This is a genomic window from Streptomyces sp. NPDC030245 (genome assembly GCF_055572995.1).
Genome location: NZ_JBVICF010000006.1, coordinates 221,488 through 279,158, shown reverse-complemented (window position 1 = coordinate 279,158; position 57,671 = coordinate 221,488). Strand labels below are relative to the sequence as shown.

Sequence of the window (57,671 nt, the reverse complement as noted above, 5' to 3'; positions counted from 1 at the left end):
GACCGGGCCCAGAGCCGCACCGGCTCAGAGGTCCGGAAGTCCAGCGACCAGGAAGGCACTACTGCATGAACCGCTCCGAACGTCCGGCACGCCCCGCCCGCAAGCGTCCCGCCCACGCGGCAGGGAAGGGCAGGCCGCACGGCCAGGCAAAGGGCTCCGCGAATTCCGGCCGGAATTCCGGAAGCCGTAAGCCGAGGCCCGTCCAGGGCGGCGAGTTCGCGCTGCCCGAGAGCATCACGCCCGCGCTGCCGGCCGTCGAGACCTTCGGCGATCTGGACATGCCCGAGGCCCTCCTGAAGACGCTGGCCGCCCAGGGCGTCACGGATCCCTTCCCGATCCAGGCGGCCACCCTCCCCAACTCCCTCGCCGGGCGCGACATCCTCGGCCGCGGCCGTACCGGCTCCGGCAAGACCCTCGCCTTCGGCCTCGCCCTGCTGGCCCGCACGGCCGGCCGGCGCGCCGAGTCGAAGTCGCCGCTCGCCATGGTCCTTGTCCCCACGCGCGAGCTGGCCCAGCAGGTGACGGACGCCCTCACGCCGTACGCGACGTCGGTCAACCTCCGCATGGCCACGGTCGTCGGCGGCATGTCGATCAGCCGCCAGTCCGGGACCCTGCGCCGCGGCGCCGAAATCCTCGTGGCCACCCCCGGCCGCCTCAAGGACCTCATCGAGCGCGGCGACTGCGACCTGTCGCAGGTGCGCACGACGGTCCTCGACGAGGCCGACCAGATGGCCGACATGGGCTTCATGCCGCAGGTCACGGCGTTGCTCAAGCAGGTCGCCCAGGGCGGCCAGACGATGCTCTTCTCGGCGACGCTCGACAAGAACATCGACCGGCTCGTACGGATGTTCCTGACCGACCCCGTCGTGCACTCCGTCGACCCGTCGGCCGGCGCCGTGACGACGATGGAGCACCACGTCCTGTACGTCGCGGACGAGACGGACAAGAAGGCCGTGGCCATGCGCATCGCCGCCCGCGAGGGCCGCGTGATCATGTTCCTGGACACCAAGCGGGCCGTGGACCGCTTCACCAAGCGGCTGCTCGCCAACGGCGTGCGCGCCTCCGGACTGCACGGCGGACGTTCGCAGCCGCAGCGCAACCGGACGCTCGACCAGTTCAAGAACGGCCAGGTCACCGCGTTGATCGCGACGAACGTCGCGGCGCGTGGCATCCACGTCGACGACCTCGACCTGGTCGTCAACATCGACCCGCCCGCCGACCACAAGGACTACCTCCACCGCGGCGGTCGCACCGCGCGCGCGGGGGAGTCGGGCAGCGTCGTGACCCTCGTGCTCCCCGAGGAGAAGCGCGACATGACGCGCCTCATGACCGACGCGGAGATCCGGCCGAACACGGCGCGCGTCTCCTCCTCCGACGAGGAGCTGGCGCGGATCACCGGTGCGCGGGAGCCGTCGGGCGTACCGGTCGTCATCGAGACGCCGCAGCCGCAGCAGCAGGCCAAGACGCCCGCGCAGCGACGCCGTCGCCCGCGCGGAGGCGCCGGGGCCGGCGCGCTGGCGCAGGGCGGCGGACAGGGCCAGCGCCGCACGCCCCGCCAGGGGCAGGGACAGGGCGGTCAGGCCAGGGGCGGAGCCGGTGCAGCCGGCGGCGCCACCGGCGGTCGCGCCCGCCGCGGCCGTCCCGGCAGCGGGGAGCAGGGGGGCCGCCGCTCGGCGGCGTGACGCGGGGCGGGCCCGGTGCGTGGCGAGGGGAGGCAGTTTGCCCTCCCCGCCACATGACCGGGTGCCCTGCTCGTACCGGCACCACCGGTATCACTGGCATCGCCAGTAGCGCCGCCCGCACCACCGGCACCACCCGTAACGCCCGCACCATCCGCACCACCCGGCCCCAAGGAGCCCGCCCGATGTCCCCGGAGCGCGACCCCGTCGCCCTGCCCCTGCTCGAAGACGACCGCGCCGCGCTGCGCGCCGACTGCGGCAGCTGTTTCGGGCTGTGCTGTGTGGCACTCACCTTCTCCGCGTCCTCGGACTTTCCCGTGAACAAGGACGCGGGCAAGCCGTGCACCAACCTCAAGGCGGACTTCCGCTGCGGCATCCACCGCGACCTCCGGGACAAGGGCTACCGGGGCTGCACGGTGTACGACTGCTTCGGGGCGGGGCAGCGCGTCTCCCAGGGCACCTTCGGGGGCCGCGACTGGCGTCGGGATCCGGCCACCGCCCGGCAGATGTTCGAGGTCTTCCCGGTCATGCGGCAGCTCCACGAACTGCTCTGGTACCTGACGGAGGCGCTGACGTTCCCGCAGACCCGGCCGATCACCGCCGACCTGGAGCGCGCGCTCGCCGAGACGGAGCGGCTGGCCACGGGCACCCCCGACGCCGTCGTCGGGACGGACGTGGCCGGCCACCGCCAGCACGTCAACCTGCTCCTCCTGCGCACCAGCGAACTCGTCCGCGCCGAGCACCTCGGCCAGGAGAACGGGAAGGGCAAGCAGGAGAGCGGTAAGGGCAAGGCCGGCAAGCGGGGCAAGGGCGGTGGCAGGGGCGGCGCGAAGAAGAACCGCCGCGGTGCCGACCTCATCGGCGCGCGGCTCAGGGGCGCCGACCTCAAGGGGGCCGACCTGCGCGGGGCGTACCTCATCGGGGCCGATCTGCGCGACGCGGACCTGCGGGCCGCCGACCTGATCGGCGCGGACCTCCGCGACACGGATCTGCGCGGCGCCGACCTGACCGGCGCGCTCTTCCTCACCCAGTCGCAGGTCAATGCGGCGAGGGGCGACGACCGCACGCGCCTGTCCGACTCGCTCGACCGCCCCGGGCACTGGTCGCGGGACTGACCGCGCGGCGGCCGCCGCCGCCCGCTACGTATCGCACTCCGCCACCGTCCGGCACAGCGTGCACCGCACCCGCACACGCCCCCGCGCCGGCACCCGGATGCGCTGGTGGCAGGTGGGGCAGGGAAACGTCACCCGCAGCGTCCCGGCGTCCAGGGAGAACGAGTAGGGCCCGCCCGCCTCGACCGCGCCGCGGTGCTCCCACGCGTACCGCCGGTCCTTCGCGTACCGCCGCCGCCCCGCCCAGCCCGCGGCCGTCAGCGGCGGCTGCTGCTCGTCACGGCGGGCCTGGGCGAGCCCCTTCGTGTACGCCGTGTACGCCTGCGCGCTGGTGAACCACGTCTCCGGCGCCTCGCCGAACGCCAGCGCCCGTTTGGCCAGGACGTAGCCGAACTCCTCCGGCGTGAGGTAGCCGAGCTTCTGCGACGAGGCGCCGTCCTCGCGGTAGGCGTCGAGCAGCAGCCAGCCCGCGCCCAGGTAGGCGGTGGCGGTGTCGGTCAGGATCTCGTTGTCCCGCGTGCCGGGGAACGACAGGTCGAGCCGGTGCAGATACACGTGCATGACCTCGTGGGCGAGGGCCGCGCCGATGTCCCTGCGATGGGTGCGGAAGCGGTCGTTCAGCTCGATGAAGTACTCGGGGCCCGCCGCGAGTTCGACGAACGCGGCGTGCTCCATCTCGCGGAAGCTGACGATCATCCGTGCGTCCGGGAGGCGCAGGTGCCGCACCATCTCGCGCGCCACCCGCTGCGCGCCGAGGTACAGGTCGTCCTCGTCGCCGAAGGCCACGTCGGCGGGGGTGACGCTGGTGTCGAAGGTGTGCACGGTGTCGTACGAGAGGCGCTTGTAGAGAGCGGTGATGGCGGCGCGCACGGTCTCCAGGTGGGGATAGCCGTGCACGACTGGACCGCCGCCGACCGTCACGTCCGCACCTCCTGACGCCGCCCACCGGGCCGCACAACTGCCTTCCACTGTAAGGGCGTCGGCGTCTCGCGAACGGGCCCGCGCGAGGCGCCTTGGCCGGAAACCGCCCCTTGTCCTGAGCGGACACCGATCTCCATAATCCGGGGCAGCGCTTTGGCGGGCTCATGCCAGCCAGGCGTGAATCCCCCCACAACCCCCCACGAAGGGAAGTCAGTTGCAGACCAAGCTGCGTGGAGTGAAGAGAGCCGCCACCCTCGGCGCCATCGCTCTGGCCACCGTCAGCCTTCAGCCCGTGGCCGCTCAGGCGGCTCCCCACCCGGGCCCTCAGCCGGGCGAGCGCGTCGTCGGCGGCACCCCCGCCGAGCAGGGCGAGTTCCCGTTCATGGTCCGTCTCTCGATGGGCTGCGGCGGTGCGCTGTACGCCAAGGACATCGTGCTGACCGCCGCCCACTGTGTGGACGGCTCCGGTGACAACACCGGCACCACCGCCACCGCCGGCGTCGTGGACCTGGAGAGCCCCGACGCCGTCGAGGTGAAGTCCACCAAGGTCCTCCAGGCCCCCGGCTACAACGGCAAGGGCAAGGACTGGGCGCTCATCAAGCTGGCGAAGCCGATCGACCTGCCCACGCTGAAGATCGCCAAGGACACCAAGTACAACGAGGGCGAGTTCGACATCGCGGGCTGGGGCGCCGACAAGGAGGGCGGCGACCAGCAGCGCCACCTCCTCAAGGCGAAGGTCCCCTTCGTCAGCGACGCCGACTGCGAGGCCGCGTACGGCGCCGAGCTCACGCCCGGCGAGGAGCTCTGCGCCGGCAAGCTGAACGTGGGCGGCACGGACACCTGCCAGGGCGACTCCGGCGGCCCCATGTTCCGCAAGGACGAGGCCGGCGAGTACATCCAGGTCGGCATCGTCAGCTGGGGCAACGGCTGCGCGCAGCCGAAGTACCCCGGTGTCTACACCGAGGTGTCGACCTTCGCGGGCGACATAGAGAAGGCGGCGTCACAGCTCTGAGGACGGAGCTGACGCCGTGACGTCCGGCGGGGTGCGCGCGGTCGCGGGCACCCCGCTTGGGCATGGGGCGGCGGCGGTTAGTCCAACACCTGCCCCTCCTTTGTCCATGGGCCGGTTCGTCCGTCCGGCGCATCGTGAGCGGCACGAATTCCGTCCCAGCCAAGGGGTGCCGCATGCTGCCGTCAGAGACGTCCGGGCCGAGCCGCAGAGCAGTGGTCGCGACGGGCGCGATCGCCGGATTGGGGATCGCCGCGGGGGTGGGCGGTAGCGCGTTCGCCGCGCCCGCCGCGGGCAGGCGCCCGGCGGACGAGGTGGTCCTGCGCTCGGCCGACCTGGACGTGCGTGTCGCCACCGCCTTCCCGCGCGTCGTCTCGTACACCGACCGCGCGAGCGGCGCCGTGCTGCACGGCCGCGCGGACGCCGTCACCACCGTCCTGATCGACGAGACCGAGCACACCCCGCAGGTCACCGCCGCGGTGGGCAGGGCACGCGCCGCGTACGTGCTCGCCTTCGACGGCGGCACCCGGATCGACGTCGAGATCTCCGTCGAGGGCCGGCAGGTCCACTGGCGCGTCACGCGGATCGCGGACACCGCCGCGCTGCGGGTCGGCACCCTGCGCGTCCCCGGACTCGCCCTCCTCTCCGTACGCAGCGACCAGCCCGGCGCCGCGCTCCTCGCCGCGAGGGTGCAGCTGGACAAGGCCAAGAGCGGCGACACCCTCGTCCGGCCGACCGCCGACACCCCGGCCGAGCGGCCCACCGGCTGCGCGTACGCCGTCGTCGCGCACGACGGGCTCGGCGGCGCCGTCGAGACGAACACCGTCTACGACAAGCCCACCTCCGAGGCGGGCACCACCTGGGAGAACGGCCGCCTGTGGCGCGAGACGGTGCGCCCCACCGAAAACGCCGACTACGTAGAGGTCCGATTGAGCCCCGGACAGTGGACGTACCGGGCCGCGACCGCCCCCGTCGACGCCACCGAACCCCTCCCGTACGCCACCGTCGTCATCACCGGCGACCGCAACGGCGACGGCAAGGTCGACTGGCAGGACGCCGCGATCGCCTTCCGCGACATCATGGTGACCCCGCTCGGCGCCGACGAGCAGCATCTGCGGGTCGTCCCGCACATCCCCTTCAACTTCGCCTCGCAGGCCACCAACCCGTTCCTCGCCACGCTCGACGACGTCAAGCGCATCCACCTGGCGACCGACGGCCTGCGCCAGTACACCCTCCTCAAGGGCTACCAGTCCGAGGGCCACGACTCCGCCCACCCCGACTACGCGGACAACTACAACACGCGCGCGGGCGGCCTCGACGACCTCAACACCCTGGTCCGCGAGGGCAAGAAGTGGAACAGCGACTTCGGCGTGCACGTCAACGCCACCGAGTCCTATCCCGTCGCGAACGCCTTCTCCGAGAAGCTCGTCGACAAGAGCAACGAACAGTGGGACTGGCTCGACCAGAGCTACCGCATCGACCAGCGCCGCGACCTTGTCTCCGGAGACATCGTCAAACGCTTCGCCGACCTGCGCGCCCAGACCGACGACGGCCTGAACACCCTCTACATCGACGTGTTCCGCGAGTCCGGCTGGACCTCGGACCGGCTCCAGCGCGCCCTGCGCGCACAGGGCTGGACGGTCACCACGGAGTGGGGCCACGGCTTCGAACGGTCGGCGGTCTGGTCACACTGGGCCACCGAGCCCGACTACGGCGGCGACACCTCCCGCGGCATCAACTCCCGCCTCATCCGCTTCGTCCGCAACCACCAGAAGGACGTCTTCGCCGACAAGTGGCCCACCCTCCTCGGCATCGCCCGCATGGGCAACTTCGAGGGCTGGGTGGGCAAGACCGACTGGCACGCCTTCTACGACCTCATCTGGACCCACTCCCTGCCCGCCAAGTACCTCCAGGCGCACCCCATCAAGAGCTGGGGCGAGCACGAGATCACCTTCTTCGGGCGCACGGCGACGTCGGTGTCCGACGCCTCCGGCAAGCGGCGCATCACCACCGACGGAAACGTCGTCTACGAAGACGGCCGTTATCTCCTCCCCTGGGAGCCCCGCAAGGCCCACGATCCCGCCAAGCTGTACCACTACAACCCGGCGGGCGGCACCAGCGGCTGGCGGCTGCCGCGCGCGTGGGCACGCCGCTCCCGGGTGGCGCTGTACCGGCTCACCGACCAGGGCAGGGTCTTCGAGTCGTACGTCTCCGTAGTGGGCGGAAAAATCACCCTCAAGGCAGCGCCGAAGCAGCCCTACGTCCTCTACCGCGAGCGTGCCGCGTCCCTGCCCGACCCGAAGTGGGGCCAGGGCACCCCGCTGCACGACCCGGGCTTCCGCTCCGGCACCCTCAAGGGCTGGCAGGTCAGCGGTCCCGCCGAGGTGAAGCTCAGCGCGCTCGGCGACCACGAGCTGGTCATCGGCGCGGGCGGCGCCGCGTCCGTCGGGCAGCGCCTCGCCCGCCTGAAGGCCGGCACGTACGTCGCGTCCGTACAGGTGGAGGTCGGCGAGAAGCCGGGGGAGCGGCGCAAGGCCTCCCTCGAAGTACGCACCGCCGACGGCATCACCGCAGCCAACTACACCGAGACGTCCACCGCGGGCAACTACGTGGCCGCCGACCGCAAGCACGGCACCCGCTTCCAGCGCATGTTCACCCACTTCACCGTCCCGGAAGGCGGCGGTACGGCCGAGCTGACCCTGCGCGCCGGGCCGGGGGACGCACGCGTGCGCTTCGACAACGTACGCGTCGTCGCGACCCGCCGCCCCACCGGGCGTCCCCGCGCCGTCCTCGTCCACGAGGACTTCGAACACGTCCCCCAGGGCTGGGGCCCCTTCGTGAAGGGCGACGCCGGCGGCGCCACCGACCCGCGCACCCACATCGCCCAGCGCCACGCCCCGTACACCCAGCGCGGCTGGAACGGCAAGGCGATCGACGACGTCGTCGACGGCACGAACTCCCTCAAGTCACGGGGCGAGAACAAGGGCCTCGTTTACCGCACCGTCCCGCACACCGCCCGCTTCGCCCCGGGCAGGCGCTACCGCGTCTCCTTCCGCTACGAGAACGAGAAGGCGGACCAGTACGCCTGGATCACCGCGGTCGACGAGCCCACCCCCCGCGAACTCGACCGCAAGAACCTCCCGGTCGCCACCGAACCCACCACGCTCACCTACGAGTTCACCGCCCCCGCGCAGGGCGAGGCCTGGGTCGGCCTGCGCAAGACCGGCGACGACGGGAAGGCGGAGTTCGTCCTCGACGCCTTCGAGATCCGCGAGGTCTGAGAGGCCTCGGCGCACGGAGAGGGGCGGGCCCGGCGGCCCTCACGCCAGCCCGACCCTCTCCCCGCCCTCCTCCAGCTCCAGCACCCACACCTCGTTGCTCCCCGCCCGCAGCACGGGCCCCGGTACGTACAGCGACGTCTGCGGGCCCGCCGACCAGTAGCGGCCCAGGTTGAAGCCGTTCACCCACACGAAGCCGCGCGTCCAGCCGGGCAGGGCGAGGGAGGCGTCGCCGGGGGAGTCGACGGCGACGACGCCCCGGTACAGGCCGGGGCGGCCGTTCCCGGTGCCGGCCGCGGGGACCTCCCGTACCGCCGACGGCACGTCGAACGCGTCCAGGCGCAGCGCGCGGGCCCGCACCCCGTGCAGGTACTGCCGCTCGTGCAGGATGCCGCCGGTGATGCCCTTCGGCTCGCCCGTGCGCGGGCCGTAGTTGACCCGGCCGAGCGACTCCACCCACAGCTCCACGCGCGCGTGCCCGGCGACCGGGGCGAGCAGGGTCGGGGTGCCCTCCGTGAGGACGCCCGCCCGTTCACCGTCGACGTACACCACCGCCCGGTCCCGCAGGCCCCGCACGCTCAGCGGGTACGGCTCGCGCGGGCCCGGCACCGTCACCGCGTACCGGACCAGGCCGCGGTCCACGTCCAGCTCCTCGAACGTGGGCGGAACCGCGTGCTCCGACTCCGGGGTGCCCAGGACGTCCAGGACCGTGTCCAGGGAGGACCACGAGGTAAGAGCCGCCGACACGGGCGCGCCCAGCGACGGCGGGGGTGGGGGCGGCTTTGGCAGGGGAGCGGCCGCGTACCGGGCGAGGACCTTCCGGAACGCCCAGAACTTCGGCGTGGCGCGGCCGGACTCGTCGACGGGCGCGTCGTAGTCGTACGACGTGACGTCCGGCTGGAGCTCCCCGTCGTGCAGTGCACCGCCGCCCCGGTTGGCGCCCGCCCAGCCCGCGAAGTTCGTGCCGCCGTGCGCCATGTACAGGTTCACCGACGCCCCGCACTCCAGGATCTCGCGCAACGCCGCCGCCGCGTCCTCCGCGTCGCGCACGACATGCTCCGCGCCCCAGTGGTCGAACCAGCCGCACCAGAACTCCATGCACATCAGCGGACCCTTCGGGCGGTGCGCGCGCAGCTTCTCGAACGCCGCGCGCGCACTGGACCCGAAGTTGGCGGTCGCCAGGACACCCGGGATCGAGCCGCCGGTCAGCATGTGGTCCTCGGGGCCGTCCGAGGTGCACAGCGGGACGCTCACGCCCTCGGCACGGAGCAGACCGGCCAGGTGGCGCAGGTACACCTGGTCCGAGCCGTAGCTGCCGTACTCGTTCTCGACCTGCACCATGATCACGGGACCGCCGCGGCTCTCCTCGCGCGCCACGACCTGCGGCAGCAGCCGGCGGAACCAACGGTCCACATGCCCGAGATACTCCTCGTCGCTGGTCCGCGCGCGGGCCCCCACCGCGCCCGTCAGCCAGTGCGGCAGACCGCCGTTCTCCCACTCCGCGCAGATGTAGGGACCCGGCCGGACGATCGCCCACAGGCCCGCCTCGCGCACCGCGTCCAGGAACCGGCCCACCGCCTCCACGTCGCGGTACGCGCCCGGACGCGGCTCGTGCAGGTTCCACGGGACGTACGTCTCCACGCAGTTGAGCCCCATCGCCCGCAGCATCGCCAGACGGTGGCCCCACTGCGCCTCGTGCACCCGGAAATAGTGCAGCGCGCCGGAGAGCAGCCGCACCGGCCGCCCGTCCACCTCGAAATCGTCCTCGCCGACCCTGAACCCGTTCATCGCGTCCTCCGCTCACGTCCCGCCCACGATCACCTCTGGCGGGCGACGGGGTCCATGGACAAAGATCGAGCCCGGTTGGACGCAAGGAGCGGGCCGGGCCCGGAGCGGGCCCGCGCCCGGACGAAAGGGGCGGAAGCGGATGTACCACACGTGGATGCGGTATTTCACCCCGAGCCCGGCCCACCACAGGCTCGGCCTCGCCTGCCTCGGCGTCGGCCTCCAGCACGGCCTCCTGCCCACCGTCGGCCCCCGCACCCTCGACCACCACGTCGCCGTCGTCATCAGCTCCGGCGGCGGCTGGTTCCACGGCCCCGACGGGCGCCGCACCACCGTGACCGCGCCCGCCCTGCTCTGGCTCACCCCCGGCGTACGCCACCACTACGGACCCGACCCCGACACCGGCTGGGACGAGTGCTTCGTCGACTTCACGGGCCCCGCCACCGCCACGTACACCGAACTCGGCTACATCGAACCCGCCCGCCCCGTCGTGCCGCTCTCCGACGCCGCGGGCGCCCGCGGCGTCGTCGCCCGCATCGCCCGCGCGGCCCGCCGCGGCAACCCCCTCCTCGAAGTCGAGACCGGCGCCGCCGTCCACGAACTCCTCGTCGCGCTGCGCCGCGCCCGCGCCGACATCGCCCCCGACGGCGACCCCGTCCTCCAGTCCCTCGCCCGCGACGCCTTCAAGCCCCTGTCCGTCGCCGAGCACGCCGCCCGGCACGGCATGACCCCCGCCGAACTGCGCACCGCCGTGCGGCGCGGCGCCGGATGCAGCCCCAAGGACTACCTCCTCGGCATCCGCCTCGGCCGCGCCAAGGAACTCCTCGCCGCCACCGAGCTGCCCGTCGCCGCCGTCGCCCGCCGCGTCGGCTACGACGACCCGGCGTACTTTTCACGCCTTTTCACCCGCCGCGTCGGCATGGCCCCCGTCCGCTTCCGCGACCAGCAGGGAAGGGCCGTACCCGGCGGCTGGTCGCACCGGATACCCGACCCCGACCACCCACCCGTTTTGCGCTCTTCCGCCGGTGGCGGCCCCGGAGCGGCAACGTAGGCTCGTGGCCCATGACCACCAGCCACACCAGTGACGACAACAGCATGAACGGCACGCACCCCGCCACTGCCCCGGACCCCGGCACCGCCCCGGACGACGCCGTGCGCGCCGAGCTGTCCCGGCTGCGCGACAGCATCGACAACATCGACGCCGCCGTCGTCCACATGCTCGCCGAACGCTTCAAGTGCACCCAGCAGGTCGGCCACCTCAAGGCCCAGCACCACCTGCCGCCCGCCGACCCCACGCGCGAGTCCCGCCAGATCGCCCGCCTGCGCGAACTCGCCGAGAGCGCCAAGCTCGACCCCGCCTTCGCCGAGAAGCTGCTCAACTTCATCATCGCCGAGGTCATCCGCCACCACGAGACGATCGCCAAGTCCGCCTGACGCCACCGCCCCGGCAGGGAGTCCTGCACCCGCCCCGCGCCATCGGGCAGCATGTCCCCATGCCCGTACTGACGCGCGACGAAGCGCAGACCCGTGCCCAGCTCATCGACGTCCACCGGTACACGGTCGAGCTCGATCTGTCCCGGGCGGCCGACCCCGCCCACGACACCTTCGACTCCCGGACCGTCATCCGGTTCGGTGCCCGCACCGAAGGCGCCACCTTCGTCGAGCTCAAGCCCGCCGAGCTGCGCTCCGTCACCCTCGACGGGCAACCGCTCGACCCGGCGGGCCTGACCGGCAACCGCCTCGCGCTCGACGGCCTCACCCCCGGCGAACACGAACTCCGCGTCGACGCCGCCATGCGCTACTCCCGCACCGGCGAGGGCATGCACCGCTTCACCGACCCCACCGACGGCGAGACCTACCTCTACACCCAGCTCTTCATGGAAGACGTCCAGCGCGTCTTCGCCGCCTTCGACCAGCCCGACCTGAAGGCCGTCTTCGAGCTGACCGTCACCGCCCCCGAGAGCTGGACCGTCCTCGCCAACGGCGTCACCGAACACCTCGGCGGCGGCACCTGGCGGGCCGCGGCGACCCCGCTCATCTCCACCTACCTCGTCGCCGTCGCCGCGGGACCCTGGCACTCGGTCCGCACCGAACACCGCGGACTGCCCTTCGGCATCCACTGCCGCCGCTCCCTCGGCCCCGCCATGGAAGCCGACGCCGACGAAATCCTCGACATCACCCGCGCCTGCTACGACCGCTACCACGAGAAGTTCGAGGAGCCCTACCCCTTCGACTCCTACGACCAGGCGTTCGTCCCCGAATTCAACGCGGGCGCCATGGAGAACCCCGGACTCGTCACCTTCCGCGACGAGTTCGTCTACCGCTCCGCCGTCACCGACACCGAGCGGCAGACCCGCGCCATGGTCATCGCCCACGAAATGGCCCACATGTGGTTCGGCGACCTCGTCACCCTGCGCTGGTGGGACGACATCTGGCTCAACGAGTCCTTCGCCGAGTACATGGGCTTCCAGACCACCGCCGAAGCCACCCGCTTCAAGGACCCCTGGACCGACTTCGGCGTCGCCCGCAAGTCCTGGGGGTACGACGCCGACCAGCGCCCCTCCACCCACCCCGTCGCCCCCGACCCCGACGCCGTGCCCGACACCGCGTCCGCGATGCTCAACTTCGACGGCATCTCGTACGCCAAGGGAGCCAGCGCCCTGCGCCAGCTCGTCGCCTGGCTCGGCGAGAAGGACTTCCTCGCCGGCATCAACACCCACTTCGCACGCCACAAGTTCGGCAACGCCACCCTCGCCGACTTCATCGACTCCCTCGCCCACGCCACCGACCGCGACGTCCACGCCTGGGCAGAGGCCTGGCTGCGCACCACCGGCGTCGACACCCTCACCACCAAGGTCACCCACGCCGGCCGCGAATGGACGCTCACCGTCGACCGCGACGGCGGCGGTCAGGGAGGTGAAGGCGGCCAGGGAGGCGGTCACGGACGTGGCCGCCCGCACCGCATCGCCGTCGGCGTCTACGACCGCGACCTCTCCGGCGGCCCCGGCCTCGTCCTGCGTGAACGCTTCGAGACCGACGTCCCCGCCACCGGACCCGAGACCCCGCGCGACGGCGGCCGCCCCGCCCTGATCGTCCCCAACGACCAGGACCTCACCTACGCCAAGATCCGCCTCGACGACCACTCCCAGGAAACCGCCCTGCGCGGCCTCGCCGGCATCCCCGACGCCCTCACCCGCGCCGTCCTGTGGAACAGCCTCCGCGACATGGTCCGCGACGGCGAGCTCGACGGCACCACCTACCTCAGGGCCGCCCGCACCCACCTCCCCGAGGAAAGCGACCTCGCCCTCGTCCAGGGCGTCCTCGGCTTCGCCACCCTCCACATCGCCGACCGCTACAGCACCCCCGACCAGCGGCCCGCCGCCCTCGCCCTCCTCGCCGAGCTCTGCCGCGACCTGATCCGCCGCACCGAGGACGGCTCCAACCCCGGCCTGCGCCTCACCGCCGTCCGCGGCTTCATCGACGTCGCCACCCAGGAGGCACCCCTCCAGGCCTGGCTCGCCGAGGGCACCGTGCCCGGCGGCCCCGAGCTCGACCCCGAACTGCGCTGGCGCATTCTCGCCAGGCTCGCCGTCCTCGACGCGACCGACGAGGACGCCATCGCCGCCGAACTCGCGCGGGACCCGAGCGCCACCGGCCAGGAAGGCGCCGCACGCTGCCGCGCCGCACTGCCCGACGCCGCCGCCAAGCGGGCCGCTTGGGAGGCCATGTTCGGCTCCGACGACCTGTCCAACTACCTCTTCACCGCCACCGCCCAGGGCTTCTGGCAACCCGAACAGGCCGACCTCGTCCGGGAGTACATCCCCCGCTACTACGAGGACGCCGTGGCCCTCGCCGCACGCCGCGGCCCCGCCATGGCCGAGGCCGCGGGCCGCTACGCCTTCCCCGCGCCCTTCGTGGACGCCGAGACGCTCCGCCTCGGCGAACGCTGCCTGCGCGACGCCGAACCCACCCCGGCCCTGCGCCGCAAACTCACCGACCAGCTCGACGACCTGGCACGGGCCCTGCGCGTACGCCAGAGCACGCACCAGGACTGACACGGCAGCCAGAGGGGTCCCTCCAGCTTCGGGGCCCCTCCAGCACCCGAGAGCTTTGGGGCCCCTCTAGCACCCGAGGCCACCCCCACACGTTTTCTCCGCACGGCAGTACCACTTTCGGGTTCGGATCGCCGAGGTAATCGGACGAGCTGTCCGCGCGCCGTACAGGCTGGTGCCCCTGTACGCGCGCACCCGAAGGACTCCCTCTCCGATGAGCACCCCGAGCACCCCGCGCACCCCGCCGCCCCTCGCCGGCGGCCCCCAAGGCCCCGACGCCCTGCGGCCGTTGCTCGACGCCACGCTCGACGCACTCCACGAGGGGGCCGCCACCCGCGGCGGCCCCCTCCCCGCCGGCGGCCCCCGAGCGGTCACCGACCGCGTCCGCGCCGCCGCCGAGCCGGTACTCCCCGAGCACGGCACCGACCCCGAGACAACCCTGCGCACGCTCGTCCGCGCCCTCACCGAAGGCGCCGCCGACCCCGCGGACCCCCTGTGCGCCGCCCACCTGCACTGCCCGCCCCTCGCCGTCGCCACCGCCGCCGACCTCGCCGCGTCCGCCCTCAACCCCTCCATGGACTCCTGGGACCAGGCACCCGCCGCGACCGCGCTCGAAACCCTCGTCACCCGCGCACTCGCCGCCGAGATCCACGACGACGGCGACGCCCTCATCACCACCGGCGGCACCGAAGCCAACCAGCTGGCCCTCCTCCTCGCCCGCGAAGCCCCGCACGCCGCGGGCCCCGTGCGCCTCCTCACCGGCGAGAACGCCCACCACTCCCTCGTCCGCGCCGCCTGGCTCCTCGGCCTGCCCGAACCGGTCACCGTGCCCGCCCCCGCGGGCACCCTCGACCCCACGGCACTCGACACCGCCCTCACCGCACTCGGCGGCCCACCCGGCACCCACCTCGTCGCCGCCACCGCGGGCACCACCGACGCCGGCCTCATCGACCCGCTCGACGACATCGCCGACATCTGCGCCACCCACGGCGCCCGCCTCCACATCGACGCGGCCTACGGCGGAGGCCTCCTCTTCAGCGCCACCCGCAGAGAACAGCTCCGCGGCCTCCACCGCGCCGACACCGTCACCCTGGACCTGCACAAACTCGGCTGGCAACCCGCCGCCGCAGGGCTCCTCGCCGCCCGCGACCCCCGCGACCTGCGCGCCCTCGAACACCGCGCCGACTACCTCAACGCCGACGACGACACCGACGCGGGCCTCCCCGACCTCCTCGGCCGCTCCCTGCGCACCACCCGGCGCCCCGACGTACTCAAGATCGCCGTCACCCTCAAGACCCTCGGCCGCACCGGGCTCGGCGCCCTCGTCGACCACGTCTGCGACCTGGCACACGAATTCGCCCGCCACATCCGGGCCCACCCCGCCTTCGAGCTCTACGACACCCCCGCCATCAGCACCGTCCTGTTCCGCCCCGCACACGCCACCGACGACGACATCGCCCGCGTACGCAGACGACTGCTCACCGACGGCACCGCCGTACTCGGCCGCGCCGACCTCGACGGCCGCCGCTGGCTCAAGGCCACCCTCCTCAACCCGCACACCCGGCCCGAAGACCTCACCGCGCTCCTCAAGCTCGTGGAAGGAACCACCCCTTGATGACCGGCACCCCCGACCACTCCGGCCCCCGGCCGCTCACCACCCCCGAAGACCCCCGCGACCTCGTCGGCATCGGCATCGGCCCCTTCAACCTCTCCCTCGCGGCCCTCGCCCACCCCCTCGCCGACCTCGACACCGCCTTCTACGAACAGCACCCCGCCTTCCACTGGCACCCCGGGCTCCTCATCGACGGCGCCACCCTCCAAGTCCCCTTCCTCGCCGACCTCGTCACCCTCGCCGACCCCGCCAACCCCTGGTCCTTCCTCAACTACCTCAAGACCCGCGAACGCCTCTTCCCCTTCTACTTCGCCGAGCGCTTCCACATCCAACGCGCCGAATACGACGCCTACTGCCGCTGGGTCAGCGAGAACCTCCCCACCCTCCACTTCGGGCACCAGATCGACGCCGTCCGCTGGAACCCCGAACGCGACCTGTTCGAAGTCGACTACACCCAGCTCGACACCGACGGCGAAGCCGAAGCCCTCGGCCGCACCTACACCAAGAACATCGCCCTCGGCATCGGCACCGCCCCCCACATCCCCGAACCCCTCAAACCCCTCGCCGAAGCCCCCACCGTCCCCGTCATCCACTCCGCCGACTACCTCGACCACCGCGAGACCCTGCTCACCGCCGACCACATCACCGTCATCGGCTCGGGCCAGTCCGGCGCCGAGATCTTCCTCGACCTGCTCCGCGCCCGCCCCGTCGGACACGAGAAGATCCACTGGCTCGCCCGCACCGAGGCCTTCGCCCCCATGGAGTACTCCAAGCTCGGCCTCGAACACTTCACCCCCGACTACACCCGCTACTTCCACGCCCTCCCCGAAGCCGTACGCGACGGCCTCGTGCCCCACCAATGGCAACTCCACAAGGGCATCGACACCGACACCATCGCCGCCATCCACGACGAGCTCTACCGCCGCACCCTCCACGGCGGCTGGCCCGACGCCGTCCTCACCCCCGGCGTCTCCGTACGCACCGCGGGCCGCGTCGCCACCACCCGCGTCGAACTCCACCTCGAACACCTGCAACAAGGCGCCCGCTCCCGCCTCACCACCGACGCCGTCGTCCTCGCCACCGGCTACCGCGAACGCCCGCTCGACCAGATCATCGGCGCCCTCGACCCCTACATCCGCAAGGACTCATCCGCCCGCCCCCGCATCGACGAGCAGTACCGCCTCGTCCTCGACCCCTCCATCACCGGCGCCGGCAGCAACATCTACGTACAGAACGCCGAACGCCACACCCACGGCGTCGGCGCCCCCGACCTCGGCCTGGCCGCCTGGCGCAGCGCCACCATCCTCAACACCCTCACCGGCAACCCCGCCTACCCCCTGCCGGAGCGCACCGCATTCACCACCTTCGGCCTCCACACCCCCGAACAACACACGGGCCCCACCAGCCACATCGGCCAACAACGCGGAAACCTCGTACGCCTCAAGAACTGATCCCGCCGCAAGAACGGGGAGCGCCTCAAGAACCGGCCGGCCCACCGAGTTCCCCGACCGCGGCGACCACCCGCCGTGACCCCGGGCACGACCACACCGCGACACCCCGCACCACCCCCGCCTCCAACGGATGCGAGTCGGGGTGCGCGGGACACTCCGGCCACACCGCCGGCCGCAACTCCGCGCACAGCGCCTCGACCGCCCAGTCCTGCGCCTGGTCCGCGAAGTCCGCCGTCCGCTCCGCCCCAGCCGCCCCGACCCGCTGCACGAGCCCCGCGCCCGAACCATCCGGCGCGTAGAGCACCACGTACTCACCGATCCCGTCGTCGTGCTCCTCACGCACCACAGGACGCACCGCACACGTGGCGTCGAGATCACGGAGCACCGGGGCAAGAGCAGCGGCAAGTTCCACATTCATGAGCCGAATTGTCCGCCCCCAAGCGCCCCGGCACCTCTCAATATTCCTTCGATATTTCTCCGCGAAAAACGCCGGCCGCCGAAATAACCGCCCCCACACGCCGGTTCGGACGACCATGACCACCAACTCCACGGCCTCCTGGACCGCAGCTTTCCGCTCCGCCGTCGTCAGCCCCCACGAAACCATCGACCTCTTCGAACTCCGCGGCTTCGCCGGACACACTCTCCGCCAGATCATCCGCCTCGACGGCGGCGGCAGCGCCCTCCGTATCCGCCTCACCAACCGCTACGGCAAGGAGCCCCTCCACATCGGCGGCGCCCACCTCGCCAGACGCACCGGAGGCAGCGGCATCGAAATCGGCACCGGCACACCGGTCCTCCTCGGCGGCGCCACGGAATTCACCATCCCCGCCGGTGAGGAAGCCGTCAGCGACCCCATCGAGCGAGCCGTCACCACCGGCGAAGAGTTCGCCCTCACCCTCTGGCTCCCCGACGACACCGGCCTCTCCACCTACTCCGCCGTCCCCCTGCGCACCGGCTGGGCCGTCCCCGGCAACGCCCTCACCGCACCCACCCTCGACGGCACCGAAGGCCTCGAAGAGCTCGCCACCCGCCACTTCATCAGCGGCGCCGACGTCCTCGCTCCCGCAGGCACCCGCATCGCCGTCGCCTTCGGCGACTCCTGGTTCGAAGGGACCGGCACCACCCCCGACACCGACCACCGCTTCCCCGACCTGCTCAACAACCGCCTCCGCGCCGCCGGACACCCCGGCTGGGTCGTCAACCAGGGCCTCTCCGCCAACCGCCTCCTCACCGACGAGATCGGCGAACGCGCCCTCGCCCGCCTCGACCGCGACGCCCTCGACACCCCCGGCGCCACCCACATCCTGATCCACTTCGGCCTCAACGACCTCGGCATCCCCGGCCAGGAGGCCTATCCCGACCCCGCGCCCATCCCCACCGCCACCGACCTCGTCGCGGGCCTCACCGCACTCGCCGACCGCATCCACGCCGCGGGCCTCACCGTGACCGTCACCACCGTCGGCCCCTACAAGGACACGATCTTCGAGGGCTACTCCACCCCCGAAGGCATCGCCGTCGCCCGCGAGGTCAACGACTGGATCCGCTCCACCGACAGCCCCTTCGACGCCTACGCCGACTTCGCCGCCGCCGTCGCGGACCCCGCCGACCCCGACCGGATCCACGACGACTACGACAGCGGCGACGGCCTCCACGTCAACGACGCCGGAGCCCAGGCCCTCGCCGACTCCGTCGACCTGACGAGCCTGGGAATCTGATGGCGGCCTAGAACACCGGCGTCCCGTCCCGGGTCAGCTTCCAGTCCACCGAGGCGAAACGGGCCGGGTCGACCGTCCCCTTCGCCTTCACCCAGCCGATGATCGTGTTCCGGATCTCCTCCGAATTGGCCCACAGCTGCTTGGCGCCCGCGATGTGCGGGAAATTGCCGCCCCCGCTCGCCCGGTAATTGTTCACCGCCAGCACGAACTCCGCCTTCGGGTCGATCTCCTTGCCCTCGAAGGACAGCTTCACGATGCGCGAACCGGACGGCTTCGCGATGTCGATCTCGTACGTCAGGCCCAGCACCGCGTCATAGTTGTAATCCGGGATGTTCCCGGCGTTCGTCAGCTTCGCCGGGTCGACCGGACCGCCCGCGGGGGTCTGCACGTAGTAGCGCGCGGAGAACTCCAGGTACTCCTTCAGCTGCGCACCCGTGAGCAGCCGCGCCTCCAGCGTGTTCTCGAAGGGATAGAGGCCCGCCGCATCCCGGATCGTCACATCGCCCGCCGGAATCTTCGCCGTCCGCGAGAAACACGACGCCTGCGAAAGCACCGGCAGCGCCGCGTACGCGCCGCCCTTCAACGCCTCCGCCACCGTCTCCTTCTGCACCTGGTTGATCAGATCGATGATCGCGACATCCTTGTACGGGCCCTCGGCCGTGCTCATCGCCGCCGTCGACGTACCGATCACCTGGTTGACGTACGCGACGACCTTCTTGTGCTCGTCCGCAAGGAGCCGCGTCACCTTCTTGTCCTCGGCCACCGTGTTGGAGTTCAGGACCTGCGCCCCGACCTTCTCCACCGACCAACGGCCCTTCGCCCACACCAGGTCGAAGTCGAACAGCGTCAGCCGCTGCCCCCACTTCAACGGCTCCGACAGCACGACCTTCTTGCCGGTCTTCTTGTTCTCCACGAAGTACTCGGGAATCTCCGTGTGCGCGTGCCCCACCAGAATCGCGTCGATCCCCGGCACCTGCTCCGCCACCAGACCCGCCGCGTTCTCGACGTACGGCAACTGGTCCCCGTACGAGGACGTGCCGCTGGAGCCCGAGTGCGCCGACACGATCACGACATCCGCACCCATCGACCGCAGCTTCGGCACCCACTTCGCCGCCTGCTCCTCAAGACCCGGGAACGTCATCTTCCCCTGCACGTTCGCCTTGTCCCAGATCGCGATCCCGGGATTGGTGAGACCCAGCACCGCCACCTTCACATCACGGCCGTGCGGTGTGCGCAGCCGCTTCATGAAGTACGGCGGGAAAGCGGGCTTCTGCGTCTTCGCGTCCAGCGCGTTGGCGCCGAGCAGCGGGAAGTCGCACTGCTCCTCGAACTTCCGCAGCACCGGTATCCCGTAATTGAACTCGTGATTGCCGAGCGCCGCCGCGTCGTACCCGATCGCGTTCATCGCCTGCGCCATCGGATGCACAGGACCGTGCTTCGCCGTGATCGGATCCACCTTGGCGTAGTAATACGACAGCTGCGTGCCCTGGATCGTGTCACCCGCGTCGATGAGCAGCGTGTTCCCGCGGCCCTTCTCCTTGCGGACCTGATTCACCAGCGTGGAGATCTTCGCCAGGCCCACATCGTTGTGGTCCTTGTCGTCGAACTCCTTGTCCGTGAAATAGTCCCAGTTGAAGACATTTCCGTGCAGATCCGTCGTACCGAGCACCGTGAACGAGTACCGCTTCGCGCGCCGCCCGCCCTTCCCGGACTCGCTCGCCCGCGCCACCGGCGCCACGGCCGCGCCCGTCAGCGCCGCCCCCACACCCGTGACAGCAGACGTACCCAGGAACTTCCGACGGTTCAACGGCATATCCGTACTCCTCAATCGACCGGCGCCACGCAGGTAACGCGCGTAGATAACGCGCGTAGATTCTGACCCCGGCCACCACTCCCGCAACAGACCCCGCAGGTTTCGATCCGATGACTGTCCGGTGCCGCACCACGATGCGAGAGTGACGCCATGACCTCCGCCACCCCCACCCCGCCCTCCGCCCCCTACGGCACCCCCGACGCACCCCGCCTCGCCGTCCGCGGCGAAGCGCACCTCGAAGTCGATCCCGAGGTCGCCCGCATCACCGTCACCGTCACGGCCCGCGGCACCGACCGCCGCGCCACCCTCACCGACCTCACCCGCCGCAACACCACCGCCCTTGACCTCATCAAGACCTTCGGCGAAGCCGTCACCACCCTCGAAACCGGCACCTTCACCATCAACGCCGAACTCACCCGACACGGCCGCGGCGAACGCGTCCGCGCCTATCACGGCCGCGTCCACACCACCGCCGAGCTCACCGACTTCACCGCCCTCGGCGAGCTCACCACCCGCCTCGCCGACCTCGACCTCACCCGCGTCGAAGGCCCCTGGTGGGCCCTGCGCCCCGACTCGCCCCACCACCGCCACGCCAGGCAGCAAGCAGTCCGCGAAGCCGTCCAACGCGCCCGCGAGTACGCCGAAGCGCTCGGCACCGGCCTCGCCGCCCTCGTCGAACTCGCCGACATCGGCGCCGAACAGCCCCTCCCCGCCTACGGATACGGCTCACCCGCCGGCGGCATGCGCTCCGCCGCCGCCTATGGAGGCGCACCCGACTTCGAGGAGGAAGCAGCCCCCCTCGACCTCGAACCGCAACGCCAGCACGTCTACGCACAAGTCAATGCCCGATTCACCATGACACCACCGGAATTGACCTCCTGAAGCCCACTCCGCCCGCTCATCGGAGCAACCCCCCGCACAATTCAACACTTGTCAATAACCCTTCATGCAAAGGTTGTTGAGTAGTCACCCCCGACCAATTCTCTACCGGCCGGTAAGCCCTAGGCTCGAACCATGCGCCGAGCAAAAATCGTCTGCACCCTGGGACCCGCCACCGACTCGTACGACCAGATCAAGGCACTGGTCGAAGCCGGAATGGACATCGCCCGCTTCAACCTCAGCCACGGCACCCACGCCGAACACGAGGAGCGCTACCAGCGCGTGCGAAAGGCCTCCGAGGAGACCGGCCGCAGCGTCGGCGTCCTCGCCGACCTTCAAGGCCCGAAGATCCGCCTCGGCCGCTTCCGCGAAGGACCCGTACTACTCGAACGCGGCGACGAGTTCACCATCACCGTCGAAGACGGCGTCGAAGGCGACCGGCACGTCTGCGGCACCACCTACGACGGCCTCGCGGCCGACGTCACCACCGGCGAGCGCATCCTCGTCGACGACGGCAAAGTGACACTCGAAGTCACAGCGGTCGACGGGCCCCGCGTCACCACCACCGTCGTCGAGGGCGGCATGGTCTCCGACCACAAGGGCCTCAACCTCCCCGGCGTCGCCGTCTCCGTCCCCGCGCTCTCCGACAAGGACGAGGAAGACCTCCGCTGGGCCCTGCGTTCAGGAGCCGACGTCATCGCCCTCTCCTTCGTACGCAGCGGACGCGACATCGAAGACGTCCACCGCATCATGGACGAGGAGAACCGCCGCCTCCCCGTCATCGCCAAGGTCGAGAAGCCGCAGGCCGTCGAGAACATCGAAGACATCGTCGCCGCCTTCGACGGCATCATGGTCGCCCGCGGCGACCTCGGCGTCGAAATGCCTCTCGAACAAGTGCCGATCGTCCAGAAGCGCGCCATCAAACTCGCCAAGCGCAACGCCAAGCCGGTCATCGTCGCCACACAGATGCTCGACTCGATGATCGACAACTCCCGCCCCACCAGGGCCGAGGCGAGCGACGTGGCGAACGCCGTCATCGACGGCACCGACGCCGTGATGCTCTCCGGCGAGACGAGCGTCGGCAAATACCCCATCGAAACGGTCAAGACGATGGGCCGCATCGTCGAAGCAGCGGAGGAGGACATCCTCGCGAAGGGCCTCCCCCCACTCACGGAGCGCAGCAAACCCCGCACCCAGGGCGGCGCCGTCGCCCGCGCCGCCGCCGAAATGGGCGACTTCCTCGGCGCCAAATTCCTCGTCGCCTTCACCCAGTCCGGCGACACCGTCCGCCGCCTCTCCCGCTACCGCTCACCCATCCCGCTCCTCGCCTTCACCCCCGACAGGGCCACCCGCTCCCAGCTCAACCTCACCTGGGGCGTCGAGACCTTCCTCGGCCCGCACGTCGACTCCACCGACGCGATGGTCGACCAGGTCGACGAGTTGCTCCTCAAGATCGGCCGCTGCGAGAAGGGCGACATCGTCGTGATCACGGCCGGCTCCCCACCCGGCGTCTCCGGCTCGACGAACCTGGTCCGCGTCCACCACATCGGCGAGGACGACAGCCCGGAGTAGCGAGCCGCAGGGTCGAGGGGGTCGCAGGGCGCAGCAAAAAGCGGATGTTCACGAGAACGTGAACATCCGCTTTTGAGCTCAAACCTTGGGATCGAAGGTAAAGTGCCCCGGGTGGGATTCGAACCCACGCTGGATGGTGTTTGAGACCACTGCCTCTACCGCTGGGCTACCGGGGCATCCTTCGGAACGAAGGTCAGCGGAGACCCGCTGTGCCTCAAACATACAGGAGCTAGGTAGGCTCAAGGCAAGCAGTAGCCTGCCCCGCAACGAGGAGCCCCCGTGACCGCCCCCGAGTCGCCCCAGCCCACCGACGCGTCGGACGACGACGACCAGTCGCACGTGCCTCCGGTGACGACCCGTGTCGTCATCGCCGAGGACGAGGCCCTGATCCGGCTCGACCTCAAAGAGATGCTGGAGGAAGAGGGCTACAGCGTCGTCGGCGAGGCCGGTGACGGTGAGAAGGCCGTCGAGCTGGCCCGTGAGCACCGGCCGGACCTCGTGATCCTGGACGTGAAGATGCCCGTCCTGGACGGCATCTCCGCGGCGGAGAAGATCGCCGAGGAGTCCATCGCCCCCGTACTGATGCTCACCGCGTTCTCGCAGCGCGACCTCGTCGAGCGGGCCCGCGACGCCGGCGCGATGGCGTACCTCGTGAAGCCGTTCAGCAAGAGTGACGTCGTCCCGGCGATCGAGATGGCCGTCTCGCGGTTCACGGAGCTGAAGGCGCTGGAGAAGGAGGTCGCGGACCTCTCGCAGCGCCTGGAGACGCGGAAGCTGGTGGACCGGGCGAAGTCGATCCTCCAGACGGAGTACGGCCTGACGGAGCCGGCCGCGTTCCGGTGGATCCAGAAGACGTCGATGGACCGTCGTCTGTCGATGCAGCAGGTCGCGGAGGCGGTCATCGAGGACGCCGAGGAGAAGAAGGCGTCGAAGGGCTGAGTCTCGCCCCTTGAGTTTGAGTACGTGCGAGGAGGCCCGCACCCCCGGCCGGGGGTGCGGGCCTCCTCGTATGCCCTGGAGCGAGCGGGGCTCAGTCCTCGCCCAGGTACGCCTTCCGCACCGACTCGTCGTGCAGGAGGTCGCCCCCCGTGCCGGAGAGGACGATCCTGCCGACTTCCATGACGTGCCCGTGGTCGGCCAGCGAAAGGGCCGCCTGGGCGTTCTGTTCGACGAGGAGGATCGTCGTGCCGTTGGCCTTGAGCTCGGCGATGGTGGCCATGATCTTCTGCATCATGATCGGCGAGAGGCCCATGGAGGGTTCGTCGAGCATGAGGAGTTTGGGCTGGGACATGAGGGCGCGGCCCATCGCCAGCATTTGCTGCTCGCCGCCCGACAGGGTGCCCGCCGCCTGTTTCTTCCGTTCTCCGAGGATGGGGAAGAGTTCGTAGGCGCGCTGGATGTCCTTTTCGATGCCTGCTTTGTCGGAGCGGAGGTAGGCGCCGAGGCGGAGGTTGTTCTCGATGGTCATGCGGGGGAAGATGTGGCGGCCTTCGGGGGAGTGGGCGAGGCCCTGGGCCACGATCTGGTCCGCGCGGTATTTGCGCAGGGGCTTTCCGTTGAACTTGATGGAGCCGCCGACCGGCTTCAGCAGGCCTGAAAGCGTCCGGAGCGTCGTCGTCTTGCCCGCGCCGTTGGTGCCGATGAGGGTGACGACTTCGCCTGCCTCGACCTTGAAGCTGATGCCTTTGACGGCTTCGATCTTGCCGTAGGCGACGCGGAGGTCCTCGACCTCAAGGAGTGCGGTCATTTGTTGTTCTCCTCGAAGGGCTCGCCGAGGTAGGCGGCGATGACGCGGTCGTCCTGTTGGACCGTCTCACTGGATCCTTCGACGAGTTTTTCGCCCTGGACGAGGACGGCGACGCGGTCGCAGAGGTTGAAGATGAAGCGCATGTCGTGCTCGATGACGAGGACGGCGATGCCCATGTCGCGGATGGCGAAGACGAGTTCCTCGGTGGCGCGGGTTTCCTGCGGGTTCATTCCCGCCGTGGGCTCGTCGAGGAGGAGCAGGCCGGGTTCACTGGCCAGGGCCCGAGCGATCTCCAGCTTGCGCTGTTCTCCGTAGGGGAGGTTGCGCGAGAGGTGTTCGGCCTTTTCGGCGAGGCCGACGAATTCGAGGAGTTCCATGGCGCGGGCCTTGGAGGCCGCCTCGGCGCGGTGGAATCCGGGGCCGCGCAGCAGCGCCGACCAGAGGCCTTCCTTCGTCCGGGTGTGGCGGCCGACGAGCACGTTCTCCAGGACCGTCATATTGGCGAAGAGACGGATGTTCTGGAAGGTGCGGGCGATGCCCGCGGCGGTGACCTTGAAGGACTTGGCGGGCAGGACGGTGCCCTTGTAGCGGACTTCGCCCTCGGTGGGGATGTAGAGGCCGGTGAGGCAGTTGAAGAAGGTGGTCTTGCCGGCTCCGTTGGGTCCGATGAGGCCGACGATCTCGCCGGTGTTGACGGTGAGGTCGACGGAGCGTACGGCGGTGAGGCCGCCGAAGCGCATGGTGACGCCGCGGGCGTCGAGGACGGTTTCGCCGGTCGGGGCGGCCGGTGTGGGGTCCTTCTTGGTGGTGTCCGTGGTCATGGGTCAGACCCCCGTCTTGCTGAGGACTGCGGGTGGCGGCGTCTCGCCGGGCGGGAGCTCGGATTCGTGGAATTCGAGTTGGCGGCGGCGGTTGGGGATGAGTCCTTCGGGGCGGAAGCGCATGAGGAGCGCGAGGGCGAGTCCGAAGGCGAACAGCTGGTAGTCGCCGAGGAACTGGAGCTTGTTGGGGATGAGATAGAGGAGGGCGGCACCGACGAGGGGTCCGCTGATGGTGCCCATGCCGCCGAGGACGACGGCCGCCAGGAGGAAGGCGGAGTTGGGCGGTACGGAGTTGGCGAACTGGTACTGCTCGGGTGTGACGGTGTAGGTCACGTGGGCCTGCACGGTGCCGGCGAGTCCGGCGAGCGAGGCGCCGAGGGCGAAGGCGATGAGTTTGACGCGGAAGCCGTTGATGCCCATGGCGAGCGCGGCGGTCTCGTCCTCGCGGATGGCGACCCAGGCGCGGCCGATGCGGGAGTCTCCGCTGCGGCGGAAGACGAGGACCACGACGAGGGTGATCAGGAGCATCAGGAAGAAGTAGTTCGCGAAGCGGCCGATGGTGAAGCCCGCGATGCTGTGCTCCAGGCCGAAGTCGAAGCCGAAGATCTTCAGGTTCGGGACGGAGGAGATGCCGTTGGAGCCGTTGGTGATGTCGGGCCCGGAGGAGCCGTCGGAGTTGTTGGCCGCGATCCGGAAGATCTCGCCGAAGCCGAGGGTGACGATGGCGAGGTAGTCGCCGCGCAGGCGCAGGGTGGGGGCGCCGATGAGGACGCCGAAGACGAGGGACGCGCCGGCGCCGACGAGGATGGCGGCCCAGAAGGGGAGGTGGACGTCGAAGGGTGAGGCGGGGGATCCGGAGACCATGGACGCCGCGTAGGCGCCGACGCCGAGGAAGGCGACGTATCCGAGGTCGAGGAGGCCCGCGAGGCCGACGACGATGTTCAGGCCGAGGGCGACGGTGGCGAAGATGAGGATGTAGACGCCGATGGTGGCGTACTGGTCGTCGCTCTGGGTGAAGGGGAAGGCGGCCGCGGCGAGGAACGCGCCGATGAGGGTGATGTTGCGGTGCCGCGCGGTGTAGACGGAGACCTGGGCGACGACCCCTGCCTTGGCGAGTGCGGCGAAGCCGAAGCCGACGGTGAGGAGGAACCCGACGAAGAGTTCGTCGTACTCGGTGCCGATGCCGTAGGTGAAGACGAGCAGGCCGGTGGCGAGCGCCGCGATGATGATCAGGATCTCGAGGTACGAGTTGAGCTTGCGGGGCGGGGCCGGGGTGTCGGCGGCGAAGGCGCCCTTGACGATGATGCGGGCGTTGCGCGCGCGGTGTTTGTACTGCTCCCAGGTGCTGTCCTCTTCGTCGACCGGGTAGGTGTGCGGTCGCTGGAAGGGGAGGGCGAGGGCGCCGGTGAGGGCGATGAGGGTGGCGATGCCCGCGATCCAGCCGCCGGGTTCGAGGTTGGCGAGTCCGCCGAGCGTCTTGGCGATGGCGAAGATCGTGTACCAGGTGGTGGCGAAGGCGGCGAGTGCGGCGTATTTGAGAGCGGCGTCGGCTCCGGCGGGGGCGAGGGCGCGCAGGCCCTTCATGCCGTAGGAGGCGAGTCCGTAGAGGGTGGTGAGGGCGCCGGCGATGAGGACGAGCCATTGGAGGCCGCCGGGGTAGCCGTAGACGGTGAGGTCGCCGGGGAACCGGGCGGTCCAGGTCCAGGCGAGGAAGGCGGAGACGATGGTGAGGACGCCACCGCCGGTGGCGAGTGCGCGGGCGGGGCCGACGGGGATGGGGATGAGCCCGGTGGCCGGCTTGTCCTTGTGCGGGCGGGGGCTGTCGGCTGCTGTGGTCTGTGTGGTCATGGTTGTCACGCCCTGTCCGCGACGCGCTCGCCGAGGAGGCCTTGGGGCCTGACGAGGAGGACGACGATGAGGAGTACGAACGCCCAGACGTCGGCCCAGGACTGGCCGCCGAGCTTGTCCATGCCGGGGACGTCGTTGATGTAGGCGGTGGCCATGGATTCGGCGAGTCCGAGGACGACGCCGCCGATCATGGCGCCGTAGATGTTGCCGATGCCGCCGAGGACGGCCGCGGTGAAGGCTTTGAGGCCGAGGATGAATCCCATGCGGAAGTCGATCTGGCCGTATTTGAGGCCGCGGGCGACGGCGGCGATACCGGCGAAGGCGGCGCCGATGGCGAAGGCGACGACGATGACGCGGTCGGTGTTGATCCCCATGAGCTTGGCGGTGTCGGGGTCCTGCGCGGTGGCCTGCATGCCGCGGCCGATGCGGGTCTTCATGACGAACCAGCCGAGGGCGACCATGCAGATGGGCGCGGCGATGAGCAGGAAGATGTCGCCGGGCTGCATCGTGACGGAGCCGATGTGGATGGAGCCGCCGGGCAGTTCGGGGAAGGAGCGGGCCGACTTGGCTTCGGGGTACCAGGCCCAGACGGCCTGCTGGAGGGCGAGGGAGAGGCCGATGGCGGTGATGAGGGGGGCGAGGCGGGGGGCTTCGCGCAGGGGTCGGTAGGCGAAGCGTTCGGCGCCGACGGCGATGGTGGTGGAGACGAAGATGGCGCCTATGAGCATGAGGGGGACGGCGGCCCACATGCTGGTGTCGGCGGGGAGCCAGATCCAGACGGTGAGGGCGCCGAATCCGCCGGTCATGAAGATCTCGCCGTGGGCGAAGTTGATGAGCTGGACGATGCCGTAGACCATTGTGTAGCCGATGGCGATCAGGCCGTACATGGATCCCAGTAGCAGGCCGTTGACCAGCTGTTGCGGCAGTTCGTGCACCGCAGGTCCTCCGAGTCTTTCGTGGCGACGGATGCGACGCCGCGCGGGGCGCTTGCCTGCGGCGCCCCGCGCGGGGTTGTCGTGTGGGCTACGGGCCGGGGGGTCAGTTGCTCCCGGTGTATGTGCCGGATTCGACGGGCTTCCAGCCGGTCTTCGGGTCGGTGGACTTGACCTGGTAGACGGTGAGCTGCTTGTTGGTGGCGTCGCCGTATTCGTCGAAGGAGACCTTGCCGGTGACGCCGTCGAAGGAGACGCTCTTCATGGCGTCGATGACCTTGGAGCGGGCGTCGTCGGGGAGTTTGCCGTCGTTGTCGTCGACGACCTTCTTGACGGCTTCGATGATGGCCCAGGCGCTGTCGTAGGAGTAGCCGCCGTAGGCCTCGTAGGCTTCCTTGAAGCCGGCTTTCTTGTAGTTGGCGATGAACTCCTTGGCCGAGGGGAGTTCTTCGACGGGCTGGCCGACGGAGGTGGCGTAGTCGCCGACGCCCTGCTTGCCGGAGAGTTTGATGAAGTCGGCGCTGTAGATGCCGTCGCCGCCGACGAGCGGGGCTTTGGATCCGGCCTGTTTCATCTGCTTGCTGAGGGGTCCGGCCTGCGGGTATTCACCGCCGTAGTAGACGAGGTCGGCGTCGGAGTTCCGGATCTTGGTGGCGACGGCGCCGAAGTCTTTGGTGTCCGGATTGATGTGTTCGGTGCCGACGACCTTGCCGCCGAGTTTGGTGAACTCGTCCTTGAAGGTGGCGGCGAGTCCGGCGCCGTAGGTCTTCTTGTCGTCGACGACGAAGACCTTCTTCTTCTTGGCCTTGTTGTACAGGTACTGGGCGGCGAAGGGCCCTTGGATCGCGTCGGTGGTGGCCGTGCGGAAGTAGGACTTGTACGGGCGCACCTTCTTGCCGCCGTTCCAGTCCGCGCCCTGGGTGAGGGCCGGGTTGGTGTTGGCGGGGGAGACCTGCACGAGTTTGGCGTCGTCGAAGACCTTCTGCATCGATTCGGCGACGGAGGAGTTCAGGGGGCCGACGGCACCGAGGACGTCCTTGTCGGCGACGAGCTTGGTGGCGTTGGTCTGGCCCGACGAGGGCTGACCCTGGTCGTCGAGGGCTTCGATCTTGAACTTGATGCCGTCGACGTAGTTCTTCTCGTTGGCCTGCTTGGTGGCGAGGTCGACGGAGTTGCGGATGCCGAGGCCCAGCGCGGAGAGCTCGCCGGTGAGTGGCGCGTCGACGCCGATGACCACGGTGGTGCCGCCGCCACCCTCGTCCCCGTCGTCCTTGTCGTCGCGCGAGCCACAGGCGGTGAGGGTGAGAGCCCCCGCGGTGAGTGCTGCGGTGATGGCTATGAGCGAACGTTGACGCACGATCAGTCCTTTCCCCTGGCACGGCTGTCCCTTGTTGGGATGCCGAGTCGAGCGCGGAACCGAACTGACAGGAATCCGGTGGGCGCGGTGACTGGCCGTGACTCTAAGGGCGGCTTTGTTCTTGGTGGAGTGGTCGGACCAAGGCTGTGACGCTCTTGTTATGCCACGGAGTATTCCGGGCTGGAACGCGGGGGGCGGTTGGGGCTGAATATGGCCTTGTTCGGTGGATCTCGACGTATCCGCATGCTGAGAATCCCCAGCGCAACCGGCAGGACTGTAAAGCTGTTTCGCTCATGACAGTGGTGTTCGTGGGCATGCGGCCGCGAGGGCGCCGGAAAGATCATTCGCGTATTCCGGACCCAGGATGTAACTCTGCTTCTCGTTTGCGCGCGTATTACGCAGCGTTACTTCCAGGAAAGGGAGTCCGGCATTCCGTGGCACTTCTCCACATTCGCGAATGTGCATCCTGATGATCAACTTCCGGGGTGATCCCGTTTTGACCGCGAAAGGTGTGGGTGGGGAGGTGCTGACCGAAAGGGCTGCGGACGGCTGGCCGACCCGGCGGACGGTCACCGGCGGCCCCGACTCCTGGGTGAAGGTCACGGCGAACGTGAAGTTCCGCTCCCCGGCGCGGGGGCGCGACATCTCGCCCGCGTACGCCACCGACACGCTCTGCGACGGCCAGGGCGGGGGCGGGGCGGGTGGTGGTTCCGGCCGGGTGAGGTAGAGGCTCAGGCCGGCGGCGCCGGTGAGCGCGGCCGCTGCGGCGGTGAGCGCGGTGCGGCGGTGGCGGAGGCCGCGCGGGTCCGGCCGGAACGGGCGCGGCGGGGCGGACGCGCGGTCGTAGGTGTCCTCGCCCGGCTCGACGGGGCCGATGGCATTCACGTCCACGGCCCGCCGCTCGGCCCGCCGTCGCGGTACCGCTCCGCGCACCGCTCGCGGGCCTGACGTGCGATCAACCTCCGTCCCGCGGCGGCCGATTCGCGCCTGCGCTCGGCGCGCGCGGCGTCCAGGATGTCGCGCAGGATCATGTACTGCCCGTTCGACAAGCCCATCGACTGGTAATCGCCGTAGGTCGTGTCACCCGAGTCGTAGATCTGCCGGGCCCACTTGGTGATGATCGTGGTGCACAGGTCGGCGGGGGCGGTGGTGCCGGGGGAGGGGCTGGGGGTGCGGGCCGCGTCGGAGCCGTCGGGACCGGAGCTCCCGCATCCGGTGGCGACGGGGACGGTGAGGGCGGTGGCGAGGGCGAGCGCACAGAGCGATATCCGGTGCCTCATGCACCGACGCTAGACCGGAGCCGCACGCTCCGACAGGGTGCGGTCCGAGATGGTGCGGGCGCCCGCCCTCGCCCGGCCCCCGGGTCAGCCGGTCGCGCCCGCGGCGCCGGTCGCGGCCGCCGGGCCGGCGTCCCGCAGCATGCACGTAAGGCGCGCGCTGCACACCCGCTTGCCCTGCTCGTCGGTGATCACGATCTCGTACGTCGCCGTGGAGCGGCCCCGATGCACGGGCGTCGCCACCCCGGTGACGAGGCCGGAGCGGGCGCCGCGGTGGTGTGTGCAGTTCAGGTCCACGCCGACGGCGAGCTTGTGCGCGCCGCCGTGCAGCATCGCGCCGACCGAGCCGAGGGTCTCCGCGAGGACCGCGGAGGCGCCGCCGTGCAGCAGGCCGTACGGCTGGGTGTTGCCCTCGACCGGCATGGTGCCGACGACGCGCTCCGCCGAGGCCTCCAGGACCTGCACGCCCATACGGGTGTCGAGGTGTCCCGCCGAGAACAGGGAGGGCAGGTCGACCCCGAGCGAGGCGTACTCGTCGATGACCTCCTGCGGGAACTTCACGCTGTGCTGCTCACCCATGGGGCCCGGCTCCGTTCGTTCGTCGTCACACGCGTCACCTGCTGCTGAGCAAACGCTCAGTCGAGCGACGATTGTTCCAGGCGTACGACGACGGACTTGCTGGCAGGGGTGTTGCTGGTGTCCGCGGTGGCGTCGAGCGGCACCAGGACGTTGGTCTCCGGGTAGTACGCGGCGGCGCAGCCGCGGGCCGTCGGGTAGTGCACGACGCGGAAGCCGGGGGCGCGGCGCTCGACGCCGTCCTGCCACTCGCTGACGAGGTCGGCGTACGTCCCGTCGGCGAGGCCGAGCTCCGCGGCGTCGTCCGGGTGGACGAGGACCACGCGGCGGCCGTTCCTGATGCCGCGGTAGCGGTCGTCGAGGCCGTAGATCGTGGTGTTGTACTGGTCGTGGGAGCGCAGGGTCTGCAACAGCAGCCGTCCCTTCGGGACGGCGGGGTATTCGACGGGGGCCGCGGTGAAGTTGGCCTTGCCGGTGGCGGTGGGGAAGCGGCGCTCGTCGCGCGGGGCGTGCGGCAGGGTGAAGCCGCCGGGTCGGGCGATCTTCGTGTTGAAGTCCTCGAAGCCGGGGACCACGCGCGCGATGCGGTCGCGGACGGTGGAGTAGTCCTTCTCGAACTCCTCCCAGGGCGTGCGCGAGGCGCTGCCGAGGACGCGGCGGGCCAGGCGGCAGACGATGGCGGGCTCGGAGAGCAGATGCTTGCTCGCGGGCTCCAGGCGGCCGCGTGAGGCGTGGACCATGCCCATGGAGTCCTCGACGGTGACGACCTGCTCGCCGCTGCCCTGGAGGTCGCGCTCGGTGCGGCCGAGGGTGGGCAGGATCAGGGCGCGGGCGCCGGTGACGGCGTGGGAGCGGTTGAGCTTCGTCGAGACGTGGACGGTGAGGCGGGCGCGGCGCATGGCGGCTTCGGTGACGTCCGTGTCGGGGGAGGCGGCGACGAAATTGCCGCCCATCGCGAAGAACACCTTCGCTTCGCCGTCACGCAGGGCCTTGATGGCGCGGACGACGTCGAGGCCGTGGTGGCGGGGCGGAGCGAAGCCGAACTCCTTCTCCAGGGCGTCGAGGAACGCGGGCGCGGGGCGCTCGAAGATGCCCATCGTGCGGTCGCCCTGCACGTTCGAGTGGCCGCGGACGGGGCAGACGCCGGCGCCGGGGCGGCCGATGTTGCCGCGGAGGAGGAGGAAGTTGACGACTTCGCGGATGGTGGGGACGGCGTGCTTGTGCTGGGTGAGGCCCATCGCCCAGCACACGACGGTGCGCTTCGAGGCGAGCACCATGCGCAGCGCCTCCTCGATGCGGTCGCGCTCCAGGCCGGTGGCCCGCAGGGTGTCGTCCCAGTCGGCGTCCCGCGCGGCTCGGACGAATTCCTCGTACCCATGGGTGTGCTCGCGGACGAACTCCTCGTCGACGGCGCCCTCGGTCTCCAGGATGAGTTTGTTGAGGAGGCGGAAGAGGGCCTGGTCACCGCCGAGGCGGATCTGAAGGAAGAGGTCGGTGAGGGCGGTGCCCTTGAGCATGCCCTGCGGGGTCTGGGGGTTCTTGAAGCGCTCCAGGCCGGCCTCGGGCAGCGGGTTGACCGTGATGATCCTCGCGCCGTTGTTCTTCGCCTTCTCCAGGGCGGAGAGCATGCGCGGGTGGTTCGTGCCCGGGTTCTGGCCGGCGACGATGATCAGGTCCGACTTGTAGAGGTCCTCCAGGAGGACGCTGCCCTTGCCGACGCCGATCGTCTCGGTGAGCGCCGAGCCGGACGACTCGTGGCACATGTTCGAACAGTCGGGGAGGTTGTTCGTGCCGAGCTCGCGGGCGAACAGCTGGTAGAGGAACGCCGCTTCGTTGCTGGTCCTGCCCGAGGTGTAGAAGACGGACTCGTCGGGGGAGTCGAGCGCCGCGATCTCCTCGGCGATGATGTCGAAGGCCCGCTCCCAGGAGACCGGCTCGTACCGCTCGGCGTCCTCCGCGAGGTACATGGGGTGGGTGATGCGGCCCTGCTGTCCCAGCCAGTAACCGCTGCGGGTGGCGAGGTCGGCCACGGGGTGCGCGGCGAAGAAGTCGGGGGTGACGCGGCGCAGCGTGGCTTCCTCGGCGACGGCCTTCGCGCCGTTCTCACAGAACTCCGCCTTGTGGCGGTGGTCCGGCTCGGGCCAGGCGCAGCCGGGGCAGTCGAAGCCGTCCTTCTGATTGACGCGGAGCAGGGTGAGGGCGGTGCGGCGCACACCCATCTGCTGCTGTGCCGCGCGCAGGGTGTGACCGATGGCGGGCAGCCCCGCGGCCGCGTGCTGGACCTCGGCGACCTGCGGCGCGTCCTGGACCGGATCGCCCTTGGGCGGCTTGCTTGCCATGGTCGGCTCCCCTTCGAGCACGTACGTGAGCTACGTCTCCGATCCTCCCACGCGACGGTGACAACGCCGGGGGGTGGGGCCGCGTGGGACCGGACTGTCAGTGGGGCGTGGCAGGATCGGGGACGTGGCAGAAACAGCATCGAAGAAGAAGTCCGAGACCGCGGCGACGAAGGGTGCGCCGGCCGGTGGTGAGCAGCGCCCGCGCCTGATGCTCATGGACGGGCACTCCTTGGCGTACCGGGCGTTCTTCGCGCTGCCCGCGGAGAATTTCACGACGGCGACGGGCCAGCCGACGAACGCGATCTACGGCTTCGCGTCGATGCTGGCGAACACGCTGCGCGACGAGGCGCCCACACACTTCGCGGTGGCGTTCGACGTGTCGCGCAAGACGTGGCGCTCCCAGGAGTTCCCGGAGTACAAGGCGAATCGCTCCAAGACCCCGGACGAGTTCAAGGGTCAGGTCGAGCTGATCGGCGAGATGCTCGACGCGATGCACGCGGTGCGTTTCGCGGTGGACGGCTTCGAGGCGGACGACATCATCGCCACGCTGGCCACGCAGGCGGAGGCGGCCGGTTTCGACGTGCTGATCGTCACGGGTGACCGTGACTCCTTCCAGCTGATCACCGACCACGTGACGGTGCTGTATCCGACGAAGGGCGTCTCGGAGCTGACGCGCTTCACCCCGGAGAAGGTCTTCGAGAAGTACGGCCTGACGCCCAGCCAGTATCCGGACTTCGCGGCGCTGCGCGGCGACCCGTCGGACAACCTGCCGGGCATCCCCGGTGTCGGTGAGAAGACGGCCGCGAAGTGGATCAACCAGTTCGGTTCGTTCGCCGACCTCGTGGAGCGTGCCGAGGAGGTCAAGGGCAAGGCCGGGCAGAACTTCCGCGACCACCTGGAGTCGGTCAAGCTCAACCGTCTCCTGACGGAGATGGTGCGCGACGTCGAACTCCCCAAGACGGTCGCCGACTTGGAGCGCGCCCCGTACGACCGTACGGCGCTCGCGATGGTCCTGGACACCCTGGAGATCCGCAACCCGTCGCTGCGGGAGCGGCTGCTCGCCGTCGACCCGGGCGCGGCGGAGGCCGAGCAGGCCCCCGCGGAGCCGGGTGTGGAGCTGGACGGTGCGGTGCTCGGCGCGGGCGAGCTGGCCCCGTGGCTGGCCGAGCACGGCAACGCCATTCTCGGTGTGGCCACGGTCGACACCTGGCAGCTCGGCACCGGCACGGTCACCGAGGTGGCGCTGGCCGCCGCCGGCGGGGCGGCCGCCTGGTTCGACCCGGCGACACTGGACGAGGCCGACGAGAACGCCTTCGCGGCGTGGATCTCCGACCCCACCAAGCCGAAGGTCCTGCACAACGCCAAGGGCGTGATGCGGGTCTTCCCCGAGCACGGCTGGACGGTCGACGGGGTCACGATGGACACGGCCCTCGCCGCGTATCTCGTGAAGCCTGGCCGGCGCTCCTTCGCCCTCGACGCGCTGTCCCTGGAGTACCTGGGCCGTGAGCTGGCGCCCGCCTCCGCCGCCGACGGGCAGCTCGCCTTCGGCACGGAGGAGGACGACCGGGCCGAGGCCGACTCCCTGATGTCGCAGGCCCGCACCATCCTCGACCTCGGCACGGCGTTCGGCGAGAAGCTGACGGAGGTCGGCGCGAGCGACCTGCTCACCGACATCGAGCTGCCGACGTCCGCGCTCCTGGCCCGTCTGGAGCGGCACGGCATCGCTGCGGACCGCCCGCACCTGGAGTCGATGGAGCAGCAGTTCGCGGGCGCGGTGCAGCAGGCCGTGAAGGAGGCGCACGCGGCGGCGGGCCACGAGTTCAACCTGGGTTCGCCCAAGCAGCTCCAGGAAGTCCTCTTCGGCGAGCTGAACCTCCCCAAGACGAAGAAGACGAAGACCGGGTACACCACGGACGCGGACGCGTTGGCCTGGCTCGCCGCCCAGACGGAGAACGAGCTGCCGGTCATCATGCTCCGCCACCGCGAGCAGGCGAAGCTGCGCGTCACCGTCGAGGGCCTGATCAAGGCGATCGCCGCGGACGGCCGCATCCACACCACCTTCAACCAGACGGTGGCGGCGACGGGCCGCCTCTCCTCCACGGACCCGAACCTTCAGAACATCCCGGTCCGCACGGACGAGGGCCGGGCGATCCGCCGCGGCTTCGTGGTCGGCGAGGGCTTCGAGTCGCTGATGACCGCGGACTACAGCCAGATCGAGCTGCGCGTGATGGCGCACCTCTCCGAGGACGAGGGCCTCCTGGAGGCGTTCACGTCCGGCGAGGACCTGCACACGACGGTCGCCTCCCAAGTGTTCAACGTCGACGGTTCCGCCGTCGACGCGGAGATGCGCCGCAAGATCAAGGCGATGTCGTACGGCTTGGCGTACGGCCTGTCCGCGTTCGGCCTCTCCCAGCAGCTGAACATCGAGGCGGGCGAGGCACGTGCGCTGATGGACACGTACTTCGAGCGGTTCGGCGGGGTGCGGGACTACCTCCGCCGCGCCGTCGACGAGGCCCGCGCCACGGGCTACACGGAGACGATGCTCGGCCGCCGCCGCTATCTCCCCGACCTCAACAGCGACAACCGCCAGCGGCGCGAGATGGCCGAGCGCATGGCCCTGAACGCGCCGATCCAGGGCACGGCGGCGGACATCGTCAAGATCGCCATGCTGAACGTGCACGGGGCGCTCACCGCGGCGAAGCTCGACTCCCGCATGCTGCTTCAGGTCCACGACGAAATCGTCCTGGAGATCGCGCCGGGCGAGCGGGACCGGGTGGAGGAGCTGGTCCGCAGGGAAATGGCGGGAGCGGTGACCCTGCGGGCGCCGCTGGATGTGTCGGTGGGCGTGGGGAGGGACTGGGAGTCGGCGGCGCACTAGCCCTGGCGGGCGGCGGGGCGGTTTCCCTCCGCCCCCGGCAAGCGCCGGGCGCCGCTCCCGTGCCTGCGGGGGGTCTGCCTGCTTGCACCTGCGGGTGCGCGGGGTGGCTGATCGCGCAGTTCCCCGCGCCCCTGGGGGTGCGGGGGTCTGTCTGGCTTGCACCTGCGGGTGCGGGGTGGCTGGTCGCGCAGTTCCCCGCGCCCCTGGAGGGGTGCCGGGGGCTGGCCGTTTGTGGCTGCGGGTGTTTCGTGGCTGATCGCGCAGTTCCCCGCGCCCCTGGGGGTGGGTGCCTGGGCTTGTCCGTTCGTGGCTGCGGGTGTGTTGTGGCTGGGCGCGCAGTTCCTCGCGCCCCTTAGTGCGGTGCCAGGGGGCTGTTTCTCGCGTGCCTTAGGGTCGTGCCAGGGGCTGTTTCTCGCGCTCCTTGGGGCGATGCCGGGGGCTGTTTCTCGTGTGCCTTGGGGTGGTGCGGGGGCTGTTTCTCGTGTGCCTTGGGGTGGTGCGGGGGGTGTTTTTAGGGGCGCGGGGAACTGCGCGAGCAACCACCCCCCACCCGCACACGCAACGAGACCCGTCCATGCCCCGTCCCGGGAGGTGCCGGGGGCGTCTTCAGGGGCGCGGGGAACTGCGCGAGCGGCCACCACCCACCCGCAGCCGCAACACAACCGCCCACGCCCCGCGCAGCGGAGTCCCTCAAGCCCCGCGCCGCGGAGTCCGCTCAAGCCCCACGCCGTGGAGTCCGCTCAAGCCCCGCGCAGAGGGGCCTCACTCGCGTGGCCCCCGGCAAAGCGACCCCCGCCCGAGCCTGGGGTCAGGATGAGCGCATGGTCTCTCACCTGCGTAAGTGCCGGACGGCCCTCGCCGCGGCGCTCACCACGGCACTCCTGGTTCCCATACCGGCGACCGCCGCCGCAGCCGGCAACCTCCAGCGTACGGACCTCTGCACGGCAGGAGGCCGTGACCGTACTCTCGCCGCCCGGATGTCCAAGGACATCAGGGCGGCTTTGTCGTCCAGGTCCGGCACCGTCTCCGTCTCCGTGCACGACTCCCGCACCGGCCTCGTCTGCGAACTCGCGAGCCACCGCCGCTACGACGCGGCGAGCGTCGCCAAGCTCCTGGTGATGGAGGCGGCGCTGCGCCGCGCGCAGGAGTGGCGCCGCGGTCTCACCGGCTGGGAGCGCAGCCGGATCCGCCCCATGATCACCATTTCCGACAATCATGCGGCGCAGCGCCTGTGGAACGACCTCGGATACCGCTACCTCTCCCGTTTCCTGCACCGCGTCGGCACCACGGCCACCACCCTCGGCACGTACGGCCGTTGGGGGCTGACCGGCACCACCGCCGCCGACCAGTCGCGGCTGCTCGACGTGTTGACGGGGGTGCGGGGCATTCTCGGCCCGGGCGCGCGGGCGTACGGGCTGCGGCAGATGGCCGAGGTGCGGCGCGACCAGCGCTGGGGGGTGCCCGCGGGGATGCCCCGCGGCGTCCGTGCCCACCTCAAGAACGGCTGGCTGCCGCGGGCCACGCACGGCTGGCGCGTACACAGCGTCGGCGTGTTCACCGGTGGCGGCCGCACCTACCGCATCGTCGTCCTCTCGCACGACAACCCGTCGATGGCGTACGGCGTACGGACCATCGAGCGCATCGCGCAGGCCGTGCACCGCGGCCTCCACAAGGGCCGGACGATCGGCCAGGAGCTGACCCCGGAGAGCGAGATCAGCGAGGTTCCGGACGGTTCGGTGCCCGCCGAGGGCGAGGACCCGGACCCCGCCGCGTAACAGAGCTGTCGCGGCGTCTTGGCCAACTGGTAAAAACCGGGCACGAACGGGTGCCTGGGCGCGCCAAGTTGTCGTAGTGTCGCCTGAGCCGACCCACTGGGTGTACGCGCGTGCGAAAGTAGGCGTGCACGTGCAGGAAAGCGTGCACGAGGGCGGGGGCGGCGCGCAACAGTCGTCAAAAGGGGAGGGGTGGCTCGGTCATGGCGCCGGTATTGGGCAGGCGGCTGCGCAGAGGAACGGTGACCGCCGCGGTGGCCGCGGCGGCGGTGGCGGCCCTCGCCGCGTCGCAGGCCCCGGGCGTGACGGACGTACCGCGTGACGGGCAGGCGGCGGGCGCTTCCGACACTCCACCGCCGTCCGGTGACTCCGCGACCGGCGACTCCCCGTACTACACGGACCTGCCTCCCCTGGAGAGCCCCGTCCCGCCGAACGGCGGTGACAAGAAGGCCGAGGCGGGCGTCCCGGCCACGGTCCTTGACGCGTACAAGAAGGCCGAGACCGCGCTCAACACCGACAAGCCCGGCTGCAACCTGCCCTGGCAGCTGCTCGCCGCGATCGGCAAGGTCGAGTCGGGCCACGCCCGCGGCGGCCGCGTCGACGCGAGCGGCACGACGCTGAAGCCGATCCTCGGCCCGGTCCTGAACGGCAACGGCTTCGCGAAGATCACCGACACCGACAAGGGCGCCTACGACGGTGACCTGACGCACGACCGCGCGGTCGGGCCGATGCAGTTCATCCCGTCGACGTGGGCCACCTCGGGCCGGGACGGCAACAACGACGGCAAGAAGGACCCCAACAACATCTACGACGCGGCGCTCGCCGCGGCCCACTACCTGTGTGCGAACGGCCGTGACCTGTCCGTCGAGGACGACCTGCACAAGGCGATCCTGAGCTACAACCGCTCCACGGAGTACCTGAACACCGTCCTGTCGTGGCTGGAGTTCTACCGCAAGGGCACCCACGAGGTCCCCGACGGCAAGGGTGTGCTGCCCGACGAGCGCAGCGACAGCCGCATCCCGGGCGTCGGCCCGACGTCGCCGAGCACCCCGTCGATGAAGCCCCCGGCCAAGCAGAAGCCGAAGCCGGACAAGGACAAGGACAAGCCCGGGAACAACGGCGGCAGCAACAAGCCCACCCCGCCGAACGGCGGCGGTTCCGAGCGCCCCGACCCGTTGCCCGCCGACCGCGTCAAGGACCTGGCGAACGCCGGGACCGGCACGCTCACCGCGACCGCGGGTGACGCCTTCGACGAGCGTGTCGAGGTGCGCGCGCTCTCCAAGACGGGGTCGAACGTGGCCGGGGTCAAGGTGAAGTTCACGATCGTCGGCGCCACGGACGCCCGCTTCGACGGCGGCGCGCGGAGTGCCACCGTCACCACGGGCTCCACCGGCAAGGCCACCGCACCGGTGCTCGAAGCGGGCGAGAGCACCGGCAAGTTCACCGTGCGGGCCACGGTCGTGGGCCGCTCGGTGCCGGCCGTCGACTTCACCGCGTCGGTCACCGCGCGCCAGGCCGACGCGCTCGCCAGGACCAGCGACCAGCCGCTGGTCTGCGAGGCGGGCAAGGAGTTCGCCGACCGGGTCGAGGTCAAGGCGACGTACAAGGGCAGGCCCGCCGGCGGCGTCGCGGCCTCCGCCATGATGGTCGCGTCGGCGTCGGACGCGACGGCCAACGACAAGGGCCCCTACTTCAAGGGCGCGGACGGCAAGCCGATCCGCATGCTCAAGGACCTGAAGACGGACGCGAACGGCCTGCTGAAGCTGCCGCGGATCTACGCGGACGACGCGGCGGGTACGTATCTGCTGCGCATCGCCACGGCCGGTGGCGGCATTCTCACCGTCGAGCTGAAGGTGAACGCGGCGGAGCCCGACACGACCCCCACGCCGTCCGACTCGCCGAGCACCACGCCGAGCAGTACTCCGAGCGCGCCTCCCAGCGCCTAGGGCCGGCTCGGACCGGACATCCCGACCGCCCCTCCGCCACCCACGGCGGAGGGGCGGTCGGTGTTTGTGCAACGTGTTCTCATCTTGCCCGTCCGTTGCTACGGTGCCCGCCCTGACGCCCTATCAGTTCCGGCCGCAAGCCGAACCGAAAGGCCCCGTATGCGCGCCCTCATCGCCGCCGCCACCGGCCTCGCCGTCGCGCTCGCCCTGGTCCTGACGGTCACGGCGGTCGGCGCCCCGTCCGGCGAGACGTCCCCCGAGCCGCTCCTCACCACCGTCCCCGCACACCCATAGACGTACGGTCCCCGAGCACCCACAGACGTACGGTCCCCAAGCACCCACAGACGTACGGTCCCCAAGCACCCACAGACGTAGGGAGGGCCGCAGCGATGCGCCGCAAGGCCAGCCTCGTCCTGCTCGCCTTCGCCGTGTTCTGCACGGCCATGTCCCCGCTCATGCGCTGGTACGCGTTCCCGCGGCTCGCGAAGGTCCCGCCGAGCCAGTACCAGGACATGGTCCTGGAGGCGCACGACCCGACCCTCATCGACTACGGCTCCATGAAGGCCAAGAAGATCGACAAGGTCACCATCGTGCAGACCCTCAAGGGCAACGTGGAGGCCTCCGAGAAGATCGAGAAGAGCGCCGACCGCGACGTCGTCGTCTGGGACGCCCTCTCCTACGTCCAGGACGACAAGGGCAGGATGGTCTCCAAGATCCCCGAGCGCTACATCTTCGACGCGCACAGCCAGGAACCCGTGCACGCCACGGGCGAGGCGGTCGACGGGGACCCGGTCAAACGCGAGGGCATCGAGTTCAAATGGCCCTTCCTGACCGAGAAGCGGGACTACGAGTACTTCGACGCGCAGGCCCGCGTCACCCGGCCCATCCACTACAAGGGCACCCAGAACTTCCGCGGCGTGAAGGTCTACTACTTCGAACAGACCATCCCCTGGACCAAGGTGCCCTTCCCCAAGACGATGCCCGTCAAAGGCATCACTCCGGAGTCCCTCGCCAGGACCGGCACCACCCGCTGGTACACCACCGTCCGCAAGTTCTGGGTCGAGCCGACCACCGGAGCCCCCGTCTACGGCGAGGAGATCCAGAACAACGAACTGCGCGGCGGCACGCTCCTGGGCGACCGCGACAAGGTCACCGTCTTCTCCGGGCACGTGAAGATGCGCGAGGACTACATCAAGGACACCGTCGACCTGGTCAAGTCCCAGCGCGTCCTCGTCCTCCTGCTGACCTCGTACCTCCCCTGGGGCTTCCTCACCCTCGGCATCCTCCTGCTGGCCCTCTCCCTCTGGCTGGAGGCCCGCGGCCGCAGGCCCGGCGACCCGACGCCGACGACGGAGAACGACCCGGAACCCGAGCCGGTCAACGCCTAGGAGCGGTCAACGCCTACGAGTGGGCGCTCCGGCCCGCCTGGCGGGCCTTGGTGTACCGGGTCGGTTCGGCCGTCGCCGGATCCTCCGGCCACGGATGCTTCGGGTAGCGGCCGCGCAGGTCCGCGCGGACCGCGCGGTAGCCCGACTGCCAGAACGAGGCGAGGTCGGCCGTGACGGCGGCCGGACGGCCCGCGGGGGACAGCAGGTGCACGAGCACCGGTACGCGGCCGTCCGCGACCCTCGGCGTCTCGGCCAGCCCGAACATCTCCTGCAACTTGACGGCGAGCACCGGCTGTTCGGGATCGGAGTAGTCGAGCCGGATCCTGGACCCGCTCGGCACCTCCAGGCGCTCGGGGGCGAGCTCGTCCAGCCGGCCGGCCTCACCCGTCGCCCACGGCAGGAGCCGCCCCAGAGCCTGCCCGGCGTCGATCCCCGCCAGGTCGGCCCGGCGCCGCGCCCGGGAGAGCTCGGGCTCCAGCCACTCGTCCACGCGCGCGTGGAGGGCGTCCTCCGTTACGTCGGGCCAGGGCGCCCCGAGATGGCGGTGCAGGAACGCGAGCCGCTCCCGCAGCTCCCGCGCGCCCCGCGACCACTTCAACAGCGCGGTCCCCTCCTCCCGCAACCCGGTCAGCAGCGCCTCCCGCACCAGACGCGGATCGGGCTCCTTCAGGGGACGCACCGTCAACTCCACGGCGCCGAGACGCTCCACGTGCCGCGCCACGAGCTCGCCGTCGCCCCAGACCACCTCGTCGCCCTCGGAGTACAGCGGTGCGGCGGCGCTCCGGGCGACGTCCTCGTCGATGTGCCCGGCCAGCAGCACGCGCGCGTGCCCGGCGCCGACCGGCCGGTCGGCCACGGCGACGGCGAGCCACCGCGCACCGGAGAGCGCGGACCCCTGCCGCGCCTCCGCCCGCGTCCCGCCCGCCATGAGATACGTCCCGCCGCCCACGCTCCGCGCCACCCGCTCCGGAAACGCGAGGGCGGCCACCAGACCGGCGACGTACTCGTCGTTCCCGCCGCCGGCCCCGGCGGGCCCACCGGGCGCCGCGGAGGCCAGACGCCCGGCCTCGGTCCGCCACCGCGCCCCGTAGGCGTCCTGGCCGCGCCGCGCCGCACGCCAGGCGCCCGCGAGGTCGTCGCCGTACTCACGGGGCGGCTCCTCGCTCAGCAGCGCCACCGCCTCCGCCGCCCGCCGGGCACCGACGCGCGGGGCCGCGTCGAGCAGGGCCCGCGCGAGGCGCGGGTGCAGGCCCACCCGGGACATCCGCGTGCCCCGCTCCGTCGCACGGCCCGTCGCCGCGTCCACCGCGCCCACCGCCACCAGGACGTCCCGCGCCGCCGCCATCGCGCCGCCCGGCGGGGGATCCAGGAGAGCGAGCCCGGAGGCGTCAGGATCGCCCCAGCACGCCGCCTGTAGCGCGAACGCCGCGAGGTCGGCCACTTTGATCTCGGGAGCCGGAAAGCGCGGCAGGCGCCCGTCCTCGGCCTCCGCCCAGCACCGGTACACCGCCCCCGGAGCCTCCCGCCCGGCGCGGCCCGCCCGCTGCCGCCCGGCCGCCTGCGAGGCCCGCACCGTCGCCAGCGCGCTCAGCCCGCGCGCGTGATCCACCCGCGGCTCCCGCGCGAGCCCCGAGTCCACGACGACCCGCACCCCCGGCACCGTCAGCGAGGACTCCGCCACGGAGGTGGCGAGCACCACCCGCCGCCCGTCCGACCCGGCCAGCACCGCGTCCTGCACCGCCGCGGGCGCCCGCCCGTGCACCTGCAACACCTCCACACCGCCGAGGCCCGCCAGCTGCCCCGCCACCCGCGCGATCTCACCGACCCCGGGCAGGAAGCAGAGGACATCCCCCTCCCGCTCCGCCAGCGCCCTGCGCACCACCGACGCCACATGGGTCAGCAGCGCCGGATCGACCCGCATCCCGTGCGGCGGCCGCACCGCGCGCGGGGGCGGCGCCCACACGACCTCCACGGGGTGCGCGACGCCCCGCGCCTCCACCACGGGCGCACCTCCGAGGATCCGCGCCCAGCCCTCCGCGTCGGTCGTCGCCGACGCCGCGACCAGGCGCAGCTCGGGCCGCAGCGCCGCCCGCACGTCCACCAGGAACGCCGCCACCGTGTCCGCGTCCAGATGCCGCTCGTGGCACTCGTCGAGGACGACGACATCCACGCCGGCCAGCTCCTGGTCCCGTTGCAGCCGCTGGAGCAGCACGCCCGTCGTCACGACCTCCACGCGCGTGCGGGGCCCCACCGCGCGCTCACCGCGCACCGTGTAACCGACGCTGTCGCCCACCTTCTCGCCGAGCAGCCACGCCATGCGCCGGGCGGCGGCCCGGGCGGCGATGCGGCGCGGCTCGGCGACGACGACGCGGCGTACGCCGTCATGGGCGCCCACCACGTCGACCAGGCCCGCGAGCGCCAGCGGCACCAGCGTCGTCTTGCCCGTGCCGGGCGGCGCGCAGAGCACCGCGCTGCCCGGCCCCTCCAGAGCGGCACAGAGACCGGGCAGCGCGTCACGTACGGGAAGGTCCAGGGCTGCGTGGTTACGGATCACACGCTCAGTCTCGTACGCATACGTAGATGGCCGTCCCCGGGATCAGGTTTCCGCGCAGCGGGGACCAGCCGCCCCACTCCTGCGTGTTCCAGGCGGGCCACTCCGGCTCCACGATGTCGACGAGCCGGAACCCGCCGGCCACGATGTCCCGCACCCGGTCGCCGATCGTCCTGTGGTGCTCCACGTAGACGGCGTTGCCCTCCTCGTCCTGCTCCACATAGGGAGTGCGGTCGAAATAGGAGGCCGCTACGGAGAGGCCCTCCGGACCCGGCTCGTCCGGGAACGCCCAGCGGACGGGGTGGGTGGCGGAGAAGACGAACCGCCCGCCGGGCCGCAGCACCCGGCGCACCTCCTTGAGGACCTGCACGGGGTCGGCGACGAACGGCATCACGCCGTAGGCGGAGCAGACGAGGTCGAAGGAGGTGTCCTTGAAGGGCAGCACTCCGGCGTCGGCCTGGACCAGCGGGACGTTCCCGCCGATCCGCAGCGCGTGCTGGAGCTGGCGGTGCGAGAGGTCGAGGGCGACAGGGCGCGCGCCCTGCGCGAGCAGCCAGCGCGAGCACTGCGCGGCGCCGGCGCCGATCTCCAGGATGTCCTTGTCCTTGAGCTCCTCCGGCGGACCGAGCAGCTCCGCCTCCACCTCGTCGAGCCCTTCGGGGCCCCACACGAAGCGGTCGTCCCCGAGGAACGTGCCGTGCTCGATCTGGTACTCGTCGGCATTCCGGTCCCACCAGCCGCGGTTGGCACGGCTGCTCTCCGTGACGTTCGCGTGACGCCTGGTGGCCTCGGGCTCGGGCGGCTCGGACTCTTGGATGATCGGCTCCATCGTCGTACTCTTCCGTGTTCTCTGAGCATTCCGTCGAAACCTCGGCGCGCAGGGGCGCGGTGCGGCCCGTGTGGCCTCAGGCGACAGGTTTTGTGCCGGGTATGCGGCGATCCGCCCCGGGTGTGCGCCTTCGCGCATTGACCCTGTCCGGCTGCCCCCGTATGCTACAAGTTGCGCTGCGAGCCTGCGCTCCTCAGACATAGCAGGCTGCGCTCGTGTCTGTTGTATGTCCCCTCGGTTGTCGAGGCGCCTTCCGTTTCGCGGAAGTCGCGCTTCCTAGGCTGTCCGGCTTCTGCAGAGCGAAATCGGCTCCGGCGTTGCAGTACCTACGACTTCAATGTCCGTACCGGAGCCCTTTCCCACATGACGAGCAGCACCGAGACCACCGCCACCACGCCGCAGGTAGCGGTCAACGACATCGGTAACGAGGAAGCCTTCCTCGCCGCGATCGACGAGACGATCAAGTACTTCAACGACGGCGACATCGTCGACGGCGTCATCGTGAAGGTCGACCGGGACGAGGTCCTGCTCGACATCGGTTACAAGACCGAAGGCGTCATTCCGAGCCGCGAGCTCTCCATCAAGCACGACGTCGACCCGAACGAGGTCGTCGCCGTCGGTGACGAGATCGAGGCCCTGGTTCTCCAGAAGGAGGACAAGGAAGGTCGTCTGATCCTGTCCAAGAAGCGCGCTCAGTACGAGCGTGCCTGGGGCACGATCGAGAAGATCAAGGAAGAGGACGGCATCGTCACCGGTACCGTCATCGAGGTCGTCAAGGGTGGTCTCATCCTCGACATCGGCCTCCGTGGCTTCCTGCCGGCCTCCCTCGTCGAGATGCGCCGCGTCCGCGACCTCCAGCCCTACGTGGGCAAGGAGCTCGAGGCCAAGATCATCGAGCTGGACAAGAACCGCAACAACGTGGTCCTGTCCCGCCGTGCCTGGCTCGAGCAGACCCAGAGCGAGGTCCGCCAGACCTTCCTCACGACCCTGCAGAAGGGCCAGGTCCGCTCCGGCGTCGTCTCCTCGATCGTCAACTTCGGTGCGTTCGTGGACCTCGGTGGCGTCGACGGTCTCGTCCACGTCTCCGAGCTCTCCTGGAAGCACATCGACCACCCCTCCGAGGTTGTCGAGGTCGGCCAGGAAGTCACCGTCGAGGTCCTCGACGTGGACATGGACCGCGAGCGTGTCTCCCTGTCGCTCAAGGCGACGCAGGAAGACCCGTGGCAGCAGTTCGCCCGCACGCACCAGATCGGGCAGGTCGTTCCCGGTAAGGTCACCAAGCTCGTTCCGTTCGGTGCGTTCGTGCGCGTCGACGAGGGCATCGAGGGCCTGGTCCACATCTCCGAGCTGGCCGAGCGCCACGTGGAGATCCCGGAGCAGGTCGTCCAGGTCAACGACGAGATCTTCGTCAAGGTCATCGACATCGACCTCGAGCGTCGCCGGATCTCGCTGTCGCTGAAGCAGGCCAACGAGTCCTTCGGCGCCGACCCGTCGGCCGTCGAGTTCGACCCGACCCTGTACGGCATGGCCGCGTCCTACGACGACCAGGGCAACTACATCTACCCCGAGGGCTTCGACCCCGAGACCAACGACTGGCTCGAGGGCTACGAGACCCAGCGCGAGGCCTGGGAGACCCAGTACGCCGAGGCGCAGCAGCGCTTCGAGCAGCACCAGGCTCAGGTCATCAAGTCCCGCGAGGCCGACGCCCAGGCCGAGGCCGAAGGTGCGGCGGCTCCGGCCGGCGCCGCTCCGGCCGCGTCCGGCGGTGGCGGCGGCGGTTCGTACTCCTCGGAGTCGGACGACAACTCCGGCGCGCTGGCTTCGGACGAGGCGCTTGCCGCGCTTCGCGAGAAGCTTGCCGGCGGCCAGAGCTGACCTCGCGTCGCTCTCTAGGCGGTAGCTGAACGTTGCGGGCCCGCACCCTTTCGAGGGTGCGGGCCCGCAGTGCTGCGTCCGGGCGCCCCGTCAGGGGCGCGGGGAACTGCGCGATCAGCCCAAGACATGCCGCAGGCGCGACGGGACGGTGACCGGGCAGACGCGTCTGCGGCACTTCCGTGGTTGCTCGCGTCGTTCCCCGCGCCCCTGACGGGGCCCGGGCATGTCTATGGCGTGACGGGGATGTTCGTCAGGCCCCGGCCCCCGGTCACCGTATTGCTGGCGTGGACCGTCGTCCGGCAGCCGCTGCTCTGGTTCGTGACGTTGATGGCCAGCTGCTTGTCGCCCGTCGCGCCCGTCAGGGTCGACTTGTTGCCGCGGAAGACCGTGCCGCAGCCCCAGCCGGACTGCTGGGTGTGGGTCTCGTAGCCGTTGTTGAGGGTGTTCTTGCCGGTGTTGTTCTCGATGACGTAGTTGTTGCCCTTCACGTCGACCCACGAGTCGTCGTAGTGGTTGCCGGTGAGGCCCCGGCCGTCGAAGGTGTTGCCCGCGACCTTGCCGCCCGTCGTGCCCTCCTTGAGGTCGATCGCCTCGCCGCCGACGTCCGGGCCGATGGTGTTGCCGAGGATCTGGACGTTGTCGCTCTTGTCGGAGAGCGTGTTCGCGGTGCCGACGTAGATGCCCTCTCCCATGCCGCGGCCGTCGTTCCCGGTGTCGTGGATGCGCGAGTTCCTGATCACGCCGTCCCGGCTCGACTTCCGGAAGTGGACGCCCTCCATGTCGAGGCCGTGGACCGTGACGGTGTCCACGACGACGCCCCGCGCGGAGTCGATCATGATGCCCTTCTGGCCGCCGGTGACGGTGATGCCCTGCACCGTCCAGTACGCGGCGCCGTTCAGATGCAGGCCGTAGCCGCCGCCCGCCTTGAGCACCGCCTTCGGTGAGCCGGTCAGCGTGATGCGGGAGCCGGCGCTCGCGGCCACGGTGGTCTTGAAGTTCCCGGAGTACGTGCCGTCGGCGAGGTGGATCGTGTCGCCGGGGGAGGCGTCGGTGAGCGCCGCCTTGAGCTGGGCGGCCGTGGAGACCTCGATGGTCCGCGCGGGCGTCGCGGCGGAGGCGGTGGCGGCCAGGGTCGTGGCGGCGGTCGCCGCCGTGAGCAGGGTGGCCAGCAGGGTTCGTCGGGTGCGCATGGGGGGTGACCTTCCCGTCGGTTCCTGGTTCGGTGTCTGGTTCGGTTCCCGTTTGGTTCCTGTACGTGAACTCGGAGTGTGCATATGAACGTTGAGAAGGTAGAGGCGGGGCATGTGCGCGTCAAGGTATGGACCAGGGTCGACCGGGCCTCGAAGGAGGGGAGCACGGCCACGGCGTGGCGGGAATGCGCGTGTCCCCGCGTGCGTTCTCCGTTACGAACACGAGGAGGAGCGGTCACAGTGCTTGATCCGCAGGGTTTGTACGCATGGGAGCCGAAGGGCCTCGCCGTCGTAGACATGGCGCTCGCCCAGGAGTCGGCCGGACTGGTCATGCTCTACCACTTCGACGGATACATCGACGCGGGCGAAACCGGCGACCAGATCGTCGAGCGGCTCACGGACACCCTTCCCGGGCAGGTGGTGGCGAGATTCGACCACGACCGGCTCGTGGACTACCGCGCCCGCCGCCCGCTGCTCACCTTCCGACGCGACCGCTGGAGCGACTACGAGGAGCCGACGCTCGACGTCCGCCTCGTCCAGGACGCCACCGGCGCGCCCTTCCTGCTGCTCTCCGGGCCCGAGCCGGACGTGGAGTGGGAGCGTTTCGCCAAGGCCGTCCAGCAGATCGTGGAGCGGCTCGGGGTGCGCCTCTCCGTGAACTTCCACGGCATTCCCATGGGCGTCCCGCACACCCGCCCCGTGGGCCTCACGCCGCACGGCAACCGCACCGACCTGGTGCCGGGCCACCGCAGCCCCTTCGACGAGGCGCAGGTGCCGGGCAGCGCGGCCTCCCTGGTGGAGTACCGCCTCCTGGCGGCCGGTCACGACGTGCTGGGTGTCGCGGCGCACGTCCCGCACTACATCGCGCGCTCCACGTACCCGGACGCGGCCCTCACGGTCCTTGAGGCGATCACCGCCGCCACCGGCCTGGTGCTGCCCACCGTCGCGCACGGACTGCGCACCGAGGCGCACCGCACCCAGACCGAGATCGACCGGCAGATCCAGGAGGGCGACGAGGAGCTGGTGGCGCTCGTCCAGGGTCTGGAGCATCAGTACGACGCGGCGGCGGGCGCGCAGGACCGGGGCAACATGCTCGCCGAGCCGGCGGACATCCCGTCCGCCGACGAGATCGGCCGCGAATTCGAGCGCTTCCTCGCGGAGCGGGAGGGCGACGCGTGAGGCCGCGACCGGCCGGGGCCTGCCCGGCCGGTAGGCCCTAAGCTGCCGGTCATGCTGAAAGTGGGCCTGACCGGCGGAATCGGTGCCGGCAAGAGTGAGGTGTCGCGGCTGCTTGTCGCGTCGGGTGCGGTGCTGATCGACGCGGACAAGATCGCACGTGAGGTGGTGGAGCCGGGAACTCCGGGCCTGGCGGCGGTCGTTGACGCCTTCGGGCGGGAGGTGCTCGCTCCGGACGGCTCCCTGGACCGGCCGAAGCTGGGCGCGATCGTCTTCGCCGACGCCGAGAAGCTGGCCGTCCTGAACTCCCTCGTGCATCCGCTCGTCGGCGCCCGCTCCGCCGAGCTCGAACAGTCCGCGTCCGACGACGCGGTGGTCGTCCACGACGTTCCCCTCCTGGCGGAGAACGGCCTCGCACCGCTGTACGACGTCGTGGTCGTCGTCGACGCGAGCCCCGAGACCCAGCTCGACCGCCTGGTGCGGCTGCGCGGCATGAGCGAGGCGGACGCCCGCGCGCGGATGGCCGCGCAGGCGACCCGCGAGAAGCGCCTGGAGATCGCGGACATCGTGATCGACAACGACGGCCCGCTGGACGGCCTCGCGGACCGGGTCGCCGAGGTCTGGGCGGACCTTGCTCGAAGGGCGAGCGCCCGTTAAGGGGCGCGGGGAACTGCGCGAGCAACCGAGACCAAAGCCGCACCCGCCACCGAACCGCCGTGGGCAGACGCGTCCGCGGCCGTCGCGGCGCGCCGAGCGCGGCCCCGCGCGCGTGAGACAGCTGTGCGGAATAGGCGAGGGTGCGGCGTGCGTTGACACGGGGAAGCGAGGGAAGGAGCCCGGCGTGCCCGACATCACCCCGGAGAGTCATGTCATCGATTTCCGCGCGGCGGAGCAGCTCCTCGCCGCCCGGGACCCGCGTGGCGCGGTGAAGCTGCTCGACACGGTCATCGCCGCCCACCCCGAGAACACGGCGGCCCGCCTGCTGCGGGCGCGCGCCTTCTTCGCCGCCGCGCAACTGCGCGCCGCGGAGCTGGAGTTCTCCATCGTCCTGGAGCGTGAGCCGGACAACGCCTTCGCGCACTTCGCACTCGCCCGCACCTACGAGCGCGCCTCACGGCCCGAGCAGGCCCGCCGCCACTTCCGGCTCGCGGCCGCGCTGGACCCGCAGCCGGAGTACCTGGCGGCGGCCCGCTTCGACGACTGAGCCTCCGGAGGCCGGGCTAGGGGGCGTCCGGCGGATCGTACGGCGGGACGTCCCGGCCCGGCTGGTAGTGCGGGCCCTGCCGCATCCGGTGCACGACCCACGCCAAATCAGCGGCGACCACCGCCAGCAGCACCCCGCACGCCACGGCCCACCCGGTGCGCCCGGCGAGGGCGAAGGCAACGGTTCCGAAGCCGGCCCAGACAAGGCCCCATACGCTGAACCACAGGCGCATCCGGAGCGGACTGCGTGCGGTCACCGGTTCACTGCCTGTGCGCATCATGAGCGGTCATCTCCTCCTTTACAGGATAAAGAGGGTGGGAACGTGCTGGAAGCGCTCAGGTCCGACGAGCGGCTCGCCGCCTGGCTCCGGGAGCTGGAGGCCGCGGGGGAGCCGCGGGCCGAGGCGGTGCTGCCGGCCGCCGACGAGCTGCCGGACGTGCTCCTCGACCTCGCCGTGCCCCATGAGGACATCAACCCCCTGGTGGCGCTGCGCGGCCGGCTGTGGGCGGACCCGGAGGCGCGGTGGCTGCTCGACCGTTGTGTGGACGCCGTCGTGCGCGACATGGGTGCGGTCGGCCGCGGCGGCCGCGTCCTCACGCTGCCCGAGGCGTGCGGTGAGCTCGGGCGCTGCTTCTCCGTGTACGTGTTCGTGGCGGCGCTGGAGCACGTGCGCGCGTACCACCGCGACCGCGGCATCCCCGACGACGTCTCCCGCCGCACCCTCGCCGACCTCGGCCGCCACATGGCGGTGCACCGCAGGGCGCGCGGCAGCCGCGGCCTCGTCGCTCCGGGGTGGCACGTCCTGCACTTCCGGGGCGAGCTCTATCAGCTGGGGCGCCTTCAGTTCGAGCGTGGCGTGCTGGACGAACGCATGGGAGCCGCGACCGCCGCGGCCGGACATCCGGCGGGGCCGGGCGACCCCTGTCTGAGCCTCCACATCGCCGACTTCCGGGGGCCCTTGACGCCCGAGGCCTGCGACCGGTCGCTCTCCCTGGCGCGGACGTTCTTCGCCCGGCACTTCCCGGAGGAGCGATATGAGACAGCCGTCTGCCACTCCTGGCTGCTCGACCCGCAGCTGCGGGACCACCTGCCCGCGGATTCGAACATCGTCCGCTTCCAGCGGCGATTCCACCTCGTCGACAGTGCTGGACCGGAGCCCGAGGACGGTGACCCCGTCGCCTTCGTCTTCGGCGACCGCGACCTTCCCGTGGCCGAACTCCCCAGGCGGACAAGGGTGGAGAGGGCCGTGGGCGACCATCTGCGGGCGGGCGGCCACTGGTACGGCGGACATGGCTGGTTCCCGCTGGAGGCGGTGGAGCCGTGAGGGGTTCGGGAACGGGGGCGGGGCGGCCTTCGTTGGCCGGGCATGAGCGTGGAGATGCGTGAGGGCTACGAGGGGACGGGACCCGGCGCGATCACGCCGGACGGCTGCGCGGTCGAGCTGTACGCGCGCCTGTCCGTCGGGGACGAGCCGGACGTCATCGAGGGCGCCGTGCCGCCCGGGGCGCACATATTGGAGCTGGGCTGCGGCGCGGCCCGGGTGACCCGCCCCCTCCTGGAGCGCGGTTTCCGGGTGACCGCCGTGGACGAGTCGGCCGAGATGCTGGAGAGGGTGGCCGCGCTCGACGGCGGGGTGCGCACCGTGCTGAGCCCGATCGAGCGGCTCGACCTGGACGAGAAGTTCCCCGTGGTGATGCTCGCCTCGTTCCTCGTGCACACCGGCGACGCGGCGGTGCGGCGCCGCATGCTCAGGGCCTGCCGCGAGCACGTCACGGACCAGGGCTGCGTGCTGATCCAGCGGGAGGGCGCGGACTACCACACGAACCTCCCGAGAGAGCGCGTCGACCCGGGCGGGTACACGGTCCGGATCCTCTCGGCCGAGCCGGTCGGCGACGGCGTGAACGAGGTGCGCGCGGAGTACGTCTTCCCCGACGCCCTATGGACCCAGACGTTCCGCGCCCGCCCGCTCACTCCGGAACAGTTCGAGGAGGCGCTCGCGGAGGCCGGCCTGAAGGTCGACAAGTACCTGACGGAGGACGGCACTTGGGTGCGGGCGGTTCCGGCGGGCTGAGGGGGAGCCACCCGGGCGGCCCCCCTCTCGGTCGAGGCCCTCGGAACGTTCCGATTCCCCCGGGCGGTCAGCCCTTCGGCGTCCGGAGGCGTTCCATCTCGCGGCGGTCCCGCTTCGTGGGGCGGCCCGTGCCGCGGTCACGGATGCCCGCGGGAGCGACCGCCTCACGGGGCGGCGGGGGCGGCGAGTTGTCGACGTAGCACTCGACGGCGACCGGCGCGCCGACGCGCTTGCGGATGAGGCGCTTGACGATCACCACACACTCCCGGCCGCCCGCCTGCCGCAGACGCACCTCGTCGCCCACATGCACGCCGTACGCGGGCTTGACGCGCTCGCCGTTGACCCGGACGTGGCCGCCCTTGCACGCCGCGCCGCCGGCCGAGCGGGTCTTGACGAGACGGACCGACCAGATCCAGCTGTCGACACGCACCGACCCCTCGCCCGCCGGACCGCCGCCGGAACCGCCGCCCCCTGTAGCTGAAGTCTCCGAAGCCATGTGTCGACCTTAGTCCGGCTCCGGCGCGGCATGCCGGGCTCCCGGCGAGCCGTCCGGAAACCGCTGAACCCCGCCACCCATAATCCGGACGAATCACGGTAATCGGTCCGAAGGTGACGTACGACTCCCAGGAGTGCTGCTCATGACGTCTTTCGAAGCCACCGTCGACGCTCTGATGGACGGGCTGCAAGCCGACCTCGTACGGCTCGCCTCGATTCCCTCGATCGCCTTTCCCGGGTACCCGCCCGAGCCGGTCGAGCAGGCCCACGACCTGGTGGCCGGGCTGCTGCGCGACGCCGGTGTCCCGCGTGTGGAGCGGCTCGACCTGCCGGACACCGCCCCGGTGGTCCTCGGGGAGATCCCGCCCCCCGAGCCCGGCGCGCCGACCGTCCTGCTCTACGGCCACTACGACGTGCAGCCGCCGGGCGACGAGTCGCTGTGGCGGTCGCCGCCCTTCGAGCCGACCCCCGTCGAAGGCGGCCTGCGCGGCTGCGGCATCGCGGACGACAAGGCCAACGTCATCGCCCACCTGGGCATGCTGCGGGCCTACGGAGGCCGCCCGCCGGTCGGCGTCAAGCTCGTCATCGAGGGGCAGGAGGAGTACGGCAGCGTTTTCGAGGGGCACCCGCCCACCGACCCGGAGCGGTTCGCCTGCGACGCCATGGTGATCGCCGACCACGGCAACATCCGCCCCGGCACCCCCACCCTCGCCACCGGTCTGCGCGGCGCCTGCGAAGTGGTGGTCGAGGTCCGCACCCTCGACGAGCCGCGCCACAGCGGGGAGTTCGGGGGCGCCGCACCCGACGCGCTGCTCGTCCTCCTCAAGGCGCTCGGCACCCTCCACGACGTGCACGGGGACGTCGCGGTCGAGGGGCTGCGACGCGAGGACTGGGCCGGCACGACGTACACGGAAGAGGAGTTCCGCTCCCTGGCGGGCGTGCGCGAGGGGGTGCCGCTGTTCGGCAGCGGCAGTCTCGGCGAGCGGCTGTGGAGCGGACCCGCGATCACCGTGATCGGCCTGGACGCGCCCAGCGTCGACCATGCCGTCTCCGCCGTCGTGCCGTACGCGAGGGCCAGGCTGAACCTGCGCTTCCACCCCCGGCAGGACCCCAGGGAGGCCCAGGGCCGGCTCGTCGCCCACCTGCGCTCGCTCAAGCCCTTCGGCATCCCGCTCACCGTCAGGCCCGGCGCCGCGGGCCCCGGCTACGAGGCGGCCACCGGCGGCCCCGCCCACCGCGCCGCACGCGCCGCGCTGAAGGAGGCCTGGGGCACGGACGCCTCGTACATCTCGACCGGCGGCTCCATCCCGCTGGTCAACGGCCTCGCCAAGGCGGCGCCCGGCGCCGAGGTCCTGCTCTTCGGCGCCCAGGACACCATGTGCAACCTGCACGCGCCGAACGAACGCGTCCTCCTCTCGGAGCTGCGCAACACCGTCGTCGCGCTGTGCGCCTTCGTACGGGAGTACGCGGCGGACTTCCGGGCAGCGGACCTCCGTACGACGGGCGGCCCCGCGCTGACCTGAGCGTATGCGGGAAAGGCCGGCCATGGCGCCGGCGCGGACATCCGTACGGTGGAGGACATGGACGGCCTGAGCGAACTGGACCAGCGGATCACCGGGTGCCGTGCCTGCCCCCGGCTCGTCGACTGGCGCGAGGAGGTCGCGCGCACCAAACGCGCGGCCTTCGCCGACTGGACGTACTGGGGACGCCCGGTGCCCGGCTTCGGCCCGCACGACGCCGCGCTCCTGCTCGTCGGCCTCGCGCCCGCCGCGCACGGCGCCAACCGCACGGGCCGCATGTTCACCGGCGACCGCTCGGGCGAATTCCTCTACCCGGCGCTGTACGACGTCGGCCTCGCCTCCCGCCCCACCGCCGAGAGCGCCGACGACGGCCTGACGCTGTACGGCACCCGCATCACCTCGCCCGTGCACTGCGCCCCGCCCGCCAACAAGCCCACCACGGAAGAGCGCGACACCTGCCGCTCCTGGCTGGTGAGCGAGCTGAAGCTGCTCGCGCCGACGCTCAGGTCGGTGGTCGTCCTCGGCGGCTTCGGCTGGCAGGCCGCGCTGCCCGCCTTCGCGGCGGCGGGCTGGCAGGTGCCGAAGCCACGCCCGGCCTTCGGACACGGGGCGCACGTGCGGCTGGCGCCGGGCGGCCCCGAGCAGGAGCCGCTCGACGTCTTCGGCTGCTTCCACGTCAGCCAGCGCAACACGTTCACCGGGCGCCTCACGCCCGCGATGCTGCGGGAGGTGCTGCGCTCGGCGGCCTTCGAGGCGGGCCTGCACCCGAACGGCCCAGCAGAGTGAGCCGCGCCCGGCACTGATTCCTAGCGTGAGGACGTGGACGAGACTCGTACGGCCAAGCCCTCCGACGCCCCCGGGGACAAGCCCTCCGGCGCCGCCTACCGCAATCTGGCCGTGGCGACCATCGGGTTCACGCTCACCTTCTGGGCCTGGGACCTGGTGGCACCGCTCGGCAGCGACTTCAAGGACCGGCTGGGCCTCAGCTCCTTCGAGCAGTCCCTCCTGGTCGCCGTGCCGGTGATCGTCGGCTCGCTGGGCCGGGTGCCGGTCGGCGCCCTGACCGACCGGTACGGCGCCCGGCTGATGTTCCCGCTCGTCTCGGCGCTCACCATCATCCCGGTGCTGCTGATCATCCCGGCGCGCGACAGCTTCGGCGCGATGCTCGCGGTCGGCTTCCTGCTCGGCCTCGGCGGGACGACCTTCGCCATCGGCATCCCGCTCGTCAACTCCTGGTTCCCGCCCGCCCGCAGGGGCTTCGCGCTCGGCGTCTTCGGCATGGGCATGGGCGGCGTGGCGCTCTCCGGGTACTTCACGCCGCGCATCGCCGAGCACGGCGACAACCTGCCGTACATCATCGTGGCGATCGCGCTCGCCGCCTTCGCGGTGCTCGCCGCGTTCCTCATCAGCGACCGCCCCGACCGGCCCGTGCCCACCAGCTCGCTCGGCACCCGCCTGGGGCAGGCGGGCCGGCTCCGGGTCACCTGGGAACTCTCCGCGCTCTACGCGATCGGCTTCGGCGGGATCGTCGCCTTCGGCGTGTACCTGCCCACGTATCTGAAGACCTGGTACGACCTCTCGCCCACCGACGCCGGTACCAAGGCCGCCGGTTTCGCGCTCGTCACCGTCGTCTTCCGGCCCGTCGGCGGCTGGCTCTCGGACCGGCTCCACCCGGCCACGGTCACCACCGCCGCCCTCGCCGTCGTCGCCCTCTTCGCCGTCGTCCAGGCCTTCGACCCGGCGCTGAACCCGCTCGGCACGATCTGTTTCCTCGTCATGGCGGCGGGCCTCGGCACGGCGAGCGGCAGCGTCTTCGCGCTCGTCTCCCAGGTCACCCCGCAGCCCCAGGTCGGCTCCGTCACCGGCATCGTGGGCGCGGTGGGCGGCCTCGGCGGGTTCGTGCCGCCGCTGGTCATGGGCGCCATTTACAGCGCCAAGGACTCGTACTCGATCGGCTTCATGCTCCTCTCCGACCTGGCGCTCGCGGGCTGCGTATACGCGTACGGGCGGATGCGGAACGCCCGTGCGGAGTGACCGGGGCAGCACCTAGGCTGCCCCGATGGGCCTCTATCCGGACATCGAACCCCACGACAGCGGCATGCTCGACGTCGGCGACGGCAACCGCGTGTACTGGGAGGTCTGCGGCAATCCGCGCGGCAAGCCGGCCGTGGTCCTGCACGGCGGCCCCGGCTCCGGCAGCACGTCCTTCTTCCGCCGGTACTTCGACCCCGACGCGTACCGGATCGTCCTGCTCGACCAGCGCGGCGCCGGCCGCTCCACGCCGCCCGCGAGCGATCCGGCCACCGACATGGGCGTCAACACGATCAAGCATCTGATCTGCGACCTGGAGCTGCTGCGGCGCCACCTGGGCGTCGAGCGGTGGCTCGTGTGGGGCGTCTCGTTCGGATGTGTGCTCGGCCTGCGGTACGCGCAGACGCACCCGGACCGGGTCTCGGAACTGGTCCTCACCGGCATCGCCACGGGCAGCCGCGCCGAGGTGGAACTCATGACGCGGGGGCTCGGCCGCATCTTCCCCGAGGCGTGGCGGGCGTTCCGCGACGTGGTGCCGCAGGAGGACCGGGACGGTGATCTCGCCGCCGCCTACCACCGGCTCCTGGAGTCGCCCGACCCGGCGGTGCGGGCCACCGCCGCGCGGGCCTGGACGGACTGGGAGACGGCCTTCGTGCCCGCGCCCCCGAGATCCGTCCCCCGCTACGAGGACGCGGACTTCCGGTACCGCTTCGCGCGCACCGTCACGCACTACTTCGCCCACGACCACTGGCTGGGCGGCGACGAGGTCGTCCTGCGCGACGCGGCATCCCTGGCGGGCATCCCGGGCGTACTGGTCCAGGGCAGCATGGACTTCGGCAACCTCCTGGGCATCCCGTGGCGCCTGCAACAGGCGTGGCCCGGCAGCGAACTCGTCGTCGTGGACGGCGCGGGGCACGACGCGGGGGCGCGGGGCATCGCGGAGGAGCTGACGGCGGCGACGGACCGGTTC

At 71.0% G+C, this 57,671-nt stretch carries 46 protein-coding genes and 1 tRNA gene (1 of these 47 running past the window's edge); 29 read left to right on the top strand and 18 right to left on the bottom strand.

Annotation, left to right across the window (positions count from 1 at the left end; all coding sequences use genetic code 11):
* Positions 1–65 precede the first annotated feature (65 nt).
* A complete protein-coding gene (locus tag ACZ4Z4_RS18735; RefSeq protein ID WP_468328164.1) occupies positions 66–1,682 on the top strand; it encodes a DEAD/DEAH box helicase in 1,617 nt (538 codons plus the stop codon).
* 182 nt (positions 1,683–1,864) lie between these two features.
* Positions 1,865–2,794 carry a pentapeptide repeat-containing protein gene (locus tag ACZ4Z4_RS18730; protein ID WP_468328162.1) on the top strand — a complete coding sequence of 310 codons (930 nt, stop codon included), beginning with the start codon at positions 1,865–1,867 and terminating at the stop codon, positions 2,792–2,794.
* 24 nt (positions 2,795–2,818) lie between these two features.
* Here ACZ4Z4_RS18730 and ACZ4Z4_RS18725 read toward each other — a convergent pair whose 3' ends face one another.
* On the bottom strand, positions 2,819–3,712 hold the full coding sequence (locus ACZ4Z4_RS18725) for a zinc ribbon domain-containing protein (protein WP_468328160.1): 894 nt from the start codon (positions 3,710–3,712) through the stop codon (positions 2,819–2,821).
* A 235-nt stretch (positions 3,713–3,947) separates the two neighbouring features.
* Here ACZ4Z4_RS18725 and ACZ4Z4_RS18720 point away from each other — a divergent pair, with 235 nt between their 5' ends.
* Positions 3,948–4,724 carry a S1 family peptidase gene (locus ACZ4Z4_RS18720; protein ID WP_468328158.1) on the top strand — a complete coding sequence of 259 codons (777 nt, stop codon included), beginning with the start codon at positions 3,948–3,950 and terminating at the stop codon, positions 4,722–4,724.
* Positions 4,725–4,897: 173 nt separating this feature from the next.
* The gene (locus ACZ4Z4_RS18715) at positions 4,898–8,002 is read left to right on the top strand and encodes an endo-alpha-N-acetylgalactosaminidase family protein (protein ID WP_468328156.1); all 3,105 of its coding nucleotides are present in this window, start codon (positions 4,898–4,900) and stop codon (positions 8,000–8,002) included.
* 39 nt (positions 8,003–8,041) lie between these two features.
* Here the strand turns inward: ACZ4Z4_RS18715 and ACZ4Z4_RS18710 are convergent, their stop codons facing one another.
* On the bottom strand, positions 8,042–9,787 hold the full coding sequence (locus ACZ4Z4_RS18710) for a beta-galactosidase (protein WP_468328154.1): 1,746 nt from the start codon (positions 9,785–9,787) through the stop codon (positions 8,042–8,044).
* 139 nt (positions 9,788–9,926) lie between these two features.
* Here ACZ4Z4_RS18710 and ACZ4Z4_RS18705 point away from each other — a divergent pair, with 139 nt between their 5' ends.
* From ACZ4Z4_RS18705 to ACZ4Z4_RS18685, 5 genes are all read left to right on the top strand, one after another.
* Positions 9,927–10,835, top strand: coding sequence for a helix-turn-helix domain-containing protein (locus tag ACZ4Z4_RS18705; RefSeq protein ID WP_468328152.1), 909 nt, complete (start codon positions 9,927–9,929; stop codon positions 10,833–10,835).
* Between the two features lie 44 nt (positions 10,836–10,879).
* Positions 10,880–11,218 carry a chorismate mutase gene (locus tag ACZ4Z4_RS18700; protein WP_468328477.1) on the top strand — a complete coding sequence of 113 codons (339 nt, stop codon included), beginning with the start codon at positions 10,880–10,882 and terminating at the stop codon, positions 11,216–11,218.
* A 59-nt stretch (positions 11,219–11,277) separates the two neighbouring features.
* Positions 11,278–13,839, top strand: coding sequence for an aminopeptidase N (pepN, locus tag ACZ4Z4_RS18695; RefSeq protein ID WP_468328150.1), 2,562 nt, complete (start codon positions 11,278–11,280; stop codon positions 13,837–13,839).
* Between the two features lie 211 nt (positions 13,840–14,050).
* The gene (locus tag ACZ4Z4_RS18690) at positions 14,051–15,451 is read left to right on the top strand and encodes a pyridoxal phosphate-dependent decarboxylase family protein (RefSeq protein ID WP_468328148.1); all 1,401 of its coding nucleotides are present in this window, start codon (positions 14,051–14,053) and stop codon (positions 15,449–15,451) included.
* Entirely contained in the window at positions 15,451–16,899 is a 1,449-nt protein-coding gene (locus ACZ4Z4_RS18685) for a lysine N(6)-hydroxylase/L-ornithine N(5)-oxygenase family protein (RefSeq protein WP_468328146.1), read from the top strand. The genes ACZ4Z4_RS18690 and ACZ4Z4_RS18685 overlap by 1 nt, the downstream gene beginning before the upstream one ends.
* 25 nt (positions 16,900–16,924) lie before the next feature.
* On the opposite strand, the gene ACZ4Z4_RS18680 is transcribed toward ACZ4Z4_RS18685, so the two are convergent.
* Complete coding sequence (locus ACZ4Z4_RS18680) at positions 16,925–17,317, bottom strand: hypothetical protein (protein WP_468328144.1); 393 nt, start codon at positions 17,315–17,317, stop codon at positions 16,925–16,927.
* Between the two features lie 115 nt (positions 17,318–17,432).
* Here ACZ4Z4_RS18680 and ACZ4Z4_RS18675 point away from each other — a divergent pair, with 115 nt between their 5' ends.
* Complete coding sequence (locus tag ACZ4Z4_RS18675) at positions 17,433–18,614, top strand: GDSL-type esterase/lipase family protein (RefSeq protein WP_468328142.1); 1,182 nt, start codon at positions 17,433–17,435, stop codon at positions 18,612–18,614.
* Between the two features lie 7 nt (positions 18,615–18,621).
* Here the strand turns inward: ACZ4Z4_RS18675 and ACZ4Z4_RS18670 are convergent, their stop codons facing one another.
* The gene (locus ACZ4Z4_RS18670; RefSeq protein WP_468328140.1) at positions 18,622–20,427 is read right to left on the bottom strand and encodes a bifunctional metallophosphatase/5'-nucleotidase; all 1,806 of its coding nucleotides are present in this window, start codon (positions 20,425–20,427) and stop codon (positions 18,622–18,624) included.
* A gap of 150 nt (positions 20,428–20,577) precedes the next feature.
* Here ACZ4Z4_RS18670 and ACZ4Z4_RS18665 point away from each other — a divergent pair, with 150 nt between their 5' ends.
* On the top strand, positions 20,578–21,309 hold the full coding sequence (locus ACZ4Z4_RS18665) for an SIMPL domain-containing protein (protein ID WP_468328138.1): 732 nt from the start codon (positions 20,578–20,580) through the stop codon (positions 21,307–21,309).
* Positions 21,310–21,441: 132 nt separating this feature from the next.
* Entirely contained in the window at positions 21,442–22,878 is a 1,437-nt protein-coding gene (gene pyk / locus ACZ4Z4_RS18660; RefSeq protein ID WP_468328136.1) for a pyruvate kinase, read from the top strand.
* Between the two features lie 103 nt (positions 22,879–22,981).
* On the opposite strand, the gene ACZ4Z4_RS18655 is transcribed toward pyk, so the two are convergent.
* Positions 22,982–23,054: transfer RNA gene (locus tag ACZ4Z4_RS18655), tRNA-Leu, on the bottom strand.
* 103 nt (positions 23,055–23,157) lie between these two features.
* On the opposite strand from ACZ4Z4_RS18655, the gene ACZ4Z4_RS18650 reads away from it, so the two are divergent.
* Complete coding sequence (locus ACZ4Z4_RS18650; protein ID WP_365356649.1) at positions 23,158–23,817, top strand: ANTAR domain-containing response regulator; 660 nt, start codon at positions 23,158–23,160, stop codon at positions 23,815–23,817.
* 91 nt (positions 23,818–23,908) lie between these two features.
* On the opposite strand, the gene ACZ4Z4_RS18645 is transcribed toward ACZ4Z4_RS18650, so the two are convergent.
* From ACZ4Z4_RS18645 to ACZ4Z4_RS18625, 5 genes are all read right to left on the bottom strand, one after another.
* Positions 23,909–24,625, bottom strand: a complete 717-nt coding sequence (locus ACZ4Z4_RS18645) for an ABC transporter ATP-binding protein (RefSeq protein WP_468328134.1) — start codon at positions 24,623–24,625, stop codon at positions 23,909–23,911.
* Entirely contained in the window at positions 24,622–25,446 is an 825-nt protein-coding gene (locus tag ACZ4Z4_RS18640; RefSeq protein WP_468328132.1) for an ABC transporter ATP-binding protein, read from the bottom strand. The genes ACZ4Z4_RS18645 and ACZ4Z4_RS18640 overlap by 4 nt, the downstream gene beginning before the upstream one ends.
* 3 nt (positions 25,447–25,449) lie before the next feature.
* Complete coding sequence (locus ACZ4Z4_RS18635; RefSeq protein WP_468328130.1) at positions 25,450–27,294, bottom strand: branched-chain amino acid ABC transporter permease; 1,845 nt, start codon at positions 27,292–27,294, stop codon at positions 25,450–25,452.
* Positions 27,295–27,299: 5 nt separating this feature from the next.
* A complete protein-coding gene (locus tag ACZ4Z4_RS18630; protein ID WP_468328128.1) occupies positions 27,300–28,229 on the bottom strand; it encodes a branched-chain amino acid ABC transporter permease in 930 nt (309 codons plus the stop codon).
* 103 nt (positions 28,230–28,332) lie between these two features.
* Complete coding sequence (locus ACZ4Z4_RS18625; protein WP_468328126.1) at positions 28,333–29,583, bottom strand: branched-chain amino acid ABC transporter substrate-binding protein; 1,251 nt, start codon at positions 29,581–29,583, stop codon at positions 28,333–28,335.
* Positions 29,584–30,106: 523 nt separating this feature from the next.
* On the opposite strand from ACZ4Z4_RS18625, the gene ACZ4Z4_RS18620 reads away from it, so the two are divergent.
* Entirely contained in the window at positions 30,107–30,310 is a 204-nt protein-coding gene (locus tag ACZ4Z4_RS18620; RefSeq protein WP_468328124.1) for a hypothetical protein, read from the top strand.
* Between the two features lie 154 nt (positions 30,311–30,464).
* On the opposite strand, the gene ACZ4Z4_RS18615 is transcribed toward ACZ4Z4_RS18620, so the two are convergent.
* From ACZ4Z4_RS18615 to ACZ4Z4_RS18605, 3 genes are all read right to left on the bottom strand, one after another.
* Positions 30,465–30,863, bottom strand: coding sequence for a hypothetical protein (locus tag ACZ4Z4_RS18615; RefSeq protein ID WP_468328122.1), 399 nt, complete (start codon positions 30,861–30,863; stop codon positions 30,465–30,467).
* An 84-nt stretch (positions 30,864–30,947) separates the two neighbouring features.
* A complete protein-coding gene (locus ACZ4Z4_RS18610; RefSeq protein ID WP_468328120.1) occupies positions 30,948–31,439 on the bottom strand; it encodes a PaaI family thioesterase in 492 nt (163 codons plus the stop codon).
* Between the two features lie 56 nt (positions 31,440–31,495).
* On the bottom strand, positions 31,496–33,775 hold the full coding sequence (locus ACZ4Z4_RS18605) for an FdhF/YdeP family oxidoreductase (protein ID WP_468328118.1): 2,280 nt from the start codon (positions 33,773–33,775) through the stop codon (positions 31,496–31,498).
* A 124-nt stretch (positions 33,776–33,899) separates the two neighbouring features.
* On the opposite strand from ACZ4Z4_RS18605, the gene polA reads away from it, so the two are divergent.
* From polA to pgfA, 5 genes are all read left to right on the top strand, one after another.
* Entirely contained in the window at positions 33,900–36,653 is a 2,754-nt protein-coding gene (gene polA / locus ACZ4Z4_RS18600) for a DNA polymerase I (RefSeq protein WP_468328116.1), read from the top strand.
* An 821-nt stretch (positions 36,654–37,474) separates the two neighbouring features.
* Positions 37,475–38,428: a serine hydrolase gene (locus tag ACZ4Z4_RS18595; protein WP_468328114.1), complete on the top strand. Its 954-nt coding sequence runs from the start codon at positions 37,475–37,477 to the stop codon at positions 38,426–38,428.
* Between the two features lie 200 nt (positions 38,429–38,628).
* Positions 38,629–40,371, top strand: a complete 1,743-nt coding sequence (locus ACZ4Z4_RS18590) for a lytic transglycosylase domain-containing protein (protein ID WP_468328112.1) — start codon at positions 38,629–38,631, stop codon at positions 40,369–40,371.
* A 159-nt stretch (positions 40,372–40,530) separates the two neighbouring features.
* On the top strand, positions 40,531–40,665 hold the full coding sequence (locus ACZ4Z4_RS18585; protein WP_468328110.1) for an SPW_0924 family protein: 135 nt from the start codon (positions 40,531–40,533) through the stop codon (positions 40,663–40,665).
* Positions 40,666–40,760: 95 nt separating this feature from the next.
* The gene (gene pgfA / locus ACZ4Z4_RS18580; RefSeq protein ID WP_468328108.1) at positions 40,761–41,759 is read left to right on the top strand and encodes a cell envelope lipid trafficking protein PgfA; all 999 of its coding nucleotides are present in this window, start codon (positions 40,761–40,763) and stop codon (positions 41,757–41,759) included.
* A gap of 13 nt (positions 41,760–41,772) precedes the next feature.
* On the opposite strand, the gene hrpB is transcribed toward pgfA, so the two are convergent.
* Both hrpB and ACZ4Z4_RS18570 read right to left on the bottom strand, forming a co-directional pair.
* Positions 41,773–44,313, bottom strand: a complete 2,541-nt coding sequence (hrpB, locus tag ACZ4Z4_RS18575; RefSeq protein WP_468328106.1) for an ATP-dependent helicase HrpB — start codon at positions 44,311–44,313, stop codon at positions 41,773–41,775.
* Between the two features lie 4 nt (positions 44,314–44,317).
* Positions 44,318–45,139, bottom strand: coding sequence for a class I SAM-dependent methyltransferase (locus ACZ4Z4_RS18570; protein WP_468328104.1), 822 nt, complete (start codon positions 45,137–45,139; stop codon positions 44,318–44,320).
* A 363-nt stretch (positions 45,140–45,502) separates the two neighbouring features.
* Here ACZ4Z4_RS18570 and rpsA point away from each other — a divergent pair, with 363 nt between their 5' ends.
* Positions 45,503–47,014, top strand: a complete 1,512-nt coding sequence (rpsA, locus tag ACZ4Z4_RS18565; protein ID WP_468328102.1) for a 30S ribosomal protein S1 — start codon at positions 45,503–45,505, stop codon at positions 47,012–47,014.
* A gap of 227 nt (positions 47,015–47,241) precedes the next feature.
* Here the strand turns inward: rpsA and ACZ4Z4_RS18560 are convergent, their stop codons facing one another.
* Positions 47,242–48,204, bottom strand: coding sequence for a right-handed parallel beta-helix repeat-containing protein (locus ACZ4Z4_RS18560; RefSeq protein WP_468328100.1), 963 nt, complete (start codon positions 48,202–48,204; stop codon positions 47,242–47,244).
* Positions 48,205–48,444: 240 nt separating this feature from the next.
* Between ACZ4Z4_RS18560 and ACZ4Z4_RS18555 the strand changes: the two genes are divergently transcribed.
* The 3 genes from ACZ4Z4_RS18555 to ACZ4Z4_RS18545 all read left to right on the top strand — a co-directional run bounded on the left by ACZ4Z4_RS18555 (position 48,445) and on the right by ACZ4Z4_RS18545 (position 50,584).
* Positions 48,445–49,383, top strand: coding sequence for a PAC2 family protein (locus ACZ4Z4_RS18555; RefSeq protein ID WP_468328098.1), 939 nt, complete (start codon positions 48,445–48,447; stop codon positions 49,381–49,383).
* A 51-nt stretch (positions 49,384–49,434) separates the two neighbouring features.
* Positions 49,435–50,037 carry a dephospho-CoA kinase gene (gene coaE, locus ACZ4Z4_RS18550; protein ID WP_468328097.1) on the top strand — a complete coding sequence of 201 codons (603 nt, stop codon included), beginning with the start codon at positions 49,435–49,437 and terminating at the stop codon, positions 50,035–50,037.
* 184 nt (positions 50,038–50,221) lie between these two features.
* Positions 50,222–50,584 carry a tetratricopeptide repeat protein gene (locus tag ACZ4Z4_RS18545; protein ID WP_468328095.1) on the top strand — a complete coding sequence of 121 codons (363 nt, stop codon included), beginning with the start codon at positions 50,222–50,224 and terminating at the stop codon, positions 50,582–50,584.
* A 16-nt stretch (positions 50,585–50,600) separates the two neighbouring features.
* Here ACZ4Z4_RS18545 and ACZ4Z4_RS18540 read toward each other — a convergent pair whose 3' ends face one another.
* Positions 50,601–50,861 (bottom strand): DUF6343 family protein, encoded by a 261-nt coding sequence (locus tag ACZ4Z4_RS18540; protein WP_468328475.1) that lies wholly within the window; start codon positions 50,859–50,861, stop codon positions 50,601–50,603.
* A gap of 129 nt (positions 50,862–50,990) precedes the next feature.
* Between ACZ4Z4_RS18540 and ACZ4Z4_RS18535 the strand changes: the two genes are divergently transcribed.
* Both ACZ4Z4_RS18535 and ACZ4Z4_RS18530 read left to right on the top strand, forming a co-directional pair.
* Positions 50,991–51,908, top strand: a complete 918-nt coding sequence (locus ACZ4Z4_RS18535) for an acyltransferase domain-containing protein (RefSeq protein WP_468328473.1) — start codon at positions 50,991–50,993, stop codon at positions 51,906–51,908.
* 42 nt (positions 51,909–51,950) lie between these two features.
* Entirely contained in the window at positions 51,951–52,655 is a 705-nt protein-coding gene (locus tag ACZ4Z4_RS18530) for a class I SAM-dependent methyltransferase (protein ID WP_468328093.1), read from the top strand.
* Positions 52,656–52,722: 67 nt separating this feature from the next.
* On the opposite strand, the gene ACZ4Z4_RS18525 is transcribed toward ACZ4Z4_RS18530, so the two are convergent.
* Positions 52,723–53,151 carry an RNA-binding S4 domain-containing protein gene (locus ACZ4Z4_RS18525; RefSeq protein ID WP_468328091.1) on the bottom strand — a complete coding sequence of 143 codons (429 nt, stop codon included), beginning with the start codon at positions 53,149–53,151 and terminating at the stop codon, positions 52,723–52,725.
* Between the two features lie 142 nt (positions 53,152–53,293).
* On the opposite strand from ACZ4Z4_RS18525, the gene ACZ4Z4_RS18520 reads away from it, so the two are divergent.
* The 4 genes in view from ACZ4Z4_RS18520 to pip are tightly spaced (at most 57 nt apart) and all read left to right on the top strand, a layout consistent with a single transcriptional unit that may run on beyond the window.
* Positions 53,294–54,673: a M20/M25/M40 family metallo-hydrolase gene (locus ACZ4Z4_RS18520; protein ID WP_468328089.1), complete on the top strand. Its 1,380-nt coding sequence runs from the start codon at positions 53,294–53,296 to the stop codon at positions 54,671–54,673.
* A 57-nt stretch (positions 54,674–54,730) separates the two neighbouring features.
* Positions 54,731–55,456 (top strand): uracil-DNA glycosylase, encoded by a 726-nt coding sequence (locus tag ACZ4Z4_RS18515; RefSeq protein WP_468328087.1) that lies wholly within the window; start codon positions 54,731–54,733, stop codon positions 55,454–55,456.
* Between the two features lie 33 nt (positions 55,457–55,489).
* Positions 55,490–56,704 (top strand): MFS transporter, encoded by a 1,215-nt coding sequence (locus tag ACZ4Z4_RS18510; RefSeq protein ID WP_468328085.1) that lies wholly within the window; start codon positions 55,490–55,492, stop codon positions 56,702–56,704.
* 25 nt (positions 56,705–56,729) lie between these two features.
* Positions 56,730–57,671, top strand: the 5' portion of a protein-coding gene (pip, locus tag ACZ4Z4_RS18505) for a prolyl aminopeptidase (RefSeq protein ID WP_468328083.1). Its footprint extends 12 nt past the window's final position; only the first 942 of its 954 coding nucleotides appear in the window; the start codon lies at positions 56,730–56,732; the stop codon falls past the right edge of the window.

Bases quoted from the DNA above. Each gene is read 5' to 3' on its own strand.
- ACZ4Z4_RS18735 (WP_468328164.1), top strand. From the start codon at position 66: ATGAACCGCTCCGAACGTCCGGCACGCCCCGCCCGCAAGCGTCCCGCC.
- ACZ4Z4_RS18730 (WP_468328162.1), top strand. From the start codon at position 1,865: ATGTCCCCGGAGCGCGACCCCGTCGCCCTGCCCCTGCTCGAAGACGAC.
- ACZ4Z4_RS18715 (WP_468328156.1), top strand. From the start codon at position 4,898: ATGCTGCCGTCAGAGACGTCCGGGCCGAGCCGCAGAGCAGTGGTCGCG.
- ACZ4Z4_RS18710 (WP_468328154.1), bottom strand. From the start codon at position 9,787: ATGAACGGGTTCAGGGTCGGCGAGGACGATTTCGAGGTGGACGGGCGG.
- ACZ4Z4_RS18705 (WP_468328152.1), top strand. From the start codon at position 9,927: ATGTACCACACGTGGATGCGGTATTTCACCCCGAGCCCGGCCCACCAC.
- ACZ4Z4_RS18700 (WP_468328477.1), top strand. From the start codon at position 10,880: ATGAACGGCACGCACCCCGCCACTGCCCCGGACCCCGGCACCGCCCCG.
- pepN (WP_468328150.1), top strand. From the start codon at position 11,278: ATGCCCGTACTGACGCGCGACGAAGCGCAGACCCGTGCCCAGCTCATC.
- ACZ4Z4_RS18690 (WP_468328148.1), top strand. From the start codon at position 14,051: ATGAGCACCCCGAGCACCCCGCGCACCCCGCCGCCCCTCGCCGGCGGC.
- ACZ4Z4_RS18685 (WP_468328146.1), top strand. From the start codon at position 15,451: ATGACCGGCACCCCCGACCACTCCGGCCCCCGGCCGCTCACCACCCCC.
- ACZ4Z4_RS18680 (WP_468328144.1), bottom strand. From the start codon at position 17,317: ATGAATGTGGAACTTGCCGCTGCTCTTGCCCCGGTGCTCCGTGATCTC.
- ACZ4Z4_RS18675 (WP_468328142.1), top strand. From the start codon at position 17,433: ATGACCACCAACTCCACGGCCTCCTGGACCGCAGCTTTCCGCTCCGCC.
- ACZ4Z4_RS18670 (WP_468328140.1), bottom strand. From the start codon at position 20,427: ATGCCGTTGAACCGTCGGAAGTTCCTGGGTACGTCTGCTGTCACGGGT.
- ACZ4Z4_RS18665 (WP_468328138.1), top strand. From the start codon at position 20,578: ATGACCTCCGCCACCCCCACCCCGCCCTCCGCCCCCTACGGCACCCCC.
- pyk (WP_468328136.1), top strand. From the start codon at position 21,442: ATGCGCCGAGCAAAAATCGTCTGCACCCTGGGACCCGCCACCGACTCG.
- ACZ4Z4_RS18645 (WP_468328134.1), bottom strand. From the start codon at position 24,625: ATGACCGCACTCCTTGAGGTCGAGGACCTCCGCGTCGCCTACGGCAAG.
- ACZ4Z4_RS18640 (WP_468328132.1), bottom strand. From the start codon at position 25,446: ATGACCACGGACACCACCAAGAAGGACCCCACACCGGCCGCCCCGACC.
- ACZ4Z4_RS18635 (WP_468328130.1), bottom strand. From the start codon at position 27,294: ATGACCACACAGACCACAGCAGCCGACAGCCCCCGCCCGCACAAGGAC.
- ACZ4Z4_RS18615 (WP_468328122.1), bottom strand. From the start codon at position 30,863: ATGAGGCACCGGATATCGCTCTGTGCGCTCGCCCTCGCCACCGCCCTC.
- ACZ4Z4_RS18610 (WP_468328120.1), bottom strand. From the start codon at position 31,439: ATGGGTGAGCAGCACAGCGTGAAGTTCCCGCAGGAGGTCATCGACGAG.
- ACZ4Z4_RS18605 (WP_468328118.1), bottom strand. From the start codon at position 33,775: ATGGCAAGCAAGCCGCCCAAGGGCGATCCGGTCCAGGACGCGCCGCAG.
- ACZ4Z4_RS18595 (WP_468328114.1), top strand. From the start codon at position 37,475: ATGGTCTCTCACCTGCGTAAGTGCCGGACGGCCCTCGCCGCGGCGCTC.
- ACZ4Z4_RS18590 (WP_468328112.1), top strand. From the start codon at position 38,629: ATGGCGCCGGTATTGGGCAGGCGGCTGCGCAGAGGAACGGTGACCGCC.
- ACZ4Z4_RS18585 (WP_468328110.1), top strand. From the start codon at position 40,531: ATGCGCGCCCTCATCGCCGCCGCCACCGGCCTCGCCGTCGCGCTCGCC.
- pgfA (WP_468328108.1), top strand. From the start codon at position 40,761: ATGCGCCGCAAGGCCAGCCTCGTCCTGCTCGCCTTCGCCGTGTTCTGC.
- ACZ4Z4_RS18570 (WP_468328104.1), bottom strand. From the start codon at position 45,139: ATGGAGCCGATCATCCAAGAGTCCGAGCCGCCCGAGCCCGAGGCCACC.
- rpsA (WP_468328102.1), top strand. From the start codon at position 45,503: ATGACGAGCAGCACCGAGACCACCGCCACCACGCCGCAGGTAGCGGTC.
- ACZ4Z4_RS18560 (WP_468328100.1), bottom strand. From the start codon at position 48,204: ATGCGCACCCGACGAACCCTGCTGGCCACCCTGCTCACGGCGGCGACC.
- coaE (WP_468328097.1), top strand. From the start codon at position 49,435: ATGCTGAAAGTGGGCCTGACCGGCGGAATCGGTGCCGGCAAGAGTGAG.
- ACZ4Z4_RS18540 (WP_468328475.1), bottom strand. From the start codon at position 50,861: ATGCGCACAGGCAGTGAACCGGTGACCGCACGCAGTCCGCTCCGGATG.
- ACZ4Z4_RS18530 (WP_468328093.1), top strand. From the start codon at position 51,951: ATGAGCGTGGAGATGCGTGAGGGCTACGAGGGGACGGGACCCGGCGCG.
- ACZ4Z4_RS18525 (WP_468328091.1), bottom strand. From the start codon at position 53,151: ATGGCTTCGGAGACTTCAGCTACAGGGGGCGGCGGTTCCGGCGGCGGT.
- ACZ4Z4_RS18520 (WP_468328089.1), top strand. From the start codon at position 53,294: ATGACGTCTTTCGAAGCCACCGTCGACGCTCTGATGGACGGGCTGCAA.
- ACZ4Z4_RS18515 (WP_468328087.1), top strand. From the start codon at position 54,731: ATGGACGGCCTGAGCGAACTGGACCAGCGGATCACCGGGTGCCGTGCC.